We start from the raw sequence: 57,671 nt of genomic DNA, 5'->3' as shown, positions 1-57,671 counted from the left end.
CTCATGAGTTTATACAATCATTTTTTTTGATAGGAACGCGGATTGAACGAATGCAACAGATTAAAACTGATTTTTCCGTGAAAATCCGTCACATCCGTTCAATCCGCGTTCCTATCAAAATCCTACATATTTCTTAAAAAATCAATCAACAACCGAATCCCGAAACCGGTGGCGTTCTTTTGTGTACCAAATTCGGTGTCCGTAAATGCCATGCCGGCAATATCCAGATGCGCCCAGGCGGGGTGTTCTTCGGTGAATATTTCCAGAAATTTGGCGGCACTGATCGCGCCCGCCATCGGTTTTCCGCTGAAGTTCTTCAGATCGGCCACGTCCGATTGAATGTCTTCCTTGTAAACATCCCAGAGCGGCAACGGCCAAAGTCGCTCCCCGGTTTCGCTGGCGGATTTAAGCAATTGACTGGTCAATTCGTCGTTGTTGCTGAACAAACCGGCGGCATGGTAGCCCAGCGTGCCGATCACACTGCCGGTCAATGTCGCCAGATCGATCAGGACATCGGGCTGGAAATTCCGGACCATGTAGCCCAAACCGTCGGCTAGAATGATGCGCCCTTCCGCGTCGGTGTCGATCACTTCGATGGTTTTGCCCAGGTACGAACCGATGACGTCGCCGGGTTTGGTGGCAGCGCCGTCCACCATGTTTTCCGTCGAGGGAATAATACCGATCAGATGCACCGGCAAACGAAGTTTAGCGGCCACTTCCATCGTTCCCAAAACCGCAGCCGCCCCGCCCATGTCGCTCTTCATCAGGTGCATGCCGGTCGATGGTTTGATGGAAATGCCGCCTGTATCGAACGTGACGCCCTTGCCGACCAAGCCCACTTTTTTCGCATTCGGTAGATGGTCCGGTTTGTATTCGGCAATGATAAAAACCGGTGGATGCTCGCTGCCTTTGTTGACACTTAGCAAGGCCAGCAGTCCCTGTCGCTCGATTTCTGTTTTGTCGAAAACCGTGACCGAATACCCGTATTGTTGGCCGGAAGCCACTGCCCAGTCGGCCAGAACCTGCGGTATTTTGTAGTTCGACGGCGAATTCATCAGATCCAGAATCTGGCGATGCGTGGCCGCGATGGCTTCGGCGCGGTGAAGAACTTCCTCCGCCATACCCTGCTGCTGATCCGCGATGTAGATTTCCAGAATGCCTTCTTCCGAATAAAAATCGGCGGTTTTGGGTCTGTCCGTACCGTGCAGTTTCAGCTCGTAGCCACCCCAGCGAATGCCCAAAACAATACTCTCAAGGACGTCGGCAGCAATACCGGTCAGGTCAACGCCGACGGTTGGGGTCAGCCGGTCTTTCTGTCTGAAAAACAAATCCCGAAAGGCCCGCAGCCAGACCATGCGGGTCGGTTCTTTCCCCAAACCCAGCAGGTACGTTTTGCGTCCGTCAGGTTGATAAAAAGGAATTACTTCTTTGAAATCGGCTTTGAAATCGTGTTGTAAAACCGCCGGTGTCAGGTTGAATCGGTTGGCTAATGCGGTCAGGGTGTCCGGTAGTTCGTCGGTTTGCCGAACCGGTATGATGAGCGTGTCGGAAGACAGCGGTTGAGTGGTCGTCAGTTGAATTTGCATACAGAACCAAGGTAGCGCAAAAATTGCGATCAAAAAAACAACCATTCCACGGCCTGCGGAAATTCCCGGCCCCAGCGGTTTTCGGTGTGTTTTCCTTTCGGATCAACGGAAAGATGAAGTTTGGGCTGATTGTGTTTTTGCCGCAGAAGCGACTCCTGCAACCGCTGAATGGCCGGAACCATGTATTTCGACTCCTGTTTCCCGCCATATAAATAGACCTTCGTCGGTTCGGGATAATAAAACCGCAACGCGTCGGCATACACTTTGGGAGCGGCCCAAAGCGAGGGCGAAAAAATCATCAATCTACCAAATGTCGCCGGGTGAAGCAAACCGGCATACACGCTGATCAAACCACCCATCGAACTGCCGCCGATGCCGGTATATGCCCGCTCCGGCAACGTCCGATAATGGGCGTCAATGTGCGGTTTTAAGGTGTGAACGATAAAATCGAGGAAAAGCTTTCCCAGCCCGTCGGCCAGTCGCGTGTTGTAGGGTAAAAACTCGGCAATGCGGTCACTTTCCCCGTGATCGATGGCGACGACAATGAGTTTGTGGTGATGCCGGTGCGCCAGAACCGCCAGTTTCTGATCGATCGTCCAGTTTCCGAATGCCGAACCTTCGCCGAACAGATTTTGCCCGTCGTTCAGGTACAAAACCGGGTAATGCATGCTGGAAGCATCGTAATCGCAGGGCAGCAACACCCGAATCCGGCGGTTTCGGTTGAGTTGCGGGATTTCAAATGCGTCGCTGACCAGGCTGACGTTGGGCAGAAAAACCGGATTGAACGGCAAACCATACCAGCGCCAGTGCGGCACAACATCCCGGCGCGTCCCGGTTTTTCGTCGGGAAATCCGGTTGGGAATAGCTTCCCCGCTTTGGTCCAGCTCGACCGAATCCCAGCTTCCGCGCGTGTATTTGTATTCCAGCGGCAACTGCGCCGGAAACGCAATGGCGTATTTCCCCGGCCCTATCTGCCGCATTCGAAACCGGTCCACATCCGGGTACCACTGGCAAAAATGGCCGGAGACAAACACGGGGCGGTGGTCGTCGTTGGGCGGGGTGGTAAGTTCCAGGCGGATCGGCGTCATTTCGACATGGGCTTTACGAATCGCCCGTTGTAAAGGTTTCAGTAAATCTCTATTATTGTTCACGAAATGAGACAATAAAAGATTGGCTTGGTGCTAAACGGTTGGCTTTTGATGGGCGTTGTGCAATTTCTCATTTTTTACACGAAACAAAAGAGTATGAAAAACCTTTTAATTCTGCTTGCCTTGAGTATTCAGGTGGCTCAGACTGCCGACGCGCAGTTGAACAAAACCCCACCGCAAGTCAAAACCGCCAACGGCACCGTCGAAGGCGTGACCGAAGCCAGCGGCATCCGCGCGTTCAAAGGCATTCCGTTTGCCCAGCCGCCGGTTGGCGAATTGCGCTGGAAAGAACCCCAGCCCGTCAAGAACTGGCAGGGCGTTCGGAAAACCGACAAATTTGGTCCACGAGCGATGCAACGGGCGGTTTTTGGCGATATGGGATTCCGTTCGGACGGCATGAGTGAGGATTGTCTTTACCTGAATGTGTGGACGCCCGCCAAATCGGCCAATGAAAAACTGCCCGTTCTGGTGTATTTCTACGGGGGCGGTTTTATCGCGGGTGACGGTTCGGAAGGCCGTTACGACGGCGAAAGCATGGCGACAAAAGGCATGGTAGCCCTGACGGTGAACTACCGGCTGGGCGTTTTTGGCTTTATGGCGCACCCGGAGCTGACGAAGGAATCACCCAATCATTCGTCTGGCAATTATGCCTATTTAGACATGACGGCGGCCCTTCGCTGGGTGCAGCAGAACATTGCAGCTTTTGGCGGTGATCCCAAACGGGTGACCATTGCGGGTGAGTCGGCCGGATCGATTGCGGTGAGCGGTTTGATGGCTTCGCCGTTATCGAAAAACCTGATAGCCGGAGCCATTGGTGAAAGCGGTTCGTTGCTGGGCGGTTTGCCGCCGGTTCCGCTGGCGAAAGGCGAAGAAAGCGGTACGGCGTTTGCGAAGGCCGTCGGTGGCAATTCACTGGCGGAGTTACGAGCAATGCCAGCCGATCAATTGCTCGAAGCGACGGGAAAACCGGGGGCTCCGCGTTTCAGTGCGACGGTGGATGGTTATTTTTTCCCAAAACCACCCATGGAAATTTTTACGGCGGGCGAACAGGCGCATGTGCCGCTGCTGGCCGGATGGAATTCGGAGGAAATGAACGCCCGGGCGGTGTTGGGACAGGAAAAACCGACGCCCGAAAATTACGCGGCTGCCGTTAAAAAGCTCTACAACGACCGCGCCGATGAAGTGCTGAAACTGTATCCAGGTTCGACGGAAGAAGAAATTCTGCAATCGGCGACGGCGCTGGCGAGCGACCGGTTTTTAGCGTACAGCACCTGGAAATGGGCCGATTTGCAGAGCAAAACCGGCGGTGGCAAACCGGTGTATCGCTATTATTACTCCCGCCCGCGTCCGGCGATGGTGCCCGAAATGGGCAATGCGGCTCCCGGTCTGGCCGGTGGCGTTGTGAAATCGACAGATGCCAACGCGGTGAAAATACCGCCCGCGCGGGGCGCCGTTCACTCGGCCGAAATCGAATATGCCATGGGCAATTTGTCCAAAAACAAAGTCTATGCCTGGACACCCGACGATCATAAAGTTTCGGAAGTGATGCAGAATTACTTCGCCAACTTTGTCAAAACCGCTAATCCCAACGGAAAAGGTTTGCCCAACTGGCCCGCCATCAATAATGCCAATCCCGTGCCGTTCATGCAGATCGACGTCAACACCCGGCTGGAAATGGAGACGAATCGGGCACGGTATTTATTTCTCGATCCGTTTTATACAAAGCAGTAAATCAACTCGTTGACTCAAAAGCGGGGCGGTTTTTTAAAACCCGTTCCGCTTTTTATTTGCATTATTTGGGCTCACATGAACCGAACGTCTTAACCTTCATGAACCCGCCCGAGGTCTTTCACGACCAGTTGTACGGTATACCGGCTTTTCTGTTCCACCAGCAGTTTTTTGTTGACCAGAACTCGTCCGATGGTTTTCTCGTCGTAATGGCGAATGGTGATGAGTTCCAGGCCTTCATTGTAACTGATCCGAAATTCTTCCTGTAACTGCGGCAGCAGCCGGGCCAGCCGCTCCGGGTGGTGGTCAACTACGACCGAAAAACTGATGGCGGTATTTTGCATCAGGTTGATTTTCACGCCGTATTCCGCAAACTGCCCGAAAATTTTGCTCAGATTTTCTTCCGCAATGAACGAAAAGTCTTTCGGATGGAGCGAAATCAGCGTCTGATTCATCTTGAAAATGAACGACGGAATGGGCAGGTGCTTCTCAAAATGACCGATCACCGTTCCGGACTCCTGTGGCTGCAAAAACGAGCGGACGAACAGCGGAATGTTTTTATTCTGTAACGGCTTGATGGTTTTCGGGTGAATAACCGTTGCGCCATAATACGCCAGTTCGATGGCATCCTGGTAGGTCAGCTGGTCGATCTTGACGGTTTCATCGAACCACTTCGGATCGGCATTCAACACGCCCGGCACATCTTTCCAGATCGTTACGCGTTCGGCGTTTAAACAATAGGCGAAAATGGCCGCGGTATAGTCCGAGCCATCCCGGCCCAGTGTCGTGGTATGACCTTCGCCCGTACTGCCAACAAAACCCTGCGTGATCACGACACTGGTTTCCAGCAAATCGGCCAGCGTGTCGGTAATGTGTTCGGCGGTTTGGCTCCAGTCTACTTTTGCTTCCCGGTAACTGTCGTCGGTTCGCACCAGCCTCCGGGCATCTACCCAGTAAGAATCCAAACCGGATTGGTTCAGATAGGCATTGATAATTCGGGTAGACAGCAGTTCACCGAACGAAACCAATTGGTCGTAAACCTGATCGACCGGCGATTCCGGTTCCTGCGTCAGGATCGTTTCTACTTCGGCAAATAAATCATAAACCGGTTGAAACGCTTCAGGATTGTCACCGGCCAGTTCGTCGACAACCTGCTCATGCTGCGTGCGAATCTGCTGCCAGATGAGGTCTTTATCGGTTTGTCGGCGAAGGTAGGCCCAAGTCAGTTGTTCCAGGGCATTGGTGGTTTCGCCCATTGCCGACACTACTACGAGGAGCTTATAGGGTTGTTGCTGTTGAATGATTTCGGCAACGTTCCGCATTCCCTGGGCGGTTTTTACCGATGCTCCACCGAATTTAAATACCTGCATTTTACGAATCTGAATGGAGGAAGAAAACGGTGGGTCGCCGGTGAGATTGATGGCTGAAACGGAGTTGTACGGTATATCCGCAGAAACCCCCCGCCCGATTCAATCACACCGGCGACCCGCCACCGTTTCCTGGAAAGGTTATGTTCTTAAGCCGTTACGATCCGCTTTGTATAAATCAGTTCCCGAACGGAATCGGCAATTCCCTGTGGATCAAAACCGCATTCGCGGTGCAGGTCGATTTGTTCGCCGTGCTCGATCACCGCGTCCGGAATGCCCAGCCGTTTAACCCGCGCAACGTATCCGTGATCGGTCATAAACTCAATCACTGCGCTGCCAAAACCGCCCATCAGGCAACCATCTTCCACCGTGACGACATTGTCATAGCGTTGGAATATTTCGTGCAGCATTGCTTCATCAAGCGGTTTCACAAACCGCATGTCGTAATGCGCGGGCTGAATGTTTTCGGTTTCGAGGAGTTCGCAGGCTTTTACGGCATAGTTTCCGATGGGTCCGATGGTCAGAATCGCTACGTCTTTTCCATCCCGAATTTTACGTCCTTTTCCGATTTCGACCTGTTCCAGCGGAGTGCGCCAGTTGGGCATGACGCCTTCGCCCCTCGGATACCGAATGGTAAATGCCTGAGTGCCCTTTTGAATTGTATCCGACTGGGCCGTAAACATCAGGTTCCGAAGTTCTTTTTCGTTCATTGGACTGGCCACGATCATGTTCGGAACGCACCGCATAAACGCCAGGTCATAGGCACCGTGGTGCGTGGGGCCGTCGGCACCAGCGAAACCGGCCCGATCGAGGCAGAAAATAACGGGTAACTCCTGAATACAGACGTCGTGGATGACCTGATCGTAGGCCCGCTGCATGAAGGTGGAGTAAATATTACAGAAAACCACCTGTCCCTGCGTTGCCATACCCGCCGAAAACGTAACGGCGTGTTGCTCGGCAATACCCACATCGAAAGCCCGATCCGGAATGGCCTTCATCATGATGTTCATCGACGAACCCGACGGCATGGCGGGTGTTACGCCCACAATTTTCTCGTTGACTTCCGCCAGTTCAACCAGCGTATGCCCGAAAACATCCTGGTATTTTGGCGGTTGTGGTTTGTCGTAGACTTTCTTTTTGATCTCACCCGTCACTTTATCAAACAAACCGGGCGCGTGCCATTTGGTCTGGTCTTTTTCGGCGGGGCCGTATCCTTTCCCCTTTACCGTCAGGCAGTGCAGCAGTTTAGGGCCGGGAATATCTTTCAGGTCGTTCATCACGCTCACCAGATGATCGATGTCGTGGCCGTCGATGGGGCCAAAATACCGCAAATGGAGCGATTCGAACAGGTTACTCTGGTGCATCAGCGACGCTTTCAGTCCGGTTTCGATTTTTGAAACGATATCCTGCGCGCTTTTGCCGAAATTGCTCATTTTGCCCAACAAATTCCAGACTTCGTCCTTCATTTTGTTGTACGTCGGCGAGGTGGTAATATCGGTCAGGTATTCACGCAATGCCCCCACGTTCGGATCGATCGACATGCAGTTATCGTTCAGGATAATCAGCAGATCGGCTTCGGTAGATCCGGCGTGGTTCATTCCTTCAAAAGCCAGACCGGCGGTCATGGCGCCGTCGCCAATGACGGCAATATGGTGGCGTTTCGGGTTATTCTGGAGTTGCGATGCGACGGCCATTCCCAAAGCTGCCGAAATCGACGTGGATGAGTGGCCGACACCAAACGAATCGTATGGACTTTCCTTGCGTTTCGGAAAACCGGATAAGCCTTTGTAAAACCGATTGGTGTGAAAAATATCGCGTCGTCCGGTCAGAATTTTATGACCATAGGCCTGATGACCCACATCCCAAACCAGCTGATCGTCCGGTGTATTGAAAACGTAGTGAAGGGCAACCGTCAATTCGACAACGCCCAGGCTGGCACCAAAATGACCGCCATAAACCGATACATTATCGACAATAAACTGTCGGAGTTCGGCACAGACTTGAGGAAGGTCGGTTTGAGACAGGTTACGGAGGTCGTCCGGGGTGTCAATCTTGGCGAGTAACTTGCCGGGAGTGATCAACATAGTGAGTCGGATAGTATAAAATGTTTTTCATAAACTTCCTGTGGTTACAAACTGTTTTACCGCATTCAGTCATGAAATAATTAAAGGGCAAAAGTACAAAAAAAATACAAATTGCATATCCAAATATCTGATTCTGATAAATCGGTTCTACAGGAAGCTATAGGGCCAAAAAGCACGCTGAAATGCCGTTTCAGCGTGCTTTCTATTGAATTCGCTACCTATTTGCTCTGCACTCCCGCTAAAAACGGCTAACCAATTTTCGCGAGAAAAATACAATTTAGAATCTATCCACGCTGGCTGGCCCGAAACAGCTTCTGTTTCTCTTCCCGCGTCAGGCTTTCGTAGCCGGAACGGGAGATTTTATCCAGGATCGCATCGATCTCATCCTGATCCGGCATGGCAACGGCCGATGGCGATGACGGAGCTGCGTACGAACCCGCACTCATACTGGCGCTGCTCCGCTGACGGTAGGACACCTTCACCGGCGGTTTTTTCCGGAAAAGACTTTGCCATCCATCCATCACCCAGTAAATGGGCTGGCCCAGATCCGTGCCATTCTGAAGCATTTTAATAAACAGAAAGCCCACTAAGGCACCGCCCAAATGGGAAAGATCGCCCCCGGCGTTTGGCCCGATCGACCGGGCCAGCGACAGAACAATGTAAAAGAACGCAATGTATTTAATCCGGACGGGGCCAAAAAACAGCAGGTGAAAGGTATAATTGGGTAAGAGCGTCGAAGCCCCAACGGCCACGGAAAAAGCGGCCGCCGAAGCGCCCAGCATCCGCGAATCGCTTACCTGCTCGTGAAAATACGGTAGCAGGTTATAAATGGCCATGTAAGCCAGTCCGCCCGCCAAACCGCCCAGCATATACAACGCCACCAGCCGCCGGTTTCCCAGGTACTCGTCGATCAACCGCCCAAACCAGTACAGAAAGAGCATATTGAACAGGATGTGAAAGACGTCTTCGTGGGTGAAGAAGTACGTGATCATCGTCCACGGTTTCATGATGAAAACACCCAGTGAAGCCGGTAAACGCAGTTGATCGACAATCAGGTTGTAGACGCCCGACATTTCGGCCAGTGTCAGAATGACTTTCAGGATCAACAGCAACAAAAAGACGATGGTATTAACAAGAATCAACTGCACCAACGTATTGTTGGGCTTGTTGAATTCGCTTCGGAAGTCATCTAACAGTCCACTCATTACTCAATAAAAATTATTTCGTTGCTTCCCCCAATATTTGACCAATATAAAAGCAAAGAGCATACCGCCAATATGGGCGAGATGCGCCACATTATCACCGGCCTGCGCCCGATACATGGAATACAATTCATAGGCGCCGTAAAACGTCACCAGGTATTTCGCCTTGATGGGTATCGGCGGAAATAATAACATAAGTTCGGTATTTGGAAATAATAATCCAAATGCCATCAAAATGCCAAAAATTGCGCCCGATGCGCCCACCAGCGGCACGGCCAACTGTTGCTCGTAATATTGATTCACCAACTGCACCGCTCCTCGCACATACGAGGGATCGGCCGGGTTTTCTTCAAATACCTTCAAAAAATTATCACCCTGACTCAGTAGACCCCGATCCGACAGAAACAGTTCTAATGACTCCGGTGTCGGGTGGCTTTGAAAGGCAACCACTGCATCTCGTAACTGGCTGGCTTCAAAATAGTTTATTCCCGAAAATAATAATCCGGCGCCAACCCCGGTAATAAAGTAAAAAATGGTAAACCGCTTGCTCCCCCAAACCTGCTCAAGCATCGGGCCAAAGAAAAACAAACCCAGCATATTGCTGAAAATATGCCCAAAATCGGCATGCAGAAACATGTAGGTCACAAATTGGTGGGGCGCAAATGCCGGTGACAGCAGTGAGTATAACCCAAAAAAATGGATCAGATCAATTCCTGCCAGTTTTAAAAAAAAGAAACCGACATTGGTAAGCAGGAGCGTCCTGACAACCGGCGTAAGCATCATAAAGTTGTAACGTTTTCTGTCAAATTACTTGTATCAGGACCGAAATAATCCCGCTAATTTATCCAACGCCAATATAGTTGTAATCGGTTCACCGTTTGGCGTATATGATGGGTTTGATGACGCAATTAATTGATCAACCAACGCCCGTTGTTCCGGTTCGGCCAGTTGTTTCTGATGCCGGGCCGCCGAGCGCCGGGCCAGCGAACGCGCCAACACTTCAGCCCGTTCCAGCTTTAGCCGCCCCGTATCTTCGCGGAGCTGAGCCAGCAGATTGGCAAACAGCTCTTCTTCGTTCTCGCCCACCGAAAGCGCCGGTACGCCCCGAATGAGAAACGCATTCTGACCAATTTCATCGAACAAAAAACCCAGGCTGGTTAGATCATCGCGTAACTCAAGTGCCAGGTTGTAATCGACCGGCATCACCGTTACGGTTTTGGGAAACAACAATTGCTGCGAAACCCCGTTGCGCTTGGTCAGTGCGGCCTGGTATTGGTCGTACAGCACCCGCTCGTAGGCCCGGCGCTGATCGATCACCAGCATCCCCGCCTGAACAGAGGTGACCAGATAGCGGTTATGCACCTGAATAATGGCCGCGGTTCCTTCCAGCGCAACCGCCGATGTTACCAGTTTGTTCACCCGGCTTCCGAGCGTTACCGACTCGGTTTCGGCTGGTGTTTCGGCAGCAGGGCGGTTTTCGAACAGCGTTGCGTCTTCCGTCGCCGGCGTTTCGGCCGGCTCCAATCCTTCAAACATTGCTTGCCAGTTGGCGGCCGATTTACGCGGAAAATCAAAACCGGTACGCGGTTTTAACTCGGTGGATTCGGTTGACCAGGCTGGCGACATCGGACGCAACGCCGACCGGTTTTGGGGCTCCAGCTGACTCCCCGACTGTCCTTCTGACGACCGGCGGGGGGCCGGGGTCACTGGCAGGAAGTTCACATTGGAATCAAAATCCAGCGAGGGCGTTAAATTGTAGACGCCGACGGCCTTCCGAACAGCCGCCATTACGATGGCATACACCGATCGTTCATCGTCGAACTTGATTTCGGTTTTGGTCGGATGAATGTTGATGTCGATGTGCGACGGATCGATTTCGATGAACAACACATAGAACGGATGAAAACCGTCCTGAATCGTTCCTTCGTATGCCCCCACAACGGCATGATGGAGGTAATTATGTTTAACGAAACGCGAATTGACGAAGAAAAACTGTTCTCCGCGGGTTTTCCGGGCAAATTCGGGTTTGCCAATATAGCCCCGAACACTCACATAGGGCGTTTCTTCTTCACAGGACGCGAGTTGTTCGCGGTATTGTTTCCCGAATAAATCGACAATCCGGCGGCTCAGTTTTCCGGCCTGCAGATTATAGACTTCGGCATCGTTGTGGTAAATTGAAAAAGCAACTTCGGGATGGGCCAGCGCAACACGCTGGAATTCATCCAGAATATGCCGCATTTCGACCGAATTGGTTTTCAGGAAGTTGCGCCGGGCGGGGACATTGAAAAATAAATTTTTTACCAGAATATTCGTTCCCGGCAAACACGAAACCGACTCCTGGGTTTTCAATTCGGAGCCTTCCATCCGGATGAGGGTTCCCAGCTCGTCGCTACTGCGGGCCGGCTCAGACCGGCGGGTGCGGAGTTCGACCTGGGCAATGGCGGCAATCGAGGCCAGGGCTTCTCCCCGAAATCCCATCGTCCGGATGCGAAACAGATCGTCCGATGAGCGAATCTTCGAGGTAGCGTGTCGTTCAAAGCTCATTCGGGCATCGGTTTCCGACATGCCAACGCCGTCATCGATAATCTGAATCAGTGATTTACCGGCGTCCCGAATGATAATTTGTACGGTTTTTGCTTGGGCATCTACTGAGTTTTCCAACAATTCCTTGACGACTGATGCCGGGCGTTGCACCACTTCTCCTGCCGCGATCTGATTGGCAATTGAATCCGGTAACAGTTGGATAACATTCAACATTTTGTATTTATCTAATAATTCGAATTCTTAATGGAAGAACAAATTACGGTTTTTCCATGACATAAGAAAAAGCAACCAGAACAGCTTTTATAATTTCGTAAATCTTTTTTTTCGATTCTTTGTTATAGAAATAATTCAAGAGTAATTTTGAATATATGTGGATATAAGTTGATTTGGGTCGATTGATTATCCAGAAATACTGAAGGGAATTTAAGCTCAGAGTCAAATAAAAGTTGCACATACCCTTACCCAACTACCGAGATGAAGAAGATCAAGTTGAACATGATCCTGCAATGGATGGTTTTCTTTCCAATTATTTTGCCGTTGTGTATGATCTTCGGCGCAGTGCAGGGAGCCATTCAGATGGCCGAACGGGTACTCATTCAGTTTTGGTCGGATGTAGCCCCCACCGTAAAATAACGGGCTAAACAAATCCTATTTTTCGATTCGGCGATTTCTTTCTCATCGCCCAACCGTTTACGCAATTTTCGGTTTTAATTGGACGATTCTACGTTCGACTTTTGACCGACAACCTCAATCAATAAATAAAATCCAGGTTTTTATCCTTGTAATCTTCGGGATCGAGCGATAAAAATTCTTCCCAGAACGGATTATTCGGAACCCCGGCTTTACAGATCAGGGGTTCTTTTTTGACGGGGTGGATAAAGTACAGCCGTCTGGCATGTAAATTGATGCTGCTGTCCTGATTCGGCCGCGGGAAACCATACTTGATATCTCCCCGAATCGGGCAACCCATACTCGCCAGCTGCACCCGGATCTGGTGCGGCCGTCCCGTAATCGGATTCACTTCCAGCAGATAATGATCGTTCACTTTTCCGAGTAAGCGGTAGGTCAATTCGGCCCGCTGCGATCCCGGCACCTCGTCTTCGTACGCCTTTACGGTATTGGTGGCTTCGTCTTTGAGCAGAAAGTGCGTCAATCGCCCTTTTTCGTCTTTTGGCTTTCGGCCCACCACCGCCCAGTACGTTTTCTGCACCTGCCGTTTCCGGAAAATCTCGTTCATTCGTTCCAGCGCCTTCGACGTCCGGGCAAACACGACCAGCCCGCTAACCGGCCGGTCGAGCCGGTGCACGGTTCCCAGAAACACATCGCCCGGTTTATCGTATTTCTTTCTGATGTATTCCTTGATCAGATCCAGCAGCGGCACATCACGGGTTTTATCAGCCTGCACCAAAACCCCTGGTTCTTTGTTGACCACAATCAAGTGGTTGTCTTCGTATACAACAACGTATTTTTGTTTCATTTCGATAGGGCGGTTGAAAACCACCTTTTAAGCATCTTCGGCAAAAAGCCGGAACCATTCAAAATCCGCCCGGCTTTCGGTTAATAAGCCTCTTCTTTGCTCGGAAACTCGCGATCTTTCACATCATCGACATAATGGCCGATGGCCTGGGTGATGATGTCGTGCAGATCGGCATAGCGACGCAAAAACCGGGGTTTAAATTCTTTGTTAATGCCCAGCAAATCGTGCAGCACCAGAATCTGACCGTCGGCGTCCGGCCCGGCACCAATCCCAATCGTTGGAATCGTCAGGCTTTCAGAGACTTGCTTCGTCAAGGCCGCCGGAATTTTTTCCAGAACGACGCCAAAGCAGCCAATGTCTTCGAGCATTTTGGCATCCTCCATCAGCTTCTGCGCTTCGGTTTCCTCCTTGGCCCGAACGGCATACGTGCCGAATTTATAGATCGACTGGGGGGTTAAACCCAGGTGGCCCATCACGGGAACGCCCGCGCTCAGGACGCGGATGATCGACTCTTTCACTTCCAAACCGCCTTCCATTTTCACAGAATGCGCGCCGGATTCTTTCATGATCCGAATAGCCGACCGCAGGGCTTCCGACGAATTTCCCTGGTACGAACCGAACGGTAAATCGACCACCACCAGCGCCCGTTTGACGGCCCGAACCACTGAAGTCGCGTGGTAAATCATCTGATCCAGCGTAATCGGCAGGGTGGTTTCGTGACCGGCCATCACGTTGGAGGCCGAGTCGCCAACCAGAATAATCTCTACTCCGGCGGCATCGACCAGCCGGGCCAGCGAGTAGTCATAGGCGGTCAGCGCCGAAATTTTTTCGCCCTTGCTTTTCAATTCCTGAATAACGCGGGTCGTGATCCGTTTGACGTCGGGATTATGAACAGACATTCGTTTTGTAAACCGTTTTAAGCAATCAGTGAGCAGGTTTTAGCGGGCAATCTACCGCTATTTGTATGGAATAAAACCATGAAGCGGGCAAAATGATTCTGTAGACCGCTCCCGGTTTTCGATAAACGCACCCTCAACGATCGATCAGCCAGGATTCGGGGTTCATGCGGCTGGTGCTTTTCCAGACCTGAAACTGGACTTCTGCAACGCCGTCTTTGTCGGTAGCAACCACGCCAATCACTTCCCGGGCCCTGACCCGCTGCCCCACCTGTACCGAAACACTCTTCAATTTGGCGTATATAGTATAATAATCACCGTGTTGAACCGCCACAATGTTGTGCATGCCGGTGACGTAGGTCGTGTACTGGACAACGCCATCGTAAACCGCCCGTACCACTTCTCCGGGCGTGGTCTGAATGTCGATTCCGGGATTGTCCTGCATGACGCCTTTCAAAACCGGGTGGGGTTTAACGCCGTAATGATCCGAAATAAAACCCCGCGTAACGGGCCAAGGTAAGCGGTTTTTTGACGACGCAAACGAGGATGCCAGAGCGGCTTCTTCGTCATTCAGCAGATTATTCCGGCGCTCGTCGGGCTTGCGGGTGGTGGTACGCTCAGCGACTTCCGTGGCCGGTTCTTCGGCTTTGGGCTCAGCGGTTTCCGGTTTATTCGCATCGGATTCGGTGGCGGCTGCGGCCCGTTCGGCTTTGGCAGCGGCTGCCGCTGCGGCCTTCTCGCGGGCAATCCGTTCGCGTTCGGCTTTCAATCGCGCCAGTCGGGCAATCCGTTCGCGTTCTTCCCGCTCGCGAATTTCCCGGCGAATCATTTCCGTAATGGCCGATTCCAACCGGCTTACCGCCTTCCGGCTTTCGGTCAGTTCGGTGCGCAGATCCTGTTCTTTTTCGCTCAGTTCCGTCGCCATGCGGTTTTTCTCTTCCTTCAGGCCTTCCAGCCGTTTCGATTCGTTCACCTGTACGGCCAGCGTACCCTGCTGCTGCTGCTTTTTACGCTCGACATCCTGCTTTTTGGCAAGCATTTCCTGCCGAACTTTTTCCATCTGACGCACCTGTCCTTTGCGGGCTTCGGAATACTGCTGCAAGTATTTATATCGCGCCACCAGTTGATTGAAACTTTCGGCCGAAAACAGAAAACCGAGCGGATTGACCTGCTGACGCCGTTTGTCGGCAGCATAAATCATTTCTCCGTATTCTTTTTTGAGCTTTTCCAGATCGTTCTGCAACTGATTGGACGACTGACGCAGTTCCCGGATTTCGGACGTCATCAGTTTGACATCTTCCGTTAACAGGTTGATTTGTTTGGACTGAGCCGCAATTTCCTGATTCAGCGCTTTCAGTTGGCCCAGCGTGGCCTGTTTCTGCGAAGAGGTTTTCTTCAGAATCGTTCGGATCTGTGATACCTTCTCGATGTTCTGCTTCTTCTCTTTTTCCAACTGCTGACGGCTTCGCTGCTGCGCCATGACGCTTCCAGCAGCCAGCCAGCATAGGGTAAGCGCAAGGATAACAGTCTTCCAGTCGGTAGCCCGAACCACTCTATACTTCATAAGCATCTTGCAATACCGGGGTAGTTACGGTCTTCGCTGGAATTTTGGCGGAACGTTGAACGGAAATCCCGGATTTTTATCGGTAAGCTCTACTTTGTTGTGTCGAATCCGTAAGACAGTTTGATAAGGTTGCCCGTCGTTTTTCGATTTGTAATCGACCGTTACCAGACTGGTGTATGGAAACAGGAAATTATTCAATACCGTAAAATCTTCGTAATCCAGCGTCAGCGAATTTTTCGTCGGCTGCTCAACCACCAGCAACTTTTTCAATTTCCGGTTTTGTTCGCCAATGTAGTTATCCACCAATACCTTGCCTTCGTGTTGCCGCAGCAGCAGAAAGTCTTTTTCGTTTTTAACCCGTTGGGCGGGCTCTTTGGGCAATGGCAGATTACCAATCAACAGCGACTGAATCAGTCCAAAATTCAGGTTAAAATTAAACCGCTGGCTCAACGAAGCGTAATCAAACACCGAATATTCGCGGTGAATGCGGTCCATGATCACCACGGAATCTTTCGTAATCAACGCCCGCGCGACCTCAACGCCGACCCCCGAAACCGACAGCCAGATCAGACTGTCTTTATCGATCCGCAGGTTTACATTGGCATTGTTGATGTCCTGATCCTTACTTTTAAACGAAACCTTTGATTTCGCCGTCAGATACGCAAAGTCAACCTGATCAACGGTGGCATTGGGGTCGATGGAAGATAAAACCGGGGGCGGAGCGGTGGCAAGGGTATCGGTGCGGATTTTAGGTAACGCTGAAACCGTATCTGCTGGGGGCGAAGGCGGGGCGTTGCGGAACAGTCTCCGCCGACGGCATCCGTCTGCCGTGATCAGCATGATGACGCATAAAAGTCCAAGAAGGTATTTACTCATAAATTTTGCCGGTTGCGATTTTCTTGTCCAACCGTTCGGTCGTTTCTCCTTTTAGTTTTGCTTTTTTCCACTGCTCCACCGCCTTTTCGTGCTCGCCAAGCTGATACAACACGTCGCCGTAGTGTTCGATAATCGTCCCACTCACGTTCTTGTCGGCCTGCATGGCTTTTTCGAGATACGTGCGGGCTTTGGCGTAGTCTTTCATGACGTACAACACCCAGGCGTAGGTGTCCAGGTACGTGGCATTGTTCTGGTTTTTCTCCACCAGACGCTCCGATAGTTGCAGGGCCAGCGGCAGTTTTTCTTTCCGTAAAGACAAAAAGTAGCTGTAATTGTTCAGAACGTGGTCGTTGTCGGGGTCTTCTTTCAACACCTGCTCATAGGCTTCGTCGGATTTCTGATGATCGCCCATGCCATTGTAAACGTCGCCGAGTTGTGCATTGATGCTCTTCATCAGCTCGGCGTTGGTGGGCGATAACCGCCGGGTTTCCTCATAAGCTTCAATCGCTTCCTTATACCGCTTTTTAAAGTAATTGGCCGACCCGTTGAACGCCCAGATCACCCCTTGATTCGGGAACAATTCGAGCGCCTGTTCGGAGTGAACCAGCATGCTGTCCATCTGATTCAGTTCGCCGTCGAGTTGCAGAATCGCACCCCATACTTCGTAGGTAGCTTTGTCCAATCGGGCGGCTTTGATGTAATAATCGCGGGCTTCGGCTTTTTTGCCTTGCTGATGCAGCAAATCCGCATACATGGCTTGCGAACGGGCGTCTTTCGGATGCGCGGTGGCCAGTTCTTTGGCGAATCTCACGACGCTTTGCTTCGCTTTTTCGTCGTTGCCAACCATTTTCATGTAGCTCAACAAAATCCGCGCTTTGATGTCGGCTTCCAGATTCGGATTCGAGAATACCTTATCCAGTTCCTGGGTGCACTTTTCCATATTGCCCTGCTTCCGATACAGATCGGCCAGCATGACGTGGGCCTGTGGCAAATCCGTATTGACTTTCAGCGCCCGTTGCAGCCAGTCAACCGCCTGGTCGTTGCGTTCATTGGCGATCAGCAGTTCGGCACCTTCCAGCAGGTAATCGGTTTCGCCCGGTTCGGAGGCTACCAGTTTTTCAGCTTCCTGAATGGCTTTTTCGACTTTATTCTGCTTTAGATAAATGCGTTGTTTCTGCCGGACAATTTCTTCGTTCATTCCCGTCGCCTTCTCCACCTTGTCGTACATGTCGAGGGCTTTGTCCGGTTTATCATCGAACAGGTAAATTGCCGCCAGTTCAACCCCGTATTCAATGTTGTCGGGGCTTTTTTTGATCAGTTCTTCGTAGAGATTTTCGGCGTCGGCATACCGCTTCTGTTTTACCAGCAATTCAGCCAGTTGCAGCACATAATACTTGTTGACGCCCTTGTCGAGTTGAACGGCTTTCTGGGCAAACGGCAGGGCTTCATCGGGTTTGTTCAGTTTCATCAGCGCCGTGGCCGTTGCATACTGAGCCGCCGGATTTTCGGGATAAAGCTGAATCACTTTCTGAAATTGAGCCACGGCTTTGGAAGGTTCGTCCATCATCATGAACTTCATTCCTTCCGTAAACAAGGATTCCTCAACCCCCCGGGGGCCTTCTTTCGCCTTTACTTCCCTGTCCTTGCTTTTACGCTGTGCCTGAGCGGGTGTGATCCCGCACACCAACAGGCAACCGATACCGGCAACCAGCCATTTCCGCCAATTGGATTTTACCAGATCGTGCATCTGTAGCGATTCTTAATATGAATTGAACGAGCGAGAATTCCCCGCCGGGTCTCTCAGTTCAAACGTGTTAGGCACATTCTCTATTGCAACAACCGCCTACCGCCCGTCACAATATACAAAGTTAGTGGAAAACATCGGATTAGTCACCCGGTAAAGACAGGATGATCGGCAGGAAGGTTGTCTGTGATAAGGTCTTACTGGTGACTATTGACGTAGGCTGCGTTATTTCAAGAATACCTATCCTTCACCCCATTCGCGTTGTAAACCGGTCTACGACCTCGTTGGGATGGATTTCCAGCACATTGGCCAGCACCAGCAAAACCAGCGTGCGGGAAGCCATTTTACGCGGAATGTTCGCAATATTGGCAAATAGATCGACGGTAATGCTCTGGTTTCGATCCAGGTGCTGCATCAGCGTTTGCTCTTTATCGCCATAGGTAAAGCGAATGGCCCGTTCGGCGGTTTCGCCTTTCATGATCTCGCGAACTTCCTTGCTGGCCTGTACGGCTTTGTCATCGACCCGAATATAGGCCCGTCGGGTGTCGTTGAGCGGATCTTCGACGTAGTGCGGTTTATTTTCGCTCTCCGGAACGGTAATGACCAGCACCTCCCGTTCGTTGGCGAGGAGCACGCGCTCCATTGTGTAGGTAATAGCGGGCGAACAATACCGATCGATGGCGCGTTCCAGCAGGTACTCATCTTCGTCGACGTGTTTAAGACCCTGAATGCTTTTGTCGTCGCCAATGCCGATCAACAATTTGCCGCCCTCCGTGTTGGCAAATGCCACAATTTCACGAATAATCCGTTCGGGGTGATTGGACTTCAATTTGAATTCGAGATGCGTTCCCTCACCCTGTCTAACCAGTTCCTTGAGCGCCCTGTAGTCCATCCGTCTGTCGGGTGTGTAGGTGTCAGGAAGGTTGTCAGCCCTCCCTTGCTTTTAAATATAACCGTTTTAAGCAATACGAACCAAAGGTTTGAACAACTATTTTACCGGAAAATGCACTAATTTCGTCAGTGGTTCTCATTATTAACCAGTTAATCTGGTTCGTGGTTTTACCTTTTATCCGTATTTGAACTGATAACGAAAAAATGGTCGTAAACGTTGTTATTGTGCTGGTCACTTTTGTCGGAATGGAAGGCATGGCCTGGTGGACGCACAAGTACATCATGCACGGTTTTATGTGGCGCTGGCACCATTCGCACCACAACCACCACCCCGGTTTTCTGGAACGGAACGACTGGTTCAGCGTGGTGTTCAGTTTAGTAGCCGTTGGAATGGTGGTGGCCGGTTTTGAAGTCAAACCGCTCTGGTTTCTGGCCCCGGTCGGGATTGGCGTGACGCTGTACGGTATTTTTTACTTTATTTTCCACGATATCATTGTGCACCGGCGGATCAAGATCCGGTTCAACACCCGCAATCCGTACCTGCAACGCATCATCCGGGCGCATTACATCCATCACAAAGTGCACAAGCGGCAGGGAGCCGAAGCCTTCGGTTTTTTGTATGCGCCGAAAAAATACCGGAAGAACTGATTAGCCTCAAATAGCAAAAACCCAAAAAGGCACAACCGGAGGGCTGTACCTTTTTGGGTCAAATCCAGGCTTACAACCGGCTAGTATTCGTCTTCGTTGAAGAAGAAATCGTCCTTGGTTGGGTAATCAGGCCATATTTCCTCGATACTCTCGTAGGGCTGACCGTCGTCCTCCAACTCCTGCAGGTTTTCGACTACTTCTAACGGAGCACCAGAGCGGATCGAATAATCGATCAACTCATCTTTGGTAGCCGGCCAGGGGGCATCTTCCAGATAGGATGCCAATTCGAGTGTCCAATACATAAGCGTTTCTGCTAAAATATGACGACTGATTGTCGTAAAATTGTGCAAAAGTAAAAAAATATGAATATCCTATACATTTCCCCGAAAATTCTTTCAGAAACGTTTGACAGGCCATTTAGGCCATTTAACGGATTCATGGCTAAAAATGTTTGTATTCTTTCCCAAACTTTTCTCATTTCTAACCACCTCCCAGTCAATGAAAATTGAAATCTGCGCTTTTTCACTTGAATCCTGTCTGATTGCCCAGGCCAGCGGAGCCGCCCGGATCGAGCTGTGCGGGGGGGCAGGCGAGGGGGGAACTACGCCCAGTATCGGCCTGATCGAACTGGCGCGCGAGCAGCTTGTGATAGATCTTTACGTCATGATTCGGCCCCGCGGTGGGGATTTCCTGTACAATGAAACCGAACTGGCCGTCATGCGCCGGGATATTGAAACCGCTAAAAAAACCGGTGCCGACGGCGTAGTGCTGGGACTACTAAAAGCCGACGGTACGGTGGATGAAGAAAAAACCGCTGAATTGATCCGGCTGGCGCATCCACTGCCCGTGACCTTTCACCGGGCGTTCGACCTGACACGCGACCCGCTGGAAGCGCTGGAAGCCGTAATTCGGGCGGGAGCCAAACGGATTCTGACCTCAGGGCAACAGGCGAGCGCCGAAGCTGGAATTCCGTTGCTGACGAAACTGGCCGAACAGGCTGGTGACCGCATCGAAATTATGGCTGGTGCAGGCGTAACAGCCGCGAATGCCGCCCGACTGGCCGCAACTGGCGTCCACGCGCTCCACCTGACGGGAAAAAAGGTGATGAACAGCGGCATGGCATACCGCAACCCCGACGTCCCGATGGCGTCCGTGGCCATGAGCGAATACGAGTGGTTGAGTACGAGCAGCGAAGTCGTGAAAGAAGTAATCAAAAACGCGGCTGTATCGCAGAGTTGAGCAGAGAAAAAAGGAGTTAAGCGGAGAAAAATATAATCTCTGCTTAACTCCTTTCTCTCCGCTTAGCTCTGCGAAATAACTACCAGAAATACGCGTATAAAAACGTAATAATTGCCAGAACGACGGCGGCTCCGAGAGCGAAACTGGACGACGTTTTGAACATGGTGCTGTCGATTTCGAGGCCTTTGGTGCTGGGTTTTTGCAAGCCAAGAACGATCATGACCGCTACACAGATCAGGAACACAAAGCCCATGGTGTCCAGAAATGGAATCGTGTAGATGCCATCCGGATTCGGTACGGCGAAACCAACCGGTGCCAGAAATTCCAGATTAACCATACCGGGCAGGATGTATTTGAAAAACAGGGATAACAGAAAACCGCCCACAATCGCGAATAAGGCCCCGGACGAGTTGGTTTTTTTCCAGAAGAAGCCCATGATAAAGGCGGCAAAAACGCCCGGCGAAACCAAACCGGTCATTTCCTGGATAAATTGAAAACCGCCTTTTTTGTCGATTCCCATGAACGGTGAAATAAAAATGGCCATCAGCATCGACACCCAGATGGCAATCCGGCCCACCCGCACCAGTTTCTGTTCGCTGGCGTTCGGCGAAATGTATTTCTTGAAAATATCGAGCGTGAAGATCGTTGAAATCGAGTTGGCTTTTCCCGCCAGGGACGCCACGACCGCAGCCGTCAGGGCGGCAAATGAAAGCCCTTTCAGACCGGCAGGCAGCAGGTTCAGCAAAACCGGATAGGCGTGGTCTTTATTGACTTCTCCCGTAACGTCAAGCATTTCCTGCTGAAACAGCCCTTGCTGGTATAACGTATAGGCAGCAATACCGGGCAGAACAACGATAATCGGCATGAGGAGCTTCAGGAAAGCAGCAAACAGGATTCCTTCGCGGGCGGTTTTCAAATCGGCCCCCAATGCCCGTTGCGTAATGTACTGATTACAACCCCAGTAATTCAGGTTTACGATCCACATCCCGCCAATCAGAACTGTCAGACCGGGCAGTGATGCATAATGCGGATGGCCTTTCGGAAAGATCATGTGAAAGTGGTCTTCCGACTTGGCCAGCATGTGATTGAACCCATTGAGAATGCCGGTTGTACCGTTTTCCGACGACACCAGATTGATCGCCAGATAGGTCGTGGCAAGCCCGCCCAGAATCAGGAAAAACACCTGAATCACGTCCGTATAGCCAATTACCTTCATGCCACCCAGGGTGATAATCACCGCAAAAACCGCCAGCCCAAACATACATAAGGTAAAGTTTAGCCCCGAAATGGTTGAAACCGCCAGTGCGCCTAGAAACAGAATTGACGTCAGATTGACCAGAATGTAGAGAAAAAGCCAGAAAATAGCCATGATCATCGCTACGGTATTATTATACCGTTTGGTCAAAAACTGCGGCATGGTGAAGATCCGGTTTTTGAGGTAAATGGGCATAAAAAATACGGCCACGACAATGAGTGTTGCGGCTGCCATCCATTCGTATGTCGCGATGGCCAGCCCCATTGCAAAACCGTCGCCGGAAGCACCAATGAACTGTTCAGCCGAAATGTTGGACGCAATCAGGGATGATCCGATGGCCCACCAGGTCAGGGAACCTTCGGCGAGAAAAAAATCAGTGGAAGAGGTTTCTTTCGTCTTCTTTCGTTGGTAAATCCAGTAGCCGTAGGACGCTACGATGATGAAATAAATAAAGAAAACAGCGTAGTCGAGCGTTTGTAATTTTTGCATAATGGCTACTTATAACAGGAAAGAAATGAGCGTAGGATTATTTCGGCTCGAAAGATAATAATTTAGAGAACATTTTCGGCCCAATATTCATCTTCCGTCGGATTATTGTTTGGAACGAAAAACCGCTCGTCAGCTCAGATTTTGATCGTTTCCGGAACGAGCTTTTGCAGCCGACGGCTGGTCTGAAACCGCCGGGCGAGCGTAAGCCGGTAGTTTCCGCTGTGGATTACATACCGGTAAATGGGGCTCTGAACCGACAGCGATCCGTTTATCCAGCTCAGCGTCAGGCACCATTTATCGCTGTTGTAACCGGCAACGGCCCGAAAAAGCAGGTCTGGGCGCACATTGCCGTACGTCAGTTTCCCGGATTCGAAGGTTTCCTTGCTGAATGTGGCACTCAAATTGGCGGTTAACGAACCGGTGGCAAAAAAATGCTCCCGATAGACAACTGTGTAGGCGTAACCCGCGCCGGGCCCCAATTTCAAAAACCGCATCCGGCGCACCTCCTCCACCGGAAAATCGGCTTGCCGTAAACCGGGAACCAGGGCGCTGTCGCCCCGCAGAATTCCGTAATGGAGCTGAAAACCGGCCAGCCAGGTTCCCGCCGATTTCTTCTGCCACTCGTTCTGCACCAGCGCGGCCCGAAACGAAAACCGCCGAAAATTGAACACCCGCCGAATGGAGCCACCAACCAGATAAACGCCGACATCGGGCCGGTGATAATACTGCGTCGGATCTGCTAACCCATTTCCGCGCGGTGTCAGGTAATAACCGTTATAAAATTGAGCGAAGCCGTCGAGCACCCACTTTCGCATATAAACATGCGTTTGCAGGTCAATATCGCTGGTTTTGCCTTTTCCATTGGTATTGTTCAGAAACGACAACCCGTACGCCAGATTCAGCGTAAAGGCTTTGAACGTGGCGCCGACGCCCAAATCCAGTGACGAATTCGGGCGGAAACGCAGCGACGGCGACGACCGGGGTGGAGTTGACAGAACAAAAGAGGTGTATTTCTGGGAAAGGTAAGTTCGTCCGGTGAGTTTTCCGGGAAACGTCTTGACGTAAGCGGAGTCTACCTCCCGGCCGCGACGGGTTTGCGCCAGTCCATTCAAACCAGTCAAAAGCAGAAAACCGCAAAAAAAGCAGTAAAAAACTGCCGGTTTTCGGACTTTATTGAGGCCATTACCAGACGTCGGACTTCGCTTCATTGGGCAAAGGTAGTATCAATTCGGTGCCGACTCAACTCGGTATGCCATTCCGAGCGAAGGGTTTGTTTCTGAGCTTCAAAATCCCGGCGGCCAAACAGTTTCATGCGGTATTTTCCGAGGTCGCGCTGGAGCAGCAGGTGGTTTTTCAACCCGCGGGAGGTTCGGGTCGAATCGGGTTCCTGAATTTGCCGGATGCGACGTTTGTTGTTGCCAAACAGCAAATCCGTCAGGCTGATTTCGACCAGAAAAGCCGCTTTTTTGTTCAGTGTATAATCGCCGTTCAAATGCAAATAGGAGAGGTTGCTGGTCAGGTTGAGGTCAGGCATCAGAATGCGGTTCTGGTGCAGCAAAAACCGGGCTTCGACATCTTCAAAATAAATGTGGCTCGTTTTGGCTTTGGGTAAAAACCGCAGGGCTTGTTGAATCGGCTGCACTTCGATCAGTTCCATCTGCCGGATCGACGCTTTCGTGTAGGCGGTTATTTTGTTAATATCCGGTAAAAAGTCGTTGTTCAATTCCGTCCGCAGGGTCATGGCGCAATCCACATTCCCGCGAATGTTTTCGCTCTTCAGCACGTCGATTTTCATTTCCTCAGCCGCCCGGAAAAGCTGGTACAAATCCATTTTTTGAAGGGTCACATTGAGCGTAACCGGAAATCCCTCCGGGCGACCCAGTTTCATCAGTCCATGGGAACCCAGCCGTCCGCCAAACACATTCATTGTCAGCCGCTCCAGTTGCGCCGTTTCGTCTTTGATAACGGTTTTCAGGCCAAAATCTTCGCCTTTCAGCGTCTGGTAATCCAGCTTTTGGGCTTTTACTTCCACATCGAACTGGTAGTCGCTGATGGTGGCTTTTTTCGATTTTGAAGACGGTCGTTTATAAGCGGCCTGCATGCCATTTAAACCAGCCAGCAAGCCCACCAGCTTTTGCAGATTCAGTCGATCGTACGACAGACTCAGGGCGGCATATGGTTCCTGAATACCGTCTTCATTCAACTGAAAATGGCCTAAACCAGCTATTTTTCCACCCAGGGTGGTTCGGCAAAGCAACTGTGGAACCTGAACCTGTTCGCCTTTTTTATGAACGACAAACGACATATCACTCAAATCTTCGCGCGATGGCAGCCGAATGCGATCGATCTGAATTGTAGCCGAATACTCGGTTCCGAACAGCAGTCCGGCCAGCAAACTGTCCGTTGATGTCGGAATTTTGGGGGGACCGGTTTTCCGGGGCGACGGCGGCAGCGGTTTTGAAAAATCCAGTTCCTGCCAATGCGCGGCCAGTTTGGTCCGAACCGGGTGCGTCGCCCGGTTTCCGCCCAGCACATACCGCAGCAGATTGGTAATTTCGCCGTTGATTTTGAACGAACGACCTTCCAGTTTTCCGACCACTTCCCGAATCCGCAGCCTGTTGTTTTCGGGAACAAAATGAATATCGGCATTCAGCGCCGTACAGCGGCCCGACGGTTTCGGAAAATGCAGACATCCATTCCGGATCACGAGCGTACCGTCCCAAAACGGTTCGACCTCGGAAGGGCGTGCCACGTTTGAATACAACAGCGGGCTCCGAACCGCGAGATTGACCGCAGCCGTTCCGCTATAAAGCGAATCGCCGGGCCAGTTCATTAATTGAGCCAGTTGCAGCAGCGACAAGTTACCATTCATTTTCGCATCGACGACCGGCGAAATCAGGTTGGTCAGATTTCCCTCCAGCCGCAGCGTATCTTTCCCGGTTTGCACCCGGAATTCCTGGAGCGTCAAGGTCGTGGTTTCGCGGGAATTTCCGGCGCCGTTGTTCCAGTTGCCGCGTAGTTGCACCGCGTCGAAAACCACCGGCGTTTTAGGCCAGTGGTAGTTTTTGGCCTGAAGGTGAAAGTTAATATCGTTGTGGGGTCGAACCGTCGGGTTACTGCGTCCCTTCATGCGAAACCGGAACGCTACATTTCCCTTTAAAGCCGTATCTCCGGCGTAGCGTTTGAGCGAATCCGGCAGCAGAGCCGCCAGAAATTTATACGCCGGTTGCGTACCGCTCAGGCCCAGGTTTACATAAGTCCCTTCGTTTCCGGGAAGTTTCATGTGGCTGCCCATGAGCCGGATGGGAGCGCCGTTGACCAGCAATTGACTTTGGCTGAACGTACCGGTTTTGTTCGACGGATTGTAGGCATAATGAACACTGGCCGTAAAAGGCTGAGCCCGAAACAGGGTCAGGGTGCGGTTTTTGATGTATTCGATTTTTCCGTCGATCGTTCCCTCCAGTTGCAGCGTCGGGTGGTTCAGGTGGCCGCGCAGATCCGCCCGCCGGATGCTCATCGAAAACGCATTGTGCTTGTAGCCATTGACAACGGTTACGGTCGCATCTTCGATCCGGATTTCCGGAATTTCGACCGAGTGGGTGTGGTTCGTGTCAGCCCGGTTTTCGGTTTTCCAGGCAAACCCGGTTTTTTGCCCGGTTGAATCCACCCACTGATTGTAGCGAATTCCCCGGAGCACCACCTCCCGAACCGTGCGGCTTTCCCGAAACAAATCACCGATACTCAACACCAGACTGGCCTGATCGATCCCGACAATTTCGAGCGGTTTGGCTCCTTTGTTGTCATGAATCGAGAGATCATGCAATTGGATGGCGAGATTGGGGAAGTGGCTCAGTAACGAAAAATCCACGCTAAAATCGGCCAGCCGCTGCTCGGAATGCGTGGCAAATTCATCCCGAACGGCCAGAATGACTTTTTCTTTGTAGACGGTTGTCAGCAGAAGCGGAATCAGCAAGCCCACCAGAAGCAGTAAGACCGCTATGGCTGCGCCAATTTTGATCCAGTGAGAAAACCTCGCCATGCGTTTACAACCGTTGAGCTTTTTTAGCCGACAAAATAGCCGGTCTTACTTAAACACCCGGCACGGGCACTCTGTTCGACCTACAGAATGATGGTGCGGTTCTGGTGGATAAAAACGCGGTCGTTAAAAACCAGTTTCAGCGCCTGCGACAGCACAATTTTTTCCACATCTTTTCCTTCCGTCGCCATGTCAGCCGCCGTGTGCCGGTGATCAACTTCTTTGATATTCTGGGCGATGATGGGGCCCTCGTCCAGGTCGTTGTTCACAAAATGGGCCGTCGCGCCGATGATTTTAACCCCGCGTTCATACGCCTGGCGGTAGGGGCTGGCGCCCATGAAGGCCGGTAAAAACGAATGGTGAATGTTGACGATTCGGTTGGGGAATTGCTTCACGAACGAGGGCGTGAGCACCCGCATGTATTTGGCCAGGACGATGTATTCCGGTTCATATATATTGACGATTCGGGTGATGGCCTCCTCGTGTTCTTCGCGGGTTTTGTGTTCGTGCGTCACATAATGAAACGGAATACCGAACTTACTCACCAGCGATTGCAGCGTGTTGTAGTTGCTCACAACGGCCAGAATATCCGCATCGAGTTCATTGAAAGCATACCGAATCAGTAATTCGGCTAAACAATGATGCTCTTTGGTAACAAAAACAATACTTTTTTTCTTTTTTTTAGGATTAATACGGAGATTGATGCCCGGTGGTAAGGTCTGCCGCAAATTATCAGACAATACGTCGAAATCATAATCACCTTCGAACTCGGTACGCATAAAAAACTGCCGGTCAGGGCTTACGTATTCGTCGTTGCGGATGATATTCAGATTGTAGTGCGCCAGTACGCCGGTGACGCGGTGAATAAGTCCCGTGCTGTCGGGGCCGTCCATTAACAGAATGTGACGTGTTTCAGTGGACATGAACGAATTGATAATTTGAAAGTTAGTGTAAAAGTAGTAAAATCACCTCGCGAATCGCCTTTCCACGACTGAATAGGCCATTAAGTATTCTATTTTGGGGTACGATACATAAACCATTCGGCGGGTAAAAAATACCCATCGATCAGATCAGTGGAAACAGGTAGGCTAGCCACCCCTAACAAATTGTATGGCATTGGAATCATTGCTCTCTCCATCGAAGCGAAAATTGCTTATTGAAGTTGCCTGGGAAGTTTGTAACCAGGTCGGCGGTATTTATACGGTTATCCGATCGAAGGTGCCTTCGATGGTCGAGAAATGGGATACGGATTATATCCTGCTCGGCCCGTATTTTCCCCAACGGGCGGCTGTTGAATTTGAACCGATTACGCACGACGACGGCACCGAAATCGGCCGCGTGGTGATGAATATGCGTTCCCGGGGGCTGGACGTGCAATACGGCCACTGGCTCATCACCGGCAAACCCAGGGTGGTTCTGTTCGGGATTGCCAGCCTCGGACCCGCCATCGAGCAGGTCAAATACCAGCTTTGGGAGCGCCACCAGATTTCAACACTGGGCGTCGAGGACCTGGTCAATCAGGTAGTCGGTTTTGGTGAACTGGTCCGTATTTTCCTGACCGAACTGGCCGCCGAAAGTGCCAAACACGTCGACATTGTGGTTCATTTCCACGAGTGGATGGCCAGCAGCGGTTTACCGGATTTGCGCAAGGACAATGTGAAAGTCGCTACGGTTTTTACGACCCACGCCACCATGCTGGGCCGCTACCTGGCGCAGAATGAATCCGGTTTTTACGGAAAACTGCCGTTTTTCGACTGGAAACGGGAAGCAAAGCACTACAACATTGAAGCCCAGGCAACCATTGAACGATTGTCGGCGCAACAATCGCACGTTTTCACGACCGTCAGCGACGTGACTGCCCGCGAATGTGAGGTCTTTCTGGGCCGCGTTCCGGATCTGATTCTACCGAACGGGTTGAACATCGTGCGGTTTACGGCGGTGCATGAATTCCAGAACCTGCACGTCAAGTTCAAGGAACGGATTCACGAGTTTGTGATGGGTCACTTTTTCCAGAGTTATTCGTTCGATCTGGAAAAAACGCTCTACTTTTTCACGTCGGGCCGGTTTGAGTTCAGCAACAAAGGCTACGACATCACGCTCGAAGCGCTCGCCCGGTTGAACTGGAAAATGCGTGAGGCCAATATGGACATGACAGTTGTGATGTTCATGATTACCAAACAGCCGTTCCGTTCCATCAACCCCGACGTACTCCACAGCCGCGCGCTGCTGGACGAGATTCAGGAAACCTGTAAAGCCATTGAAAATCAATTGGGTGACAAGTTATTTCTGAACGCAGCCGCTGGCGAGGACATAAATTTGCCCGATCTCAATCAGTTTGTCGATGAATACTGGCGGCTCCGGCTCCGGCGAACCATTCAAAGTTTCAAGACCAAGCAATTACCGCCGTTCGTGACCCACGACTTGGTTGAAGAAGACGACATGGTGCGGTTTATCCGGCAGGTTCAGTTGGTCAACAACGCTCACGACCGGGTGAAAGTCGTTTACCACCCTGACTTTATTTCCTCGACCAATCCGCTTTTTGGGTTGGATTACGGCCAGTTTGTGCGGGGCTGCCACCTGGGTGTTTTTCCGAGTTATTACGAACCGTGGGGATATACGCCACTGGAATGTGTGGTGCGCGGCATTCCGACCGTTACCAGCGACCTCTCCGGTTTTGGCGACTTCATTATGCAGATTATGCGGGATTACGAAAACCGGGGCATTTACGTCGTCAACCGGAAAACGCAGTCGTTCAACGAAGCCGCCGAACAACTGGCCAACATCCTGTTCCGCTTCGTCCGGCTTTCGCAACGCGACCGGATTACCCAGCGCAACCGCGTCGAAAACATTGCCGAAGTCTTCGACTGGACCAACCTCCGTTCCTACTACGACACCGCCCACGACCTGGCGTTGAAACGGCGGAAACCGTAAAGTAGACGATAGAACAGAGACAAGAGAGCAAAGACTGAACTACCCCTAAAAGAGAAGAGACGAAAGAAAACCGCTATGGAATTTTTCGTCTCTTCTCTTTATTCTATCTTCTCTATTCTATTTCAATACTGATTCAGTTCTTTGTTGAACTCCGTCAGGATTTGTTCTTTCATGGCGATTTTACGCTTTTGCGTATTCACTTTGCTCATCATCATTTTATCCGCGTCTTCGTTGCCGGGGCGGCCCATCGTATCCATGCTACTCATCGACATGGCCAGATCGCTTTTTTCACGCCGAACCAGGTACTCGAGTTCCCGAACTTTCGTCCGCAATTGCTCCGAGCGGCTTTTCAGTTCAAACGCCGGGTATTTGCGGGAGATGACGCGTTCGAGGTAATTTAATTCAAAGATTTTATCGCACGACGACCGGAACCGTTCCGAAACCGCCTTGTCCACCAGTTTAAACGGAATCTTGATTTCCTTCCACTGGTTCAGCAATTCCTTGGCCCGATCGGCAGCTGCCGGGATATTAGACTGTTTCGCCAGCTTTTCGGCTTCGTCGGCCATTTTCATCTGCTGCTCCACGCGCGGATCGATCCGAACTTTCGGCTGAATTCCGCGCGCCAGGTTGTAGCGATCGAAGATGGTTTTGGTCGCCCGGCGGTATTTCTTAAGGATTTTTCCGGATTTTTTAATCGGCACTTCACCAACTTCTTTCCAGTCGTTGTTCAGACCGCGGATCAGGTGATAGGCTTCGGTCAACACCTTCATGTAACGTTCTTCGGCCACATTTGCCCGCTCGAGTGCTTCACCTTCCAGTCCATCGCGCTTGAAGGGTCGGCTGCGGTCGGCTTCGTAAATACTCCGCACCGCCCGTTCGGCCTGCCAGATCAGATTATCGTAGCGATCCATGCGCTCCTGAATAACCTTGTTCTGTTCGTTGAAGAACTCGCGCCGACGCTGGAAAAAGTTGTCTAACGTCTCGCTGAAACGGGTTTCAATGGTTTCGTCCAGTTCTTTATCGACTGGTCCGGTTTTGATCCATTTCAGCTTGATTTCCTGCAGCTTTTCTGCCGTTTCCCGCCATTCGGTACTGTCGGCCACGGTTTCTGCTTCGGCCAGCAGGGCGTGCTTGATTTCGAGATTTTTAAGCTGGTTGGTCCGAATCAGTTCAACCAGAATCTCTTCCTGTTCGTCGAGCCGGTTCAGCAGGGGAATGAAATTGCCGATCGCGTCGAAACTGAGCAGCTTTTTTCGCAATTGAACCAGTTTGGTCAGGTACGACCCCTTGTTCTGGGCTTCCGTCACCTCCTGCTCTAGCTGGTTTACCTTGTTTTCGGCAATGGTAAACCGATTTTTGAAATAATCGAGCGCTTCCTGTTCTGTGCGTTTCACTTCACCGATTTGTCGGTCCGGATAGCTGAGGTAGCTCGATAAGAATACCTTTCCGTCTTTGACGTAACCGTATTCGTCTACCAATTGAGCTTGTTCCATTATTTTACTCTTTAAGACTGAGCTATGGGTTTAATTGTTGATATTTGCCACCTAAAAAAGTAATCAAACCAATGAGTCAGGAAACGATTATATTTTCCATGGCGGGTGTCAGTAAAATTATTCCGCCAAACCGACAAATCCTAAAGAATATCTACCTTTCCTTTTTTTACGGTGCAAAAATTGGCGTTTTGGGCTTGAACGGCTCCGGAAAATCGACGCTTTTGCGCATCATTGCCGGTATCGACAAGAATTTTCAGGGGGACGTTGTGTTCTCTCCGGGCTATTCCGTCGGCATGCTGGAACAGGAGCCGCAGCTCGACGCGACCAAAACCGTGAAAGAAGTCGTGGAAGAAGGTGTGCAGGAAACGGTTGATTTACTGAAGGAATTTGATCAGATCAACGAAGCATTCGGCGATCCCGATGCGGATTTTGACAAACTAATTGCCAGACAGGGTGAGGTGCAGGAAAAGCTCGATCACCTCAACGCCTGGGAACTGGATAACCGGCTCGAAAAGGCCATGGACGCGCTCCGCTGCCCGCCTTCCGACGCTAAAATCGCGAATTTATCGGGTGGTGAAAAACGCCGGGTGGCGCTTTGCCGCCTGTTGCTGAAACAACCCGATGTATTGCTGCTCGACGAACCAACCAACCATTTGGATGCCGAGTCGGTGTTGTGGCTGGAAGAACATTTGCGCCAGTATGCCGGAACGGTTATTGCCGTGACGCACGACCGGTATTTTCTGGATAACGTCGCGGGCTGGATCCTGGAACTGGATCGGGGCGAAGGCATTCCCTGGAAAGGCAATTATTCGTCGTGGCTCGATCAGAAGCAAAACCGCCTGGCCAAAGAAGAGAAACAGGAATCCAAACGGCAGAAGACTTTGCAACGTGAGCTGGAATGGGTTCGGATGGCGCCGAAAGCACGTCAGGCCAAGTCGAAAGCCCGCTTGGGTGCCTACGAAAAACTGCTGAGCGAAGACAATCGCCAGAAAGAAGACAAGCTGGAAATCTTCATTCCGGCCGGTCCCCGTTTGGGCTCGAAAGTTATTGAAGCTCACGATGTTGCCAAAGCTTTCGGCGACCGGCTGCTGTTCGAACACCTCGACTTTCAGTTGCCACAGGGCGGTATTGTCGGTATCATCGGGCCGAACGGTGCCGGAAAAACGACTTTGTTCAAACTCATTACGGGCAAAGAACAACCGCAGAACGGCACATTTGAAGTCGGCGAAACCGTGAAGTGGGCCTACGTTGATCAGGGCCACGACGGATTGGAAGGCGACAAAACGGTTTTTCAAACCATTACCGGCGGCAATGAATGGGTCATTCTGGGTGGCAAACAGGTGAACGCCCGCGCTTACGTCAGCCGGTTTAACTTCACCGGTTCCGATCAGGAAAAGAAGATCGCAAACCTGTCGGGTGGTGAGCGAAACCGGGTTCACCTGGCGATGATGCTGAAAGAAGGTGCCAATTTACTGCTGCTTGATGAGCCGACCAACGATCTGGATATCAACACGCTGCGGGCATTGGAAGAAGGGTTGGAAAACTTCGCCGGTTGCGCCGTCGTGATTTCCCACGACCGCTGGTTCCTCGACCGCGTAGCGACCCACATCCTGGCGTTCGAAGGCGATTCGCAGGTGTACTGGTTTGAAGGCAACTTCTCCGAATACGAAGAAAACCGCAAAAAAAGGCTTGGCAACGATGCCACACCGAAGCGGATTAAGTATAAGAAACTGGTTTGATGTTTGAAAATGATAATATCAGAAATAGTCTCATTGAGGCAGGTATACCTAGCGATTTAGCTGGTAAAATTGCTGATAGTTACTTGCCTTGTTATCAAATTATTCCATTAGGAGAAGAAGATTACTCGACTCTGGGAAATTCAAGAGCAGGAGGGTTTCCAGATTTACCACCTAATATTGAGTGGCCTATAGGAGAAGATGGCATAAATCTATATTTCGTTGCCCAAATAAATCTTGCTGATTTATCCGAGAATGTAATACCATTCTTACCTAAAAATGGTATTCTATATTTTTTCATAAATCAGTGGTTATGGCAAGATAATAAAGTCGTCTATTTTGACGGGGATTTGTCACAATTGAAGAAAGCAGAAATTGCTCATCCTTCTGAAAAAGAACATTTTAACCTACCTAATGGTAGTTGCCGAATTACCTTTCAATTGGCTCCCACAGTCAATTTTCTTCTTGACTACTTCACAGGAAAGGCGACTGATAATTTTAAGTTATATGATTATTATTATCCGACTGTTCAACAGGTTGTACCTTATTTAAAATCAAAAATTGGTGGTAGAACTCAGTATCCACCAGGTTATGAAGCTATAGAATATTTCAATAAAAATGATGCTCCAGATTATATAGTCGATATTTTCAAGTGGCATGTCTTGTTACATTTTGAAACAGATTTTGGTGATATTGATTCTTTTTATTGGGTGGACGGTAGAACCTTGCTATACGGAATTAATGAGGAAAACCTGAAAGCCCTCGATTTTAGTCAAGTTTATTCAGGTATTAGTGAGGAGTAAGCACTTTACTCAATTACTTTCTTCGACCGCAACAACGGCCCTAATTCAAAACTACAACCCGACAATACCTCAACTGCGTCATCCCAATCCGTAATAACCCATCGTTTACCCTGCTCGGCAATCAATGTTTTCTGAGTTTTTGTTAGTATCCAAATGACTTTCTGAACACCGAAGGCCAACATCTTTTCAGTCTTTTGATAAATGTATTCGGTTTCACTTATATCGGTAGGTAATTCGATTTTTACATCTACTTCCACCACTACTTCCGGTGGCACTGAAAAGTATTTTTCATCCAATGGAACCGGCAATTTATTTTGAGCGAATATGGCAATGTCATTTGATAAATTACTGCCGGTTTTTAAATGAAGCCCCGGCTCATTAGTTGCAATCAGGTAATCGTCAAAAGGCAGGTATTTATACAAAATATGAATCAGCAACGACACAATAGCCGATTGCAACGCACTAGCTCCCATAATTTCTTCTACTGTTTTTTTTTGCGACAAAACCGCCCGGTAGCCTTTGTAATAATAAGGCACACCATCTATTTCCTCATATTTCAATGAAGGCGGTATTTTACGTCCTGAGGATGGATTTTGGGCTTTTGGCCGGGTTGATACGGACATTCCTTCTATCTTTGTTTTTTGTAAATATAAACTAATTAGGCATCATTATGGCCTACTACGGTTATTTCAACGGCTCCATTCTCCCCGTCGAGCAGATTGCGTTCGGCATAACCGACCTCGGGCTGCTGCGCGGTTTCGGACTATTCGATTATTTCCGGACGTACAACGGCCGACCGTTCCAGTGGGACTGGTATTGGGAGCGGTTTGCCAATTCGGCGGCCAAAATGCACCTGCCGTTGCCGATCCAGAAAGAGGAAGCGTACGGCGTCGTGATGGAATTGATCGGAAAAAGCAGTCTGCCGGATGTTGCTATACGCTTCGTGATGACAGGTGGCTACAGTCCCGACAGCATCAGCGTGGTCAATCCGAACCTGGTGATGATCACGGAAGAGATTCACCCGACACCGCACACGCAGTTTGAAGAAGGCATCAAGGTGATTCTAGACGATTACGTCCGTGAGATGGCCGAAGTGAAAAGTACCGACTACAAACGGGTCATTCTGCTGGCGCAGGCCATTCGGTCGGCGCGGGCGTCGGATGTTTTGTACCAGAAAAACGGCGAAATCAGCGAGCTGAGCCGCAGTAACTTCTTCATCTTCAAGGGCGACCGATTGATTACACCCAACCGGCACATTCTGCACGGCATTACCCGCCGAACGGTAATGCACCTGGCCCAGAACGATTTTCAGGTGGAAGAACGACCGGTTTTGCTCTCCGAACTTTACGACGCCGACGAAGCGTTTACAACCAGTTCGACCAAAAAAGTATTGCCCATTGTTCAGATTGGCGAGCTGACGATTGGCGACGGAAAACCGGGCAAACGGACGTTGTTTTTACTGGAAGAGTTTAACGAACTGGTCGGAAACTGGTAACCTTACCGCTCATTTTCCAGTTTGAAAGGTTCATCGTTCGTTAACCACGCCAGCCATTTGCCCTGCGCTTTCATCACCTGCTCGATGACGTCCCGAACCGCCCCGCGGCCCCCCGCAACGGGCGAAATGTAATCGCAAACGGCCTGTATTTCATCAGCCGCATCGGCCGGGCAGGTGCTGAATAAATTCGGACGGGAAAGAACCTGAAGATCCGGAATGTCGTCGCCCATGTACAAGACTTCCGATTCGTTGATTTTGTCGCGGTTCAGGTAGCCCAGATAAGCGTAGATTTTCTGCTCCGTGGGGCCGCCCATGAAAATATCCTTGATTTTCAAAAACTCCAGCCGCTTCCGAACGCCCACCTGACTTCCCGCCGACAAAACCGCCACCCGATAGCCCGCATTGACCGCCCGCTCGATGGCGTAACCGTCCCGAATGTTGAACGTCCGGAATTGTTCGCCCGACTCAAGTGCGTTCACGCTCCCGTCCGTCATGACCCCGTCGACGTCGAAAATGAAGGTGGTTATTTGTTTAAATCGCTCCTGTAAAGTGCTCATGCCATGCCTGCTGATTTTGCTAAAATAAAGGTTAAATTTCCGTTTCGCCTAATTTTCCCCTAGTTTTAGTGCCCGTCAATGCATGCTGCCCACGTCAATGGATTTTAGTAAACTGGCTGCCGAATACCAGGAAAGCCTTTTCCGAACCATCATTCCTTTTTGGACCCAACACAGCCGCGATACGGTTTGTGGTGGTTATTTCAACGCGCTGACGGATCAGGGAGACGTTTTCGATACCGATAAATTCATCAAATTGCAGGCGCAGCAGGTTTGGGCCTTTTCGTTCTTATACAACCAGGTCGATGCCATTCCGTTGTGGCTTGAACTGGCGCAACACGGTGCGGCTTTTTTGCTAAAATTCGGACAGCGTGAAAACCGCTGGCTGGGCGTCGTAGACCGGCGGGGGAGAGCCGTAGCTCCGGCCAGCACCATCGAACCGGATTGCGCGGCAGCCATGGCTTTTGCCCAATTATATTCAGCGACCAAAGAAGCAACCCTGGCGGACGTTGCCCGAAAAACCGTCCTCAACATTACGGTTCATCGCCAGCAACAGCGGGAGCAATGGGAAACCGAGCTGGGCGGATTCCGGCAGTTGAAGCACCTCAGCGAACCGATGTTGTTGTTGAAAGCCTTGCTGGAAACCCGAACCTTGCTGGAACCGGAATTTTACAAACAGGCTTACGAAGCGGTTTTGAGCGAAATCCAGAATGAGTTTTTCGACAAACGCATAACGGTTTTACGGGAACATGTTTTGCCCGGTGGTTCGTTCTGCGACAGTGCCCCCGGACGACGTTTGCACGGCGGCTACGTTTTCGAAACCGCCAATTACCTGCTCGAAGCCGCCGAACTGACCGGCAACCGCCGACTGGCCCAGCAAGCGGTTCAAATGGCGCTTCACCTGGCCGAGATTAGCTGGGATGAACCGTCGGGCGGTTTTTTTCAGTACGCCGATTTAAAAGAACGACCCAGTATTTACAGCGAATGGGATCGGAAACCGGGGTGGGTTCATGCTGAAGCCCTGGCGGTTTTTTCGCGGGGTTATATGCACACCCGCCAGAACGATTGCCTGAAATGGTTTCGGAAAGTGCACGAATATACGTGGCAACATTTTCCCGATAAAGTCAATAAGGAATGGTTCGGTGTACTCGACCGCAAGGGACACCCGGTTTTGAGCAGCAAAGCAACGCCCGAAAAAGGGTGTTACCAGTTGATCAAAAGCTTATACCAAACCTGGCACGCGCTGGAACAGAATGCGGTTCTGGAAACGAAAAACCGGGTGGCAATGCGCCCGAATCGCCCGATTGGCTGAGCGGTTTTAGCTCCGTTGCTGTATCCCATCCGACAGCATTCTGTACAGTTGCAACAAGGACGGCTTGTCTGATAAATAGGCCAGATGCAGGCTTAAGGTGTTCACATCACCGCGTCGGGCCGGGCCGGTTTGCACCAGCGCCGGATGCCGGGCATCGAGCGCTTTCTGGAACGTTACTTCGATGAGCGGTTTCAGTAAATCGAACTCCAGGTTTTCGGTATCGGTCAGATCTTTGGCAATTCCGAGGAGATAATTCGTAAAATTACAGGCGAAAACCGCAGCAACATGCAGGACTTTTCGCTCGTGCGAATTGACCAGGTAAACGATCTTACTCAGTTCCTGTCCCAACGCAACCAGCTGCGTTTCGGTCTCTTGATCACTGGCTTCGATGCACAGAGGAATTGCTTCAAAATGGAGCGCAGTGGTGCCTTTGCTAAATGTCTGAAGCGGATAGAAAACCCCCGTCCGAACCGGTACATCGCTGTAAATGTCCATCAACCTTCGAAGAATGTCGAGTGATTTGCTGCCGGACGTATGAACCACCAGCGCGTTTTCGGGCAACACCAACTGGGCAGCTACGTCTTCAATCGCATCGTCGGGAATGGCCAGCACGAACAGTTCCGATTCACTTTCGGCAAAATTCAGATCGGGATTTATCCGGGCATCGTACAACATCGAAACGAGTCGCCGGGCGTTTTTTTCATCCCGACTGTAGACTTCACAAATGAAGTTTCCGGCATTTTCAAACGCCATCGCCAAATGCCAGGCCAGGTTCCCGGCACCGATAAAAGATAGTTTCATCGAATCCAATTAATTCTTAAGTATACTAATTTATTCAATCGGTAACTATCTGATTATCAGTTAACACCGTTAGATTTTGAAAATTAGGATTGCATTTCGAAAACTCAATATAATCCGTATTTCTGATAAGATCCTCGATAAGAAGCTCTACTGTCTCTTATGCTTATCCAGGCAGTAAATAAATTTAACACTGTTAGGTGTGCATACAAGTAAAATTAAGCGGTTTTCTCCAAAAAAAGTCCTGACTAAGCCGGAGTCGTCAACAGAACCGGCTTGGTCAGGACTGTACCTAAATGATTGAAAAAAACGCTTATACTTTCGGCTCCCAGCCTTTTTCGTAATCGCGGCTCCACAATTTCTGGGCCTCCTTGTCGCCGATGATATGCCCGTTTTTAGGATCGATTTTCAGATCCCGGCCCACCCGCCAGGCGATGTTTCCCAACTGCATTGCCACCACACTTTTGTAACCGAGTTCGACATCGCAGTTCGGTCGGCGGTTGGTTTTGATGGCATCCAGAAAGTCCGCAACGTGCAGGTTATCCATGCCTAAACTGGGGCTGGCAGTGTTGCGGCCCTGCACATCACTTTCGCCATCGGAAACGGACTTGATGTCCTTCACCAGCTTGCCATCCAGGTCATACACTTTGTAGCTGTCTCCGCCGGTATCCAGACTGCCGTTTTCCCCGTAAAAAATAATGCCCCGATCCAGCCCTTCAATTTTCCGGCCGTTCGAACTCCGGGACTCCCACATCAGCGACACGCGACCGGGGTAATCCATCGTGATTACCTGCGTGTCGGGAGTTTCCCAATCGTCCTTAAATTCGTACCGACCACCTACGGAAGTGACGCGGGTCGGGAAGTCGACGTTCAATCCCCACCGGGCCACATCGACTTCGTGGGTTCCGTTGTTCAGGGCTTCGCCGGTTCCCCAATGCCAGAACCAGTGCCAGTCGTAATGGATCAATCCGTCCTTGTAAGGCTTCCTCGGAGCCGGGCCCTGCCACAACTCATAATCGAGCCAGGACGGCACCGTTCCCGGTTTCAAAACCGTTGATTTCCGTTTGTTCGTATACCAGGCTTTCGCCAGATAGACGCGTCCGATAATTCCCTTGTGTAACTGCTGAATCCCTTCCGTCAAAACCGGAGCCGAACGACGCTGTGCCCCCATCTGAACGACCTTGTTGTATTTGCGGGCGGCTGCAATGGCCAACTCGCCTTCGTGGGGATTATGACTGAGCGGTTTTTCAACGTACACGTGTTTGCCCGCCTGGCAACCCATGATCGTCAGTGGCGCATGCCAGTGGTCGGGCGTCGCGATGTAGATCGCGTCGATCGATTTATCTTCCAGCACTTTCCGGCAATCTTTTTCAGATTTCGGACTTGCGCTTGCTTTTACCTTCTTGATCGTGGCGATGGCTTTCGGAATGGCGCGCTCATCCACGTCGCAAACTGTACCCACTTCAGCATTTTTCTGCCCGGCAAACGTGCCGCCCATGCTGTTTCCGCGACTATTGACCCCAATCGTAGCCACCCGAACCAGTTCGTTTGCGCCAATAATGCGGTTATAGCTTTTCGGGCTAAATCCAAAGGCTGTTCCGCCAACGGCCAGCGTGGCCGAACCGGCAGCTATTTTCTTGATAAACTCACGTCTTTTTTCCATGAAAAGGGCTTATAATACGTTGATTTTGACATTTTTAAACGAAACTTCCGCACCGTGTTCCTGCAACAGAATGTGGCCTTTCGCAACAGTCCCGAAAGCCGGAACAGCTTTGTTAAATTTGCTCAGGGCAACGGCGTCGGTAAAGGCCTGACTTCCCCGCGTAAATTCCAGAATTTTAATCCCGTTCAGCCAGTGTTCCACCTTCATTCCTTTCGACACAATCCGTACGGTATTCCACTGACCGGGTGCGTTTTGTTTCTTCAGAGCGGCATTCGGCGGCAGTACATCGTAAAAGGAACCTGTCAGGTGATTCTCCTTCTTATTGTCTTCCGCTAATTGATCATCCAGCAATTGATATTCCATACCCAGATTGCCACCGGTTTCGTATTTCGTGTAAAAATACTTGACGCCACTGTTGCCGGTCGGTTCGATAGTATAATCGAACATCAGATCAAAATCCGAATACTGGTTTTCGCTGATAATATCTCCGCCTTTGCCCCCTTTACGAGCCGTCAGCGTACCGTCCTTCACTTCCCAACCCGCCGGAACTGGTTTTCCGGACGGCGTTTTCCAACCCGCCAAACTGGTGCCATCGAACAACAGAACCCAGCCTTCTTTTTTTTCTTTGGGCGTTAAGGTATTGGCTTTCTGGGAAAAACCGGCCGTTGGCGGCAATAACCCAACCAGCAGGCATCCCAAAAGCAATCGCAACGTCTGTATGTTCATGGTGTCAATAGCCTGGGTTTTGTTTGATTTTGTCCGGATTCGATTGAATAACCGATAACGGAATCGGAAACAATAGCATGTTGTCGCTCCAGGTCGCCGGGTTAAAACCGTTCTGTTCTTTTTGCTCCTGCGACATCACGGCTTTGGCCCGCTCCGTTCGGACCAGATCGAACCACCGGTGATTTTCAAAAGCCAGCTCCACCCGGCGCTCTTTTTCGATGGCCAGCAAGAACGCTTCATTAGAGGTAAAAGGCGGGTAATCAGCCAGTATACTTGCCGAACCGCCAGTGCTATTGCGGGCGCGCTGACGAATTTTATTGAGGTACAGCAAGGCGGTTTCGGGCTGCTTGCCCTGCCGAACGAGCGCTTCGGCGTAGAGCAGATACACATCTGCCAGCCGGAGTTCGATCCAGTTATTGTCGTTGTCGGAACCCGCAAATGAGACGTCGTAATATTTCCGGACGTATTTCTCGTTCACCGTGTTGCCGCCCGGTACGGCCACGTAATTATCACTCATGGATATAGTTTTCCGCGGATCGCCGGTTTCGTAAGCTGCCGACATCGACGGCGTAGGGGCATTAAAACCACTCTTGTCGCCGATCAAAACCACTTCTTTGTTCGAAAACCGGGGCGCAAAATCATTGTTCCAGGGGCTGCCCGTGGTGGTTCCGCCTTTTTTGTATTGAATCTCAAACAGGGATTCGGCCGTGTTTTCATTCTTCACATCGAACAACGCCTTGTAATCCGGCACCAGCGAATAGGCCGGGATGCTGATCACTTCCAGGGCTTTAGCTTCCGCCAGGGCGTAATGCGATGCGCCTTTTTTCAGCGGAAAACCGGCCATCGTCATGTACACTTTCGCCAGCAGCCCTTTCGCTCCGCCCACGGTGACACGTCCTTTATCCACCGCTGCGTACGAAACCGGTAAATTGGCTTCAGCGAACTTCAAATCTTCGACAATAAAGTCATAGATTTCCTGCGTCGACGTGCGCCCGACGGCATAGGCTTCCGAAACGGACAACTGCTTGTCGACTTTCGGCACATCGCCGTAGACGCGAACCAGCCAGAAATACATCAGCGCCCGGATGAATTTAGCCTCCGCTTTATACTGTTCCTTTAGTTTTGGGTCTTTGAACGGCACGGCGTCGATCTTATCCAGCACAATATTGCACCGCAAAATGGTGTTGTAGACGTTGTTCCAGAAATTCAGCACAAACGTATTGTCAGACAACATCACATCGCCGAAATTGTCAATGGAGGTCATGTTTTTGGAATCGCCCGGCACCCAGGAAAACGTGGTATTGTCGGAACGAACCTCACCCATGTAGATAAAAAGCTGGTTGTAGACATTCCGCAGGGATGAATAGGGCGACATCACCGCCTGGTTCATATCCTGTTCGGTTTTATAAAATACGCCCGCGTTCATGTCCGAAATGGGCTGGAGATCGATAAATTCCTCCTTGCAGGAGAAAGAAACCGCAATGAGCAGGACGAGTATGAGAATTCGTTTCATGTTCCAGAAGTTTGACGATCAGGTAATTAAAAACTTACATTAAGACCCGCGATGATGGTGCGGGCGGCCGGGTAGCCCAGGTAATCACCGCCCCGCGACAACCCGTCGCCCTGGCTGCTCGTTTCCGGATCGAAGCCCGGATATTTTGTGAAGGTGTACAGGTTTTGCCCCGTCACGTAAACCCGTAAGCCCTTGACATGCAGGCGCTGGGTGAGGGCAGGTGCGAAATTGTAGCCCAGCGAAACATTCCGGATGCGCAGGAACGAGCCGTCTTCCACCCAGTAGCTGGAAGGCTCTTTTTGCAAGCCTTTTGGATCTCGGTTGGCCCGCAGAATGTCGCCCGATCCCGGATCGCTTTCCGAACGCCAGCGATCGATCAACTTGGTTCGTCCGTTCCGGTCGCCGTGGTAAATACCGACCATCCGGTTGAAGAAACTAAACAGTTTGGCGCCCTGCGACCCGGTTAACTGCACATTCAGGTCGAAGCGGTTATACGAAAAATCGTTGCTGAAACCGTACATAAACTTCGGCTGGTTGTTGCCCAGATAGGTTTTGTCGGCCGCACTGATCACGCCGTCTTTGTTGATGTCGACGTAGCGCGGATCGCCGGGGTGGTCATTCGCCAAATGGGGAGCCGCATCGAGTTCCGACTGGTTTTTGAAGACGCCGTCGTACTGGTAGCCGTAGAACGTGGCAATGGGCTGACCAATCGTCGTAATAAACGTGTTATTCGCGTTGGGCGCCCCCGCATAAATCGGCAAACGATCCGGCCCCAGCGCCAGCACTTTATTTCGGTTGAACGAAATGTTGAAATCCGTCGACCATTTCAGCTTGCCGATCAGATTGCGGGTTCTCACCAGGTATTCCATGCCTTTGTTTTCCACCTGCCCGATGTTTTGAAGCTGCGTGGCATAACCGGTCAGCGTCGGAACCGGCACGTTTAGCAGCAGATCGACCGACCGGCTGTTGTAGAAATCCGCTTCCACCTGAATCCGTCCGTTTAATAAGCCCAGGTCAAAACCGAGGTTCCACTGCCGGGTTTTCTCCCAGCCCAGATCGGGGTTCGGGTAATTGATCGGATTGACGGAATTAACCAGGCTGTTGTTCAGGATGTAATAATTGGAACTGGTGCGGGCAATGGCGTCGTAATTTCCGATGCGGTTATTGCCGACCAGACCCCAGCTCGCCCGCAGTTTCAGATCCGTAACTTGCCGGATGTCCTGCATGAACGGCTCGCTGCTCACCCGCCAGCCGACGGAAAGCGACGGAAATGTGCCCCATTTGTTGTTGGCCCCAAACTTGGACGAACCGTCGGTCCGGATGCTGGCCGTCAGCAAATACTTTTCATCGTACGCGTAGGTAAACCGGCCTAAATACGAAATCAATGAATTGCGAAATTCTGTGTTCGTTCCGCCCACAATTTGCCCGGCATTCAGGGTCCGGATCACGTCGTTGGGAAAATTCTGGGCCATCACCTGCGTGTATTCGCCGAAGGTCTTCTGAGCCGTATACCCGGCTAACAGCCCAATGGCGTGCTTGTTGAACAGCGTTTTGTTGTAGTTCAAGGTGTGTTCGATCAGCCAGTTGCGATCCAGCCAGGTTTCATTGCGGGCGTCAGCGGTTTTGGGAGCGCGCGAACCGTCGGTATCTACAAACGAAGGCCGGTAGTATTTCAACCGTTTGTTTTCCAGCGAACCGTTCAGGCTGATCCGGTATTTCAGGCCTTCAATGATTTCATACTGCCCGTAGACCGAGGCAATCAGTCCGTTTCTAGTCGTAAAATTGGTTATGTTTTCGGCAATCCCGACCGGGTTGGCAACGTCACCCGCCCAGATTTCCGGATTCCGAACCTGCGAACCGTAGGTGCCATCGGCGTTTCGGAGCGGATAAATCGGGGGCAGGTAAACCGCATAGGCCAGCGGGCTGTCTTTTCCGTCATCGACGTTGTTGTTCTCCGAATAATACGCGCTGATCGTCGTGCCGATTTCCAGCTTTTTGCTGATGTTCGACGTAACGTTTGCCCGCAGATTGTACCGTTTGAAGTCGGTTTTGATCTGAATACCGTCCTGATTCGTATACCCTGCGGAAATCGCATACCGGGTTTTTTCAACGCCCCCGGTTATGGAAAGCTCGTGCCGCTGCGTCTGGGCGATCCGAAAAATTTTATCCTGCCAGTTGATATCCGCAAACTTGCTCGGGTCATTAAAGCTTTCGGGAATGACGTAAAAGCCGGAATTGGTATATTTTTCCCGCATTGAGTTGGGATCATTGATGGTGTGCGGGGCATCGCCGGGCATCGGTGCCCGATCCAGCCAGGCCTGATTGTGGCCGTCCTTAAAAAATTCGATATACTCCCGGGTGTTCATCACGTCCATTTTTCTGGCCACCTGCTGAATCCCGTAAAATGCGTTGTAAGAGATGGTTGGAGCACCGATGCTCCCTTTTTTTGTGGTCACAATAATAACGCCGTTGGAACCCCGCGACCCGTAAATCGCGGTGGAAGAGGCATCTTTCAACACCTGAATACTTTCAATGTCGGACGGGTTTACCAGTGAAAACGCACTTCCTTCGATCGGATATCCGTCAATCACATAAAGAGGGGTATTGCCCGCCGTGATGGAGCCCGTTCCGCGCACCCGCACCGACAGCCCTTCACCGCCGGGAGCCCCATTGATCTGCTGTACCTGCACGCCCGCCATCTGACCCACCAGTGCCTCACCGTACGAAACGGCGGCTTTGTTTTTGAATTTATCCGCCGAAATGGTCGCAATGGCTCCGGTCAGATCGGCTTTTTTCTGCGTACCGTACCCCACAACGACCACTTCGCTCAGGGCTTTGCTATCGTCTTTCAGGGTAATATTGAAAACCGTCTGGTTATTGACGTCCACTTCCTGCGACACAAAACCGACGTACGAAAAAATCAGCGTCGCCCTGGCATCCGGCACCGAAAGTTTAAACTCACCTTTGGCGTCCGTCGACGTTCCCTTGGTCGTTCCTTTCACCACCACACTCACACCCGGCAGCGCCAGACCGGCTTCGTCCAGCACGGTTCCGCTGACGGTTTGCTCGATGGCGCTGAAAAACGACCGGTTTTCGTCCGTTGGCGGAATCGACGTTTCCGGTTTTTCCGGCAAAGGAATCGGGCTGATGATGATCTGCCGCCCAACGACTTCGTAGCGGAGCCGGAGCGGTTTCACCACCTTATCCAAAACCGCCCTCAGCGATTCGTTGGAGACACTGATGGTCGTTTTGCGGTCGAACGGAATCTCCCGGGGCCGGAACGCAAACCGGGTGTTGGTCTGGTTCTCGATTTCTTTCAGCACCTTGCTTAAGCCCTGATTTTCAAACCGGAAGCTTACCCGCTTATTCAATATCTCCTGGGCCGTGGCATCGAATGCCAGCGAAACACCCGTAAAAATCATGGCCAGAAATGCCTGTACCAGCGAGAGCTTCATGAGTAAAAGCAGGGTTTGGATTGGTATTGGTTTTTTCATTAGCTTTAAAGGTTTTTGTTGAATTTTCGAACAAAACAGCCCCCTACATCCTGAAAAGGACGACGCGAATCCAAAGCATCGGGGGAAATTGGGCATCAGTGGTGTTACGAGCACTGCTGATGTTTTTTTAGGTACTAATGGTAGCGATTCGGCATAAGCGGAGCGGTTTTAGGAACGGTTAAATCGGTTTCGGACATCCTTTGCTGTAGATGACAATCTGCGCGTCAATGAGTTTGTAGCGCGCGTCCAGCACCTTGCAGATGACATCCAGTTTCTGAAAAAGGTCTTCATTGTCGATGCTCATCGTAAGCGTACAGTACTGCATCACTTCCTCGTCGAAAATAATATCAATGCCATAGGCCTTTTCGATGGCCGTAAAAACGCGGTCGACGGAAGCATCTTCAAACACAAACCGCTGCATTTCTTTTTTGGAAATCAGCAGGCTGGGTCTTTCCACCAACACCTTGTCGAGCGTGGCCGCATCGCGTTGAAAAACGACTTTCTGGTTGGGCGTCAACACAATCCCTTTCGATTCGGGATCCAGAATCCGGCTTGGCTGGTTGGGATACACCGACACCCGACCGGTTTTTACGTCGACCGTCACCGTGGGTGCATTGGCCGGAGCCTTGATCCGAAAACTCGTTCCCAACACTTTCGTTACCAGGCCATTGGCATAAACCACGAATGGTTTTTTGGGATTCTTCTTCACATCGAAAAACGCTTCGCCGGTCAGGTAAACTTCCCGCTGGGTGCCCGCCATTTCTTTCCGATAACGCAATCTTCCGCCTTTTTGCAGCTCGACCTGACTACCGTCGGCCAGTTGCACCCGCAGGATCTGGCTGGCTTCATTGAGTGTCTCGATCCACTCACTATTGGCCAGCGACAGTTCCGGGCCGGTCAAATCGGTTTTTGTCAGTTGCTGCCGACCCCACCAGCCCACGCCCAGCGTTAGTAAAACCGCAGCGGCCACTTTCCAGAACCGCGATCCGGTCCACCAGGGCGAAACCGGCAGGGGGCGGTTTTCGTCGAGCGTGTGTTCGATCCGGTTCCAGATAGCGTCGACTTGGCCCGTGGGGTCGGGCTGGTGCTGAATTTCACGTAAACCGGTCACCAGTTGCCGGGCTTCCTCCACCTGGTAATACCGTTCCGGATAGTCCCGCAGGAACGCCGTCCAGAAGGCTTCCGTTTCAGGACCGGGCGAGCTGACCCACTCCTTGAAGTAGTCGTCAGCCGCCAGGTCTTCCGTGCTGAATTGATAATAATTCATGGTTGTATATGCTTAAATAGCCCTTCCAGGCCGACCCACAACGGCCAGAATGATAAAATCCGAACGGCTTCGCGGAGAGTTTTCAATGCGGAGTAAATGAATCGGCAGGCAGACTGGTAATTGACGCCCATGATCCGGGCAATTTCGTCGTTGCTGAAGTGCTGGTAAAACCGCAGGTTCAGGGCTTCCTGCTGACGGGGCGTCAGCAAGCCGTAACTTTTCTGAAGTTGCCGATGCACCTGTTCAACCCGCTCGTGTTCAATGAGTTGGTTTTCAATGATAAAATCATCGATCGGCATCTGAATTTGGTCGATGTCCGATGCCTGAAAAAACAGATCCCGGTTTCGGGTTTTATTGATCTTGTTGCGCAGCGACCGAAACAGGTAAAACCGGATCGAATCCGTATCGCTCAGGTTGGCCCGGCTCTGCCACAGTTCGATAAATAAATCGTGGATACTGTCTTCAATGAGTGGCACGTCGTTGGTCACTTTGTACCCGTAATTCAGCAGGTCGCGCGCATAAAGTCGGTAAATCTGCTGAAAAGCCGCTTCATCTCCCTGACGGAAAGCATACCACAAGTCACCAGGGAGCGGATAGATTGGCACAATAAAAAGGTCAGTTTAGGAATAGTTGAACAATGTCCGGATTTATCTGACTAAAACCGTGGCATCTATCTACTAATGCCACGGTTCAGGGATTTTAATCCTTTTTTTTCTGGAAATAGTTGAAAAACCGCATGGATCGCTCAAAAACAGGGTTCAAACGGTTTTTCCTTTCAGTAAAAAATACCATCTGCTTTGTTCGAATCGATGAAAATGGCCCGTTAGTATATTTCTTTGCCTTGCTGAACTTTTTGAAGGGCTGCCGTCCTTATTAAGTTGAAGTAACCGGCCAAGTTGATGCATTCAGTAGTGCCGTTTTTCCGACTGCCAGATGCGCCCGCTTACTCATCAAAATCCCCCATTTTTTAACTAATCACTATTCTGTATGGCAACTATTGCATTGTATGGATTCGGTCGCATCGGGCGTCAGTTTCTGCGCGTTGGCCTGAGCAACAATCTGTTTGTTCCTGTTTCCATTTCCGACATTCGCGACGAAGCAACTTTGGCGGCTTTGTTTGCAGTGGACACCAATTACGGCCGTTGGCCCGAACCGGTTTCCGGAAGCGAAGGCCAGTTGACCATTGGTGACCGGACCATTCCATACATCAACTCGGCGAAGGAAGTGCCGGACTGGAAGGCGCTGGGCGTCGATCTGGTCGTCGATTGTACGGGCCGGGCCACCACCCGCGCCGGAGCGCAGGTTCACCTCGACCGGGGCGCGAAATACGTGCTCATCAGTGCTCCCAGTAAATCCCTGGCCGACTGCGACGCCGTGCTGCTGAAAGGCATCAACCTCGATACGTTTGATCCTGAAAATCATCATATTGTCAGCATGGGAAGCTGCACGACCAACGCCCTGGCCGCCGTTGTGAAAGTGATTCGGGAGAACTTCGGTATTCAATACGGTTTGTTCTCAACTGTGCATTCCTACACCAATACGCAATCGCTGACGGATCAGCCGATGAAAGACCGGCGGGATTCGTGGGCTGCGGCTGAAAACATCATTCCGTCGTCGTCGGGAGCCGCTCGTGCCCTGCAATTCATCTGGAAAGACCTCAAAATTACCGGGAAAGCCTACCGTGTTCCGACCCGCACGGGCAGTATTGCCGAGTTGAATCTGATTACCGAAAAAGACTGTACCGTGCAGGAAGTGAACGACGCGTTCCGCAAAGCCGCTTCCGAAGGGCCGCTGAAAGGCGTGCTGGACGTGCTGGAGCAGGAGTGGGCGTCGTCGCGGATTGTGGCCGATCCACATTCGTCGATTATCGATTTACCGCTGACGGCGAAAGAAGGCAATCTCCTGTCCGTAGCCGCCTGGTACGATAACGAGTGGGGTTTTTCAAACCGGCTGGCCGAAGTAGCTGCGTATCTGGCCGGACGGATTTAACCAAAACCGCTAGTAAGTAACTCTTAATCAATCTGCTAATCAATTAAAAGTCACAGCCCATGAAAACGAGTATTGGTATTTCCGCCGAAAACCGGGAAGTCGTCGCCCATCAACTGGCGAAACTGCTGGCCGATGAATTTGTGCTTTACACAAAAACGCTCAATGCCCACTGGAACCTCGAAGGCATGGATTTCCATTCGGTGCACCTGTATTTTGAGGAGCTCTATACCCAATCGGCTGGCATTGTGGACGATGTCGCGGAACGCATCCGCCAATTGGGGCACTACGCACCGGCCACGCTGAAAAGTTTTCTGGAACTCACGCACTTAACAGAACACGATGCGGGTGGCAACGATAGTCGTACACTGATCAAGAAACTGCTGGCCGACCACGAAAGCATCATCGAATTTATCCGGGGCAACATCGATGAATTCGCCGACGCACACAAAGACGCCGGAACGAGCGATTACATCACCGGTTTGATGGAAAAACACGAGAAAATTGCCTGGATGCTCCGGGCGCACATTAAATAAATCCATTGATTACCAAGCCGTTCACCTCGAACGGCTTGGTTTTTTGGAATGCGGTTTTTCGTTTACTTACTTCCGCCGGACTCCTGCAGAATTTCCACCCAGCCTTTGTAAATCTCCGCTGGTGCGTCGCAATTCAGGCGCTTGAATTTCACCTGGATCTGATAATAGTATAAACCGCCGGGCAAATCCTGACCCCGGTTATTCTTTCCGTCCCACGTCAGCGCAACATCGACTCCGCTGCTTTGGTAGACTTGCTGGCCCCAACGATTGACAATGGTTATCTCCGCCGACTCCACAAACCGGGGGCAACGCATCGGCTGAAAAACGTCGTTTTTTCCATCGCCATTGGGTGTAAAGACATTCGGCATCTGCAAAAACGGGCAATTGTCCTTGCACACCCGGTTTGACGCACTGCTCTCCTGACCGCTTCGGCTCACGGCCCGCACTTCGTAACAACCCGCTAATGATGTCAGATTTTCGTGCCGATACATCATCGTCGTTGCATTGACCGACGCCAGCAAAACCGGTTCCCGGCCTTCGCAGGTCGCGTAGTAAATGTTGTATTTGACAATGTTCCGGTCGCAGTCGCCGGTCGCCGGATTTTGCCACGTCAGGTTGTTGGCAAACGTGGTCTGGTTACAGAACGATTCGGGCGTCAGACTGGCACAATCCAATGCATCGATCGCCAGTTGGGGCGGACACGGTTTGGTGGTATCAATCGGCATGGCGCAAACGCCCTGCGAGAAATTGTAGAGCAGCGTCGTCATCAGTGGAGCCGCATACTGCCCGACGGTTTCGACCCGGTAACAATAATTACTATCGACCGACATCGTTGCGGGCTGAACGCCATCGGCGGCATACGTATCAGCTCCCTGATCGGTATACACGTAGGTAGTTGCCGTCGTGACCGGAACAACAGCAACCAGATTGAACGGCCCGTTGGGACCGGTTTTGCTGCGATAAACCCGATGTTGCTGCTTGTCATTGCTCCACGGAACATTGGCTTCCCAACTGAGCTGAACCCGTCTGAAACCACCCGTCGCCGTCAGTCGGACGGAACTGGCATTTTCGGTTACATCCAACTGCTGAAGTTGCCCCAAAGCCGGATCAGTGTAATAAAATTCAATGTGATACCGGTAGGCATTGGCGACGGTATTGAGTCCGCGATCGGTATAAACCGTGTCGGCAACCGTGGACTGCAAGCTGGTATTGATGGTCGCAATCTGGGTAAAATTCGTACCTGCCAGCCCCGTTGCCCGGAACAGGCGGTATTGGAACGGACCGGTTCCGTCCTGCGGCTTGACGCCGGGCGGACGCGTCCAGCGCACGGTGATGACTCCTTTGGTATCGTAGGTGCTGTCGACCGTTACATGGGTGATCAGCGGCACCTGCTGAGGCAAATTCACGCAAACCTGTTCGGAAACAACGCTCTGGCCGTAGTTGGGCCGGGGAAGCATGACCACAATCCGGTAGCTATACTGAACACCGCGTTTCAGCCCCTGATTGGCATTGTTATCCGTAAACGTCGTTTCATTAATCGGTTTTTCGCCAATTTTTACATAACCGGTCGACGGGTCCAAACCGGGATCGGTACACGGATCGAGGTTGATCTCGTCACAGCCTTCTTTCCGGTAAATAACCATTTTGGTGTCGGCGGGCAAGTTTGCAGCACCGCAGGCATACGCATCCCAATTGAGAAGAATGGCGCGTCCGGCCGGATCGGCGGTTGGTCGGGCGGTCAGGTTCTGCGGTTTGGGCGCGTAAATCCGGATTCTGAACGATTCGAGGGTCGCCAACTGGGTTTGCCCGACGCCCCGTGGCTGATCGACAACCCGAAAAATGACATCGTACGGTTCGGCGCGAACGTGGGCACAATTGGTTTGCCAGCGGAATATCGACGTCGCCGGGTTGTTTTGAAAACCGGATGGCGTCAACGTGGCAGCCGGTGGAGCCACCAGTTGAACCGTTGAATTATCCGGCCGTTTGTTGAATGGCCCGCCAAAACCGGTTACTTCAAGCCGGTTTCCGTCGGGATCAGTGGCCGTAATCGTCTGCTGAATCAACGTGCCCGCTTCCACGCAAATGTCCTCCGGCACCTTCAGTTCCGGACGTTTGTTGATGGATGGCGTGACAATAATCTGAACATCCCGAACGATTTCCCCGATTTTGACGCCATCGCGCCATTCTTCTACAATGAACGCAATGTTGTATTGGCCCACTTCAGCGGGCGCATCCCAGCAAACGTCGCCGGTGATTGCATTGACCGTCAGCGTCGCCGGGCCGGTATTGGCTTCGTTAACGCGGTTTAAACCGATCGTCGTCGGGTCGGAATAGCCAGCCACAAAGCCCAGATTGCAGTTCGCATCATCGGTTTCGCTCAATTTTCCGGAGGGCGTATAAAGCCGGTAGGCCAGGCTGTCGCCGTCGGCATCGAAAGCCGCCGGATTGTGGCACCACTTCTGGCCGACGCGGGCCGAATCCAACGGCGGATTCAGCAAAACCGGGGTGCTGTTGAGTCCCAAACCGGCATTGACGACGATGGTGGTTCGTAATTTGAAGCTGGTTAATACCGAATTGGGAATGTTGCGGGTTCCTTCATTCCGGTTGGTAATGGTGCAACTGATGTCGTAGGTTCCGGGCCCGGGATAGGTGTAAGTTGTTCGGTAAATATTGATTGTGGTATTGGCATTGATATTCCGGGTTTCGGCATCGACCCGTAGTACCCGGCGCATTTGCTGGCCAACCCCAAAACAGAAGTTGACGTCGCGTTGATTCAGAGCTGCGTTGTAGCCTCCACCCGGACCTCTGTTGACATCAAAATACACCGTCAGCGTAATCTCATAGGTAAGCTCCGTCGATGAAACCCGGCGGGTCGTAATTTCGCCCGCCCGAACGTGCGTGGCCAGCACATCCGAAACCGCTACTAAATTCAGGATTGCCCAGAAAGTCAGAAGTAGATACGTTTTCATACTGAGATCGTGTGTCTCATATAAACGGCTGATCATGTGGTTTTTGCATACCACCGAATCGCTTTTTACAACATTGATTCTCGTGCCGCTACAACCGTATTGATTTCGTCATCCATCTTTCGGCAGTATTTGCAACCAAATTAGCATTCTGGTGTTAGATATTGCAAGGCAACGACAATCTCCTACGATGATTACGACGACAGAAAAGGTTTATCAACGAGTACGACAGTTCTGGAATGATGAATATGAATTGAACCCCGGCCACCGGATCATTCAGTCTGTGGCAATGCCTTCCGATGATGAAGTCACGGTAGAACTGCCGGATTTCCGGTTTTCGATCGCGATAGAAAACGACCAGCTTATCATGAGCCTGGGATTAATACCGGAGGTCGATGCGCCCTCGAAAGAAGAAATGGAAAAAACCGTTGTTCACGTGGCGGAGTTGCTCAAAAATCTGACCGGAGACCTGCCCGTTAAAGTTATTCAGCCTTAAAAAACCGCTTGCCCCAAACGCCTTTTTTTGCTTGCTAAGTACATTACAGCTTGTATATTGACCTATTTCAAAAAAAACAGGAAATAATTCAATACGGCTGTAAGTAATCCGGCGGTGTTTACTTGTCTTGTCATCGGAATCGAAAATGAAACTGTTCAGCCATTTTTTCCCGATTGACCGATATGGGGCAAGCTTCTACCAGTTTTCAACAGTCTGACGGGCCTGTGCTGCCTCATTCCGATCCGGATGATCCGCAAGCGGCAGGGGCGATGCCATCGGACGACGAGTTTTTTATCCGGAAAACCCTGGAGCAGGAGCCCGAGCGCGGAGTCGAACTCCTGTATAGTCGGTATTTTCAGCCCCTTTGCACCCACACAGTGCGATTTGTTGGCTCGCGCGAGGTGGCCGAAGACCTCGTTTCGGAGATTTTCTACCAGTTTTATACCGAACAGATTTTTCAGAAAATCACGAGTTCCTACCGGGCGTATCTCTTCAAAACCGCCCGCAACCGCGCATATAATTACCTCCGCTGGGAATTGAGCCGGAAAATGCCCCTGGAAGAAACCGATCATCCCAACTGGCAGGAATCGCAGCTGCCCGACGCGATTACGCAGTACGAAGAACTGTATCAGGATGTGGAAAAAGCCCTGAACACCCTCCCCATTCAGCGACGGAAAATCTACCTGCTCCACCAATTTGAAGGCAAGCGGTTTAAAGAAATCGCGGGTGAATTGCAGATTTCCGTGCGAACCGTCGAAGTCCAGATTTACCGCGCCAGCAAGGCCATTCGGCAACTGTTGAAGGAAAAATGGTTGATTTCAATCCTGTTTGGTCTGTTTCTACCCAAATAACGTCCTGCTCACACGCACATTCTGTCGGGTTACTTATCCACTCAAAAAAGATGTTACCATGAATTTCCCAATCACGAAAGAACTCCTTTCCGATTACTTCGGTGGGCACGCGTCGGCGCTGCAAAAGCGGCAGATCGATGAATGGGCCACCAAACCGGAAAATGAAGAGTTTTTCTACGCCTGTCTGGTCGAATGGGAGCTCCAGCACCCCCAATATGCCGTCGATGTGCCAGCCGCCATTGAGCAATACCGTCGGTTTGTTGCCAACCGGTCGCAGAATGAACCGGTTATTCTTCCCGCCGAACCCGCCATAGCCCGATTCTGGTCGCCCGGTCTACGGTGGTACGGGGCCGCTTCCGTCGTTCTCCTGTTGCTGGTGGGCTGGCTGTTACGATCCGAAATCCGCTACCAGACCTACGCCACCCGTCCCGGCGAGATTCGTTCCTGGGTCCTGGACGATGGCAGCCGGGTTACCCTGAATGCCAACTCGTCGCTTCGGGTTCCGCGCATCGGATTTGGAAATTACAGCCGGGAAGTTCGCTTAACGGGTGAAGCCGAGTTTTCGGTGACCCACACGCGCAACGACCAGCAATTTGTGGTCAAGACGGATCAAAGCCTGGATGTGGTCGTTTTGGGGACTGAATTTACGGTGTATTCGCGGGCTCAGCGAACCCAGATCGTCCTGAACCGGGGCAAAATCCGGATTCAACGGCCAACCGGAAAACCGGCGAACCAACTTACGCTGCTCCCCGGCGATCAGATCACGGTCGACGGCGACCAACTCCAGCGCCGACACGTAACCGATCCCGAACAGTATGCCGCCTGGAAAGATCACCGGTTTGTCTTTGACGCAACGCCCCTCAGCCAGATTGCCAAACTGCTCAAGGAAAACTACGGGCTGACGGTCGAAATTGCGGAACCGGAAATTGCCCAGTGGACCGTATCCGGATCCTTTACCGCTACCAACGCCAACGAATTGTTGCAATCCCTGTCGAAAGCCCTCGATGTTCAGGCCGTCCGCCGGGGCAACAAAGTTACGTTTTCCGCCCGTACCGAGTAAAAAACCGTACCCTATTCCTACCCTTTTATGAAAACCTTTACCTTCTTTCTGCGGGCGTTCCTCGTGTCGCTGGCGGTTTTGCTGGTTTCCGTTGGTTCGGCCCAAACGCTGGCCACCATGCGACAAAAACAGCCAAAAACCGGCCAATCGGGTGCGGTTAAACTCAAATCGATTTTACAGGAGCTGAAAGCGCATTACGGCGTCGATTTGCTGTATGCCGACCGGTTGGTGAAAAACATTGTGGTTGCCGCACCGGCCATCAACTGGAGCCATAGTCTGGAAAATAACCTGACCAATCTGCTGAGTCCGTTCGGGCTGGAATTTTCGCGGCAAAAAGGTGGGTCGTATGTGATTTCGCCGGTTCCCAAACAACCTTCCGTGAATCCGGCGCCCCGATCTTCTCCGGATAAAAATGCGGTTTCTACGGAAACCGCAACTACGCCAATATCAAATGAATCCGGTGAAAAAACCGCTGCTCTTCCCGTTGCCCCCAAAATCACGGAAAATGAAATCAGCGGGAAGGTAACGGCCGAAAATGGCGAAGTGTTGCCGGGTGTCAGCATTGTCGTGAAAGGCACGTCGCGCGGAACAACGACCGGCGCCGACGGAAAATTTCGGCTGATCGTGCCGGATGGGGGAGCGGTTCTGGTCTTTTCCTACGTCGGTTATGAACCCCAGGATATTCCGGTGACGAACCAGAGTCAGCTTACCGTTTCGATGAAGGCCGATTTTAAAGCGTTGAACGAAGTCGTCGTCGTGGGTTACGGAACGGTAAAAAAGCGGGATCTGACCGGTTCGGTGGCCTCGATCGGTTCGTCGGAAATCCGGGCGCAACCGATTTCGGGGATGAATCAGGCTTTGCAGGGGCGGGTTTCGGGCGTTCAGGTCACGCAGGCTTCCAATTCGGCGGGTGGGGGTGTCCAGATCCGGATTCGCGGGGGCAACTCCATTTCGGCCAGTAACGATCCGTTGTATGTCATCGACGGTTTTCCGGTGACGAACCCGACGCCCGCCAGCGGAGCCAGCAATTCGAACGCCTTTCCCAACGTGCTGGCCACATTGAACCCCAACGACATCGAGTCGATGGAAGTTTTGAAAGATGCGTCGGCGACCGCCATTTATGGTTCACGGGGAGCCAACGGCGTGGTGTTGATTACGACCCGGCGCGGCAAGGAAGGCCAGTCCAGCATTGAATTTGAAACCTATTACAGCGTTTCCCGGATCACCAAACTCCACGAAATGATCAACGCGTCGGAATCGCTGAAACTCAAAAACGAACAACTCGTGAACCTGGGTCGCCCCGAGCGGTTTGGAACCGATCCGGCTTACGGCACCAAAAAACCGGATGAGTATTTACCTGGAACCGATTGGCAACGAGCCATTTACCACGATGCTCCGACGCAAAATTACCAGCTCACGTTTTCGGGTGGTAACGATAAACTCCGGTATCTCATCAGTGGCAATTATTTCAATCAGGACGGAATCATCATTACCAACAATTTCAAGCGGTATTCGGCCCGCCTGAATCTGGACGCCAAGCTCAGCGAACGAATCAAGGTGGGTACCAATTTCACGATGACCCGCAGCGACAACCGGATGGTGACGGAAAGTTCCTCAGCATCGCCGGTACAAACCGCCCTCCAGAAGACGCCCGCCCAGACGGTTTTTAATGCGGATGGGACCTATACGCTCGATTTTTTAGGCATGCAGGCCATTCCCAATCCGATTGCGCTGCTCCGAACCAGCACCAATACACTGCAAAGCGACCGCATGCTGGGTACGTTATTCGGCGAAATTAAACTGGCCGACGGGCTGACGGGGCGCGTCAGCGTCGGGGCCGACATCATCAACTCCCGCCGGAACGTCTTTTTCACTCCGCAAACGCTGATTGCCAATGCCACCAACGGCTACGGCAGTGTGGGCAACGCGGTCAACACCAACATCCTGAACGAAAACACTTTAAGCTACTCCCGGACGATTGGCAACGACCACGGCATCGATCTGCTGGCGGGGATTACCTTCCAGAAAAACAAGGAGGTTCGGGCGTATTCGGAAGCCCAGGATTTCCCGAACTACTCGCTGGGTGCGGGCAATCTGGGACTGGGTAACAAATTGCTGGCGCCTTCCGGCTCCACGGCCGAATGGGGCCTGGCATCGTACATCGGTCGGGTCAATTACCGCCTGAAAGACCGGTATCTGTTCACGGCGACGGGGCGGATCGATGGATCATCGCGGTTTGGCGCCAATAATAAATACGGTTTTTTCCCGTCGGGTGCGTTTGCCTGGCGGGTTTCCGACGAAGCCTTTCTGCGCAACAACAAGGTCATCAGCGACCTCAAATTCCGGCTTAGCTACGGCATTACGGGGAACGACGGCATTGGTTTATACAATTCCCTGTCGCAGTATGGCACGGGCCGGATGGTGCTCAATGATCAGGAACAACTCTATATCGAAGCATCCCGGATTGCAAATCCTGACTTGCGGTGGGAAAAAACCGCTCAATTCGACGCCGGAGTCGATGTCGGTTTACTCAATAACCGCATCCAGCTTACTGCCGACTATTACGTAAAAACCACCAGCGACCTGCTGCTCGGCGTCGAATTGCCGTCGACGACCGGTTTTACAAACGTCCTGCGGAACATTGGCAGCGTCGAAAACCGGGGCTTTGAATTGGGCATCAACACCACCAACCTCAATCGGGGCGGCTTCAAGTGGACGACTTCGGGCAATGTTTCCTTCAACCAGAACAAAGTGTTGAAACTGGCCGATGCCACCCAGTTTTTCGTCGGGAGTGAAAGCGAGGTTATTGTGAAGGTCGGTCAGCCACTGGGGTCGTTCTACGGGACGGTGTTCGACGGCATCTGGCAAACGGCGGAGGAAATCAAAGCGGCTGGCAACCGGGCCATTACGGGCGCGCTGCCGGGGGCACCCAAGTTTAAAGACGTCAACGGTGATGGCCTCTACAACCAGGCGACCGACCGAACCATTCTGGGCAACGGTCTTCCCAAATTCATCTTTGGGTTAACCAACAACCTCTCTTTCAAAGGGTTCGATCTCTCGATTTTCTTCCAGGGAGTGCAGGGCAACAAGATTTTCAACTCCACCTTCCGGCAGATCGTCGGGGGCGATCCCGGCGGGAACAAATTACGGGAATACGCCGAAGGTGCCTGGCGCGCCAACAGCCCGTCCAACACGTACTACGCCATCCGGCAGTGGG

General features: G+C 51.5%; 45 protein-coding genes (2 of these 45 cut by a window edge). 15 read left to right on the top strand and 30 right to left on the bottom strand.

Going from position 1 to position 57,671, the window contains the following annotated elements; genetic code table 11:
- The 3 genes from EHT25_RS09335 to EHT25_RS09325 form a co-directional block, all read right to left on the bottom strand.
- Positions 1-5 carry the beginning of an ATP-grasp domain-containing protein gene (locus EHT25_RS09335; RefSeq protein WP_124873743.1) on the bottom strand. 1,210 nt of this gene lie to the left of the window's left edge, so only the first 5 of its 1,215 coding nucleotides appear in the window; its start codon is at positions 3-5; the stop codon falls past the left edge of the window.
- A gap of 117 nt (positions 6-122) precedes the next feature.
- Positions 123-1,586, bottom strand: coding sequence for a leucyl aminopeptidase family protein (locus EHT25_RS09330; RefSeq protein WP_124873741.1), 1,464 nt, complete (start codon positions 1,584-1,586; stop codon positions 123-125).
- 29 nt (positions 1,587-1,615) lie between these two features.
- Positions 1,616-2,674 (bottom strand): alpha/beta hydrolase, encoded by a 1,059-nt coding sequence (locus EHT25_RS09325; RefSeq protein WP_124873739.1) that lies wholly within the window; start codon positions 2,672-2,674, stop codon positions 1,616-1,618.
- 156 nt (positions 2,675-2,830) lie between these two features.
- Here EHT25_RS09325 and EHT25_RS09320 point away from each other — a divergent pair, with 156 nt between their 5' ends.
- Positions 2,831-4,465 (top strand): carboxylesterase/lipase family protein, encoded by a 1,635-nt coding sequence (locus tag EHT25_RS09320; protein WP_124873737.1) that lies wholly within the window; start codon positions 2,831-2,833, stop codon positions 4,463-4,465.
- Between the two features lie 89 nt (positions 4,466-4,554).
- Here the strand turns inward: EHT25_RS09320 and EHT25_RS09315 are convergent, their stop codons facing one another.
- The 5 genes from EHT25_RS09315 to mutL form a co-directional block, all read right to left on the bottom strand.
- Positions 4,555-5,832: an aspartate kinase gene (locus tag EHT25_RS09315; RefSeq protein ID WP_124873735.1), complete on the bottom strand. Its 1,278-nt coding sequence runs from the start codon at positions 5,830-5,832 to the stop codon at positions 4,555-4,557.
- A 146-nt stretch (positions 5,833-5,978) separates the two neighbouring features.
- Positions 5,979-7,913, bottom strand: a complete 1,935-nt coding sequence (dxs, locus tag EHT25_RS09310) for a 1-deoxy-D-xylulose-5-phosphate synthase (RefSeq protein WP_124873733.1) — start codon at positions 7,911-7,913, stop codon at positions 5,979-5,981.
- Positions 7,914-8,197: 284 nt separating this feature from the next.
- Positions 8,198-9,118 (bottom strand): rhomboid family intramembrane serine protease, encoded by a 921-nt coding sequence (locus tag EHT25_RS09305; protein WP_124873731.1) that lies wholly within the window; start codon positions 9,116-9,118, stop codon positions 8,198-8,200.
- Positions 9,119-9,121: 3 nt separating this feature from the next.
- On the bottom strand, positions 9,122-9,895 hold the full coding sequence (locus EHT25_RS09300) for a rhomboid family intramembrane serine protease (RefSeq protein WP_124876068.1): 774 nt from the start codon (positions 9,893-9,895) through the stop codon (positions 9,122-9,124).
- A 36-nt stretch (positions 9,896-9,931) separates the two neighbouring features.
- The gene (gene mutL, locus EHT25_RS09295; RefSeq protein WP_124873729.1) at positions 9,932-11,872 is read right to left on the bottom strand and encodes a DNA mismatch repair endonuclease MutL; all 1,941 of its coding nucleotides are present in this window, start codon (positions 11,870-11,872) and stop codon (positions 9,932-9,934) included.
- A gap of 261 nt (positions 11,873-12,133) precedes the next feature.
- Here mutL and EHT25_RS32635 point away from each other — a divergent pair, with 261 nt between their 5' ends.
- The gene (locus EHT25_RS32635; protein ID WP_185731387.1) at positions 12,134-12,292 is read left to right on the top strand and encodes a hypothetical protein; all 159 of its coding nucleotides are present in this window, start codon (positions 12,134-12,136) and stop codon (positions 12,290-12,292) included.
- A 118-nt stretch (positions 12,293-12,410) separates the two neighbouring features.
- On the opposite strand, the gene EHT25_RS09290 is transcribed toward EHT25_RS32635, so the two are convergent.
- The 6 genes from EHT25_RS09290 to EHT25_RS09265 all read right to left on the bottom strand — a co-directional run bounded on the left by EHT25_RS09290 (position 12,411) and on the right by EHT25_RS09265 (position 19,108).
- On the bottom strand, positions 12,411-13,136 hold the full coding sequence (locus EHT25_RS09290) for an RluA family pseudouridine synthase (RefSeq protein ID WP_124873727.1): 726 nt from the start codon (positions 13,134-13,136) through the stop codon (positions 12,411-12,413).
- A gap of 80 nt (positions 13,137-13,216) precedes the next feature.
- The gene (gene panB, locus EHT25_RS09285; protein ID WP_124873725.1) at positions 13,217-14,035 is read right to left on the bottom strand and encodes a 3-methyl-2-oxobutanoate hydroxymethyltransferase; all 819 of its coding nucleotides are present in this window, start codon (positions 14,033-14,035) and stop codon (positions 13,217-13,219) included.
- 133 nt (positions 14,036-14,168) lie between these two features.
- Entirely contained in the window at positions 14,169-15,596 is a 1,428-nt protein-coding gene (locus tag EHT25_RS09280) for a murein hydrolase activator EnvC family protein (RefSeq protein ID WP_229311488.1), read from the bottom strand.
- 24 nt (positions 15,597-15,620) lie between these two features.
- Positions 15,621-16,472 (bottom strand): lipoprotein insertase outer membrane protein LolB1, encoded by an 852-nt coding sequence (gene lolB1, locus EHT25_RS09275; RefSeq protein ID WP_124873721.1) that lies wholly within the window; start codon positions 16,470-16,472, stop codon positions 15,621-15,623.
- Positions 16,465-18,219, bottom strand: a complete 1,755-nt coding sequence (locus EHT25_RS09270) for a tetratricopeptide repeat protein (RefSeq protein ID WP_124873719.1) — start codon at positions 18,217-18,219, stop codon at positions 16,465-16,467. The genes lolB1 and EHT25_RS09270 overlap by 8 nt, the downstream gene beginning before the upstream one ends.
- Before the next feature lie 244 nt (positions 18,220-18,463).
- Entirely contained in the window at positions 18,464-19,108 is a 645-nt protein-coding gene (locus EHT25_RS09265) for an AlbA family DNA-binding domain-containing protein (protein ID WP_124873717.1), read from the bottom strand.
- 203 nt (positions 19,109-19,311) lie between these two features.
- On the opposite strand from EHT25_RS09265, the gene EHT25_RS09260 reads away from it, so the two are divergent.
- Positions 19,312-19,755, top strand: coding sequence for a sterol desaturase family protein (locus EHT25_RS09260; protein ID WP_124873715.1), 444 nt, complete (start codon positions 19,312-19,314; stop codon positions 19,753-19,755).
- A gap of 80 nt (positions 19,756-19,835) precedes the next feature.
- On the opposite strand, the gene EHT25_RS09255 is transcribed toward EHT25_RS09260, so the two are convergent.
- Positions 19,836-20,057, bottom strand: coding sequence for a DUF2795 domain-containing protein (locus EHT25_RS09255; RefSeq protein ID WP_009284883.1), 222 nt, complete (start codon positions 20,055-20,057; stop codon positions 19,836-19,838).
- A 196-nt stretch (positions 20,058-20,253) separates the two neighbouring features.
- On the opposite strand from EHT25_RS09255, the gene EHT25_RS09250 reads away from it, so the two are divergent.
- On the top strand, positions 20,254-20,994 hold the full coding sequence (locus EHT25_RS09250) for a copper homeostasis protein CutC (protein ID WP_124873713.1): 741 nt from the start codon (positions 20,254-20,256) through the stop codon (positions 20,992-20,994).
- A gap of 79 nt (positions 20,995-21,073) precedes the next feature.
- Here the strand turns inward: EHT25_RS09250 and EHT25_RS09245 are convergent, their stop codons facing one another.
- The 4 genes from EHT25_RS09245 to purU all read right to left on the bottom strand — a co-directional run bounded on the left by EHT25_RS09245 (position 21,074) and on the right by purU (position 27,697).
- Positions 21,074-22,738: a sodium/sugar symporter gene (locus tag EHT25_RS09245; protein ID WP_124873711.1), complete on the bottom strand. Its 1,665-nt coding sequence runs from the start codon at positions 22,736-22,738 to the stop codon at positions 21,074-21,076.
- A 134-nt stretch (positions 22,739-22,872) separates the two neighbouring features.
- Positions 22,873-23,946 (bottom strand): DUF4421 domain-containing protein, encoded by a 1,074-nt coding sequence (locus tag EHT25_RS09240; protein WP_124873709.1) that lies wholly within the window; start codon positions 23,944-23,946, stop codon positions 22,873-22,875.
- Complete coding sequence (locus tag EHT25_RS09235; protein ID WP_124873707.1) at positions 23,943-26,777, bottom strand: AsmA family protein; 2,835 nt, start codon at positions 26,775-26,777, stop codon at positions 23,943-23,945. Before EHT25_RS09235 ends, EHT25_RS09240 begins: the two co-directional genes overlap by 4 nt.
- Positions 26,778-26,857: 80 nt before the next feature.
- The gene (purU, locus tag EHT25_RS09230) at positions 26,858-27,697 is read right to left on the bottom strand and encodes a formyltetrahydrofolate deformylase (protein WP_124873705.1); all 840 of its coding nucleotides are present in this window, start codon (positions 27,695-27,697) and stop codon (positions 26,858-26,860) included.
- A 187-nt stretch (positions 27,698-27,884) separates the two neighbouring features.
- Between purU and EHT25_RS09225 the strand changes: the two genes are divergently transcribed.
- The gene (locus EHT25_RS09225) at positions 27,885-29,705 is read left to right on the top strand and encodes a glycosyltransferase (RefSeq protein WP_229311487.1); all 1,821 of its coding nucleotides are present in this window, start codon (positions 27,885-27,887) and stop codon (positions 29,703-29,705) included.
- Between the two features lie 122 nt (positions 29,706-29,827).
- Here EHT25_RS09225 and EHT25_RS09220 read toward each other — a convergent pair whose 3' ends face one another.
- Positions 29,828-31,198 carry a DUF349 domain-containing protein gene (locus EHT25_RS09220; RefSeq protein ID WP_124873703.1) on the bottom strand — a complete coding sequence of 457 codons (1,371 nt, stop codon included), beginning with the start codon at positions 31,196-31,198 and terminating at the stop codon, positions 29,828-29,830.
- 71 nt (positions 31,199-31,269) lie between these two features.
- Between EHT25_RS09220 and ettA the strand changes: the two genes are divergently transcribed.
- Together ettA and EHT25_RS09210 are read left to right on the top strand one after the other, a co-directional pair.
- Positions 31,270-32,937, top strand: coding sequence for an energy-dependent translational throttle protein EttA (gene ettA / locus EHT25_RS09215; RefSeq protein WP_124873701.1), 1,668 nt, complete (start codon positions 31,270-31,272; stop codon positions 32,935-32,937).
- Entirely contained in the window at positions 32,937-33,737 is an 801-nt protein-coding gene (locus tag EHT25_RS09210; protein WP_124873699.1) for a DUF1963 domain-containing protein, read from the top strand. Before ettA ends, EHT25_RS09210 begins: the two co-directional genes overlap by 1 nt.
- 5 nt (positions 33,738-33,742) lie before the next feature.
- Here the strand turns inward: EHT25_RS09210 and EHT25_RS09205 are convergent, their stop codons facing one another.
- Positions 33,743-34,360 carry a Uma2 family endonuclease gene (locus tag EHT25_RS09205; RefSeq protein WP_124873697.1) on the bottom strand — a complete coding sequence of 206 codons (618 nt, stop codon included), beginning with the start codon at positions 34,358-34,360 and terminating at the stop codon, positions 33,743-33,745.
- 47 nt (positions 34,361-34,407) lie between these two features.
- On the opposite strand from EHT25_RS09205, the gene EHT25_RS09200 reads away from it, so the two are divergent.
- Positions 34,408-35,232, top strand: a complete 825-nt coding sequence (locus EHT25_RS09200) for an aminotransferase class IV (protein WP_124873695.1) — start codon at positions 34,408-34,410, stop codon at positions 35,230-35,232.
- 2 nt (positions 35,233-35,234) lie between these two features.
- Here the strand turns inward: EHT25_RS09200 and EHT25_RS09195 are convergent, their stop codons facing one another.
- Entirely contained in the window at positions 35,235-35,789 is a 555-nt protein-coding gene (locus tag EHT25_RS09195; RefSeq protein ID WP_124873693.1) for a KdsC family phosphatase, read from the bottom strand.
- Positions 35,790-35,871: 82 nt separating this feature from the next.
- Between EHT25_RS09195 and EHT25_RS09190 the strand changes: the two genes are divergently transcribed.
- A complete protein-coding gene (locus EHT25_RS09190; RefSeq protein WP_124873691.1) occupies positions 35,872-37,098 on the top strand; it encodes an AGE family epimerase/isomerase in 1,227 nt (408 codons plus the stop codon).
- 6 nt (positions 37,099-37,104) lie between these two features.
- Here EHT25_RS09190 and EHT25_RS09185 read toward each other — a convergent pair whose 3' ends face one another.
- The 7 genes from EHT25_RS09185 to EHT25_RS09155 form a co-directional block, all read right to left on the bottom strand.
- Positions 37,105-37,899: a Rossmann-like and DUF2520 domain-containing protein gene (locus EHT25_RS09185; RefSeq protein WP_124873689.1), complete on the bottom strand. Its 795-nt coding sequence runs from the start codon at positions 37,897-37,899 to the stop codon at positions 37,105-37,107.
- Between the two features lie 310 nt (positions 37,900-38,209).
- Positions 38,210-39,559 carry a Gfo/Idh/MocA family protein gene (locus tag EHT25_RS09180; RefSeq protein ID WP_124873687.1) on the bottom strand — a complete coding sequence of 450 codons (1,350 nt, stop codon included), beginning with the start codon at positions 39,557-39,559 and terminating at the stop codon, positions 38,210-38,212.
- Between the two features lie 9 nt (positions 39,560-39,568).
- Positions 39,569-40,285 carry a 3-keto-disaccharide hydrolase gene (locus EHT25_RS09175; protein ID WP_124873685.1) on the bottom strand — a complete coding sequence of 239 codons (717 nt, stop codon included), beginning with the start codon at positions 40,283-40,285 and terminating at the stop codon, positions 39,569-39,571.
- 4 nt (positions 40,286-40,289) lie between these two features.
- A complete protein-coding gene (locus EHT25_RS09170) occupies positions 40,290-41,798 on the bottom strand; it encodes a RagB/SusD family nutrient uptake outer membrane protein (protein ID WP_124873683.1) in 1,509 nt (502 codons plus the stop codon).
- 26 nt (positions 41,799-41,824) lie between these two features.
- Positions 41,825-45,292: a TonB-dependent receptor gene (locus EHT25_RS09165; RefSeq protein WP_124873681.1), complete on the bottom strand. Its 3,468-nt coding sequence runs from the start codon at positions 45,290-45,292 to the stop codon at positions 41,825-41,827.
- Between the two features lie 178 nt (positions 45,293-45,470).
- Positions 45,471-46,559, bottom strand: coding sequence for a FecR family protein (locus EHT25_RS09160; RefSeq protein WP_124873679.1), 1,089 nt, complete (start codon positions 46,557-46,559; stop codon positions 45,471-45,473).
- Positions 46,556-47,164 carry an RNA polymerase sigma factor gene (locus EHT25_RS09155; protein ID WP_229311486.1) on the bottom strand — a complete coding sequence of 203 codons (609 nt, stop codon included), beginning with the start codon at positions 47,162-47,164 and terminating at the stop codon, positions 46,556-46,558. Before EHT25_RS09155 ends, EHT25_RS09160 begins: the two co-directional genes overlap by 4 nt.
- Before the next feature lie 382 nt (positions 47,165-47,546).
- On the opposite strand from EHT25_RS09155, the gene EHT25_RS09150 reads away from it, so the two are divergent.
- Positions 47,547-48,548, top strand: a complete 1,002-nt coding sequence (locus EHT25_RS09150) for a type I glyceraldehyde-3-phosphate dehydrogenase (RefSeq protein WP_124873675.1) — start codon at positions 47,547-47,549, stop codon at positions 48,546-48,548.
- Positions 48,549-48,607: 59 nt separating this feature from the next.
- Positions 48,608-49,081, top strand: coding sequence for a Dps family protein (locus EHT25_RS09145; RefSeq protein ID WP_124873673.1), 474 nt, complete (start codon positions 48,608-48,610; stop codon positions 49,079-49,081).
- A 62-nt stretch (positions 49,082-49,143) separates the two neighbouring features.
- Here EHT25_RS09145 and EHT25_RS09140 read toward each other — a convergent pair whose 3' ends face one another.
- Positions 49,144-52,050, bottom strand: a complete 2,907-nt coding sequence (locus EHT25_RS09140; protein ID WP_124873671.1) for a T9SS type B sorting domain-containing protein — start codon at positions 52,048-52,050, stop codon at positions 49,144-49,146.
- A 187-nt stretch (positions 52,051-52,237) separates the two neighbouring features.
- Here EHT25_RS09140 and EHT25_RS09135 point away from each other — a divergent pair, with 187 nt between their 5' ends.
- The 4 genes from EHT25_RS09135 to EHT25_RS09120 form a co-directional block, all read left to right on the top strand.
- Positions 52,238-52,543, top strand: coding sequence for a hypothetical protein (locus tag EHT25_RS09135; RefSeq protein ID WP_124873669.1), 306 nt, complete (start codon positions 52,238-52,240; stop codon positions 52,541-52,543).
- Between the two features lie 182 nt (positions 52,544-52,725).
- Positions 52,726-53,394 carry an RNA polymerase sigma factor gene (locus tag EHT25_RS09130; RefSeq protein WP_124873667.1) on the top strand — a complete coding sequence of 223 codons (669 nt, stop codon included), beginning with the start codon at positions 52,726-52,728 and terminating at the stop codon, positions 53,392-53,394.
- A gap of 58 nt (positions 53,395-53,452) precedes the next feature.
- On the top strand, positions 53,453-54,454 hold the full coding sequence (locus tag EHT25_RS09125; protein WP_124873665.1) for a FecR family protein: 1,002 nt from the start codon (positions 53,453-53,455) through the stop codon (positions 54,452-54,454).
- Positions 54,455-54,481: 27 nt separating this feature from the next.
- Positions 54,482-57,671, top strand: partial view of a SusC/RagA family TonB-linked outer membrane protein gene (locus EHT25_RS09120; protein WP_124873663.1) — the 5' portion only. It continues 269 nt past the right edge of the window; 3,190 of the gene's 3,459 nt are visible here — the first part of the coding sequence; the start codon lies at positions 54,482-54,484; its stop codon lies off the right edge, out of view.

It is taken from the genome of Larkinella rosea (assembly GCF_003858635.1).
Taxonomy (GTDB): Bacteria; Bacteroidota; Bacteroidia; order Cytophagales; family Spirosomataceae; genus Larkinella; species Larkinella rosea.
Note: the sequence above shows the minus strand (reverse complement) of the source record. Positions and strands in the feature narration are given on the sequence as shown.

Excerpts from the sequence above, each read along its gene's own strand:
- EHT25_RS09330 (WP_124873741.1), bottom strand. The coding sequence starts at position 1,586 with ATGCAAATTCAACTGACGACCACTCAACCGCTGTCTTCCGACACGCTC.
- EHT25_RS09325 (WP_124873739.1), bottom strand. The coding sequence starts at position 2,674 with ATGACGCCGATCCGCCTGGAACTTACCACCCCGCCCAACGACGACCAC.
- EHT25_RS09320 (WP_124873737.1), top strand. The coding sequence starts at position 2,831 with ATGAAAAACCTTTTAATTCTGCTTGCCTTGAGTATTCAGGTGGCTCAG.
- EHT25_RS09315 (WP_124873735.1), bottom strand. The coding sequence starts at position 5,832 with ATGCAGGTATTTAAATTCGGTGGAGCATCGGTAAAAACCGCCCAGGGA.
- dxs (WP_124873733.1), bottom strand. The coding sequence starts at position 7,913 with ATGTTGATCACTCCCGGCAAGTTACTCGCCAAGATTGACACCCCGGAC.
- EHT25_RS09305 (WP_124873731.1), bottom strand. The coding sequence starts at position 9,118 with ATGAGTGGACTGTTAGATGACTTCCGAAGCGAATTCAACAAGCCCAAC.
- EHT25_RS09300 (WP_124876068.1), bottom strand. The coding sequence starts at position 9,895 with ATGCTTACGCCGGTTGTCAGGACGCTCCTGCTTACCAATGTCGGTTTC.
- mutL (WP_124873729.1), bottom strand. The coding sequence starts at position 11,872 with ATGTTGAATGTTATCCAACTGTTACCGGATTCAATTGCCAATCAGATC.
- EHT25_RS32635 (WP_185731387.1), top strand. The coding sequence starts at position 12,134 with ATGAAGAAGATCAAGTTGAACATGATCCTGCAATGGATGGTTTTCTTT.
- EHT25_RS09290 (WP_124873727.1), bottom strand. The coding sequence starts at position 13,136 with ATGAAACAAAAATACGTTGTTGTATACGAAGACAACCACTTGATTGTG.
- panB (WP_124873725.1), bottom strand. The coding sequence starts at position 14,035 with ATGTCTGTTCATAATCCCGACGTCAAACGGATCACGACCCGCGTTATT.
- EHT25_RS09280 (WP_229311488.1), bottom strand. The coding sequence starts at position 15,596 with ATGAAGTATAGAGTGGTTCGGGCTACCGACTGGAAGACTGTTATCCTT.
- lolB1 (WP_124873721.1), bottom strand. The coding sequence starts at position 16,472 with ATGAGTAAATACCTTCTTGGACTTTTATGCGTCATCATGCTGATCACG.
- EHT25_RS09270 (WP_124873719.1), bottom strand. The coding sequence starts at position 18,219 with ATGCACGATCTGGTAAAATCCAATTGGCGGAAATGGCTGGTTGCCGGT.
- EHT25_RS09265 (WP_124873717.1), bottom strand. The coding sequence starts at position 19,108 with ATGGACTACAGGGCGCTCAAGGAACTGGTTAGACAGGGTGAGGGAACG.
- EHT25_RS09260 (WP_124873715.1), top strand. The coding sequence starts at position 19,312 with ATGGTCGTAAACGTTGTTATTGTGCTGGTCACTTTTGTCGGAATGGAA.
- EHT25_RS09255 (WP_009284883.1), bottom strand. The coding sequence starts at position 20,057 with ATGTATTGGACACTCGAATTGGCATCCTATCTGGAAGATGCCCCCTGG.
- EHT25_RS09250 (WP_124873713.1), top strand. The coding sequence starts at position 20,254 with ATGAAAATTGAAATCTGCGCTTTTTCACTTGAATCCTGTCTGATTGCC.
- EHT25_RS09245 (WP_124873711.1), bottom strand. The coding sequence starts at position 22,738 with ATGCAAAAATTACAAACGCTCGACTACGCTGTTTTCTTTATTTATTTC.
- EHT25_RS09240 (WP_124873709.1), bottom strand. The coding sequence starts at position 23,946 with ATGAAGCGAAGTCCGACGTCTGGTAATGGCCTCAATAAAGTCCGAAAA.
- EHT25_RS09235 (WP_124873707.1), bottom strand. The coding sequence starts at position 26,777 with ATGGCGAGGTTTTCTCACTGGATCAAAATTGGCGCAGCCATAGCGGTC.
- purU (WP_124873705.1), bottom strand. The coding sequence starts at position 27,697 with ATGTCCACTGAAACACGTCACATTCTGTTAATGGACGGCCCCGACAGC.
- EHT25_RS09225 (WP_229311487.1), top strand. The coding sequence starts at position 27,885 with ATGGCATTGGAATCATTGCTCTCTCCATCGAAGCGAAAATTGCTTATT.
- EHT25_RS09220 (WP_124873703.1), bottom strand. The coding sequence starts at position 31,198 with ATGGAACAAGCTCAATTGGTAGACGAATACGGTTACGTCAAAGACGGA.
- ettA (WP_124873701.1), top strand. The coding sequence starts at position 31,270 with ATGAGTCAGGAAACGATTATATTTTCCATGGCGGGTGTCAGTAAAATT.
- EHT25_RS09210 (WP_124873699.1), top strand. The coding sequence starts at position 32,937 with ATGTTTGAAAATGATAATATCAGAAATAGTCTCATTGAGGCAGGTATA.
- EHT25_RS09205 (WP_124873697.1), bottom strand. The coding sequence starts at position 34,360 with ATGTCCGTATCAACCCGGCCAAAAGCCCAAAATCCATCCTCAGGACGT.
- EHT25_RS09200 (WP_124873695.1), top strand. The coding sequence starts at position 34,408 with ATGGCCTACTACGGTTATTTCAACGGCTCCATTCTCCCCGTCGAGCAG.
- EHT25_RS09195 (WP_124873693.1), bottom strand. The coding sequence starts at position 35,789 with ATGAGCACTTTACAGGAGCGATTTAAACAAATAACCACCTTCATTTTC.
- EHT25_RS09190 (WP_124873691.1), top strand. The coding sequence starts at position 35,872 with ATGCTGCCCACGTCAATGGATTTTAGTAAACTGGCTGCCGAATACCAG.
- EHT25_RS09185 (WP_124873689.1), bottom strand. The coding sequence starts at position 37,899 with ATGAAACTATCTTTTATCGGTGCCGGGAACCTGGCCTGGCATTTGGCG.
- EHT25_RS09180 (WP_124873687.1), bottom strand. The coding sequence starts at position 39,559 with ATGGAAAAAAGACGTGAGTTTATCAAGAAAATAGCTGCCGGTTCGGCC.
- EHT25_RS09175 (WP_124873685.1), bottom strand. The coding sequence starts at position 40,285 with ATGAACATACAGACGTTGCGATTGCTTTTGGGATGCCTGCTGGTTGGG.
- EHT25_RS09170 (WP_124873683.1), bottom strand. The coding sequence starts at position 41,798 with ATGAAACGAATTCTCATACTCGTCCTGCTCATTGCGGTTTCTTTCTCC.
- EHT25_RS09165 (WP_124873681.1), bottom strand. The coding sequence starts at position 45,292 with ATGAAAAAACCAATACCAATCCAAACCCTGCTTTTACTCATGAAGCTC.
- EHT25_RS09160 (WP_124873679.1), bottom strand. The coding sequence starts at position 46,559 with ATGAATTATTATCAATTCAGCACGGAAGACCTGGCGGCTGACGACTAC.
- EHT25_RS09150 (WP_124873675.1), top strand. The coding sequence starts at position 47,547 with ATGGCAACTATTGCATTGTATGGATTCGGTCGCATCGGGCGTCAGTTT.
- EHT25_RS09145 (WP_124873673.1), top strand. The coding sequence starts at position 48,608 with ATGAAAACGAGTATTGGTATTTCCGCCGAAAACCGGGAAGTCGTCGCC.
- EHT25_RS09140 (WP_124873671.1), bottom strand. The coding sequence starts at position 52,050 with ATGAAAACGTATCTACTTCTGACTTTCTGGGCAATCCTGAATTTAGTA.
- EHT25_RS09135 (WP_124873669.1), top strand. The coding sequence starts at position 52,238 with ATGATTACGACGACAGAAAAGGTTTATCAACGAGTACGACAGTTCTGG.
- EHT25_RS09130 (WP_124873667.1), top strand. The coding sequence starts at position 52,726 with ATGGGGCAAGCTTCTACCAGTTTTCAACAGTCTGACGGGCCTGTGCTG.
- EHT25_RS09125 (WP_124873665.1), top strand. The coding sequence starts at position 53,453 with ATGAATTTCCCAATCACGAAAGAACTCCTTTCCGATTACTTCGGTGGG.